This window comes from Telluria sp. AZSoR62 (genome assembly GCF_058111565.1).
In genome coordinates, this window is record NZ_JBYTST010000006.1 from 226,924 (window position 1) to 281,236 (window position 54,313).

The 54,313-nt window shown below is 64.3% G+C and carries 61 protein-coding genes (2 of these 61 running past the window's edge); 11 read left to right on the top strand and 50 right to left on the bottom strand.

What is annotated here, in order from left to right:
• The 3 genes in view from mutM to mutY are tightly spaced (at most 23 nt apart) and all read left to right on the top strand, a layout consistent with a single transcriptional unit that may run on beyond the window.
• On the top strand, positions 1-228 hold the end of the coding sequence (gene mutM, locus AC3XQU_RS11925; protein ID WP_489874382.1) for a bifunctional DNA-formamidopyrimidine glycosylase/DNA-(apurinic or apyrimidinic site) lyase. It extends 606 nt beyond the left edge of the window; 228 of the gene's 834 nt are visible here — the last part of the coding sequence; its start codon lies off the left edge, out of view; its stop codon occupies positions 226-228.
• Positions 229-251: 23 nt separating this feature from the next.
• Positions 252-2,159, top strand: coding sequence for a dynamin family protein (locus AC3XQU_RS11930; protein ID WP_489874383.1), 1,908 nt, complete (start codon positions 252-254; stop codon positions 2,157-2,159).
• Positions 2,156-3,259, top strand: a complete 1,104-nt coding sequence (gene mutY / locus AC3XQU_RS11935) for an A/G-specific adenine glycosylase (RefSeq protein ID WP_489874384.1) — start codon at positions 2,156-2,158, stop codon at positions 3,257-3,259. The genes AC3XQU_RS11930 and mutY overlap by 4 nt, the downstream gene beginning before the upstream one ends.
• Positions 3,260-3,405: 146 nt before the next feature.
• On the opposite strand, the gene AC3XQU_RS11940 is transcribed toward mutY, so the two are convergent.
• From AC3XQU_RS11940 to AC3XQU_RS11975, 8 genes are all read right to left on the bottom strand, one after another.
• Positions 3,406-4,539 (bottom strand): deoxyguanosinetriphosphate triphosphohydrolase, encoded by a 1,134-nt coding sequence (locus AC3XQU_RS11940; protein ID WP_489874385.1) that lies wholly within the window; start codon positions 4,537-4,539, stop codon positions 3,406-3,408.
• A 5-nt stretch (positions 4,540-4,544) separates the two neighbouring features.
• Positions 4,545-6,158, bottom strand: a complete 1,614-nt coding sequence (aroKB, locus tag AC3XQU_RS11945; RefSeq protein WP_489874438.1) for a bifunctional shikimate kinase/3-dehydroquinate synthase AroKB — start codon at positions 6,156-6,158, stop codon at positions 4,545-4,547.
• A gap of 125 nt (positions 6,159-6,283) precedes the next feature.
• On the bottom strand, positions 6,284-8,248 hold the full coding sequence (locus tag AC3XQU_RS11950; RefSeq protein WP_489874386.1) for an Ig-like domain-containing protein: 1,965 nt from the start codon (positions 8,246-8,248) through the stop codon (positions 6,284-6,286).
• A 41-nt stretch (positions 8,249-8,289) separates the two neighbouring features.
• The gene (locus tag AC3XQU_RS11955; RefSeq protein WP_489874387.1) at positions 8,290-10,464 is read right to left on the bottom strand and encodes a type IV pilus secretin PilQ; all 2,175 of its coding nucleotides are present in this window, start codon (positions 10,462-10,464) and stop codon (positions 8,290-8,292) included.
• The gene (locus tag AC3XQU_RS11960) at positions 10,461-11,003 is read right to left on the bottom strand and encodes a pilus assembly protein PilP (RefSeq protein ID WP_489874388.1); all 543 of its coding nucleotides are present in this window, start codon (positions 11,001-11,003) and stop codon (positions 10,461-10,463) included. The genes AC3XQU_RS11955 and AC3XQU_RS11960 overlap by 4 nt, the downstream gene beginning before the upstream one ends.
• A complete protein-coding gene (locus AC3XQU_RS11965) occupies positions 11,000-11,713 on the bottom strand; it encodes a type IV pilus inner membrane component PilO (RefSeq protein ID WP_489874389.1) in 714 nt (237 codons plus the stop codon). The genes AC3XQU_RS11960 and AC3XQU_RS11965 overlap by 4 nt, the downstream gene beginning before the upstream one ends.
• The gene (locus tag AC3XQU_RS11970) at positions 11,710-12,360 is read right to left on the bottom strand and encodes a PilN domain-containing protein (RefSeq protein ID WP_489874390.1); all 651 of its coding nucleotides are present in this window, start codon (positions 12,358-12,360) and stop codon (positions 11,710-11,712) included. The genes AC3XQU_RS11965 and AC3XQU_RS11970 overlap by 4 nt, the downstream gene beginning before the upstream one ends.
• Positions 12,360-13,424: a pilus assembly protein PilM gene (locus AC3XQU_RS11975; protein WP_489874391.1), complete on the bottom strand. Its 1,065-nt coding sequence runs from the start codon at positions 13,422-13,424 to the stop codon at positions 12,360-12,362. Before AC3XQU_RS11975 ends, AC3XQU_RS11970 begins: the two co-directional genes overlap by 1 nt.
• A gap of 356 nt (positions 13,425-13,780) precedes the next feature.
• On the opposite strand from AC3XQU_RS11975, the gene AC3XQU_RS11980 reads away from it, so the two are divergent.
• A complete protein-coding gene (locus AC3XQU_RS11980) occupies positions 13,781-16,114 on the top strand; it encodes a penicillin-binding protein 1A (RefSeq protein WP_489874392.1) in 2,334 nt (777 codons plus the stop codon).
• A gap of 132 nt (positions 16,115-16,246) precedes the next feature.
• Here AC3XQU_RS11980 and cyaY read toward each other — a convergent pair whose 3' ends face one another.
• Complete coding sequence (gene cyaY / locus AC3XQU_RS11985) at positions 16,247-16,576, bottom strand: iron donor protein CyaY (protein ID WP_489874393.1); 330 nt, start codon at positions 16,574-16,576, stop codon at positions 16,247-16,249.
• A 41-nt stretch (positions 16,577-16,617) separates the two neighbouring features.
• Here cyaY and lptM point away from each other — a divergent pair, with 41 nt between their 5' ends.
• A complete protein-coding gene (gene lptM / locus AC3XQU_RS11990) occupies positions 16,618-16,800 on the top strand; it encodes an LPS translocon maturation chaperone LptM (RefSeq protein ID WP_489874394.1) in 183 nt (60 codons plus the stop codon).
• Between the two features lie 8 nt (positions 16,801-16,808).
• Complete coding sequence (gene lysA, locus AC3XQU_RS11995; protein ID WP_489874395.1) at positions 16,809-18,086, top strand: diaminopimelate decarboxylase; 1,278 nt, start codon at positions 16,809-16,811, stop codon at positions 18,084-18,086.
• Between the two features lie 42 nt (positions 18,087-18,128).
• On the opposite strand, the gene msrQ is transcribed toward lysA, so the two are convergent.
• From msrQ to AC3XQU_RS12015, 4 genes are all read right to left on the bottom strand, one after another.
• Complete coding sequence (gene msrQ / locus AC3XQU_RS12000) at positions 18,129-18,752, bottom strand: protein-methionine-sulfoxide reductase heme-binding subunit MsrQ (protein WP_489874396.1); 624 nt, start codon at positions 18,750-18,752, stop codon at positions 18,129-18,131.
• Positions 18,753-18,755: 3 nt separating this feature from the next.
• Positions 18,756-19,727 (bottom strand): protein-methionine-sulfoxide reductase catalytic subunit MsrP, encoded by a 972-nt coding sequence (gene msrP / locus AC3XQU_RS12005; RefSeq protein ID WP_489874397.1) that lies wholly within the window; start codon positions 19,725-19,727, stop codon positions 18,756-18,758.
• A gap of 128 nt (positions 19,728-19,855) precedes the next feature.
• Positions 19,856-21,226: a heavy metal sensor histidine kinase gene (locus AC3XQU_RS12010; RefSeq protein ID WP_489874398.1), complete on the bottom strand. Its 1,371-nt coding sequence runs from the start codon at positions 21,224-21,226 to the stop codon at positions 19,856-19,858.
• Positions 21,223-21,909, bottom strand: coding sequence for a heavy metal response regulator transcription factor (locus AC3XQU_RS12015; RefSeq protein WP_489874399.1), 687 nt, complete (start codon positions 21,907-21,909; stop codon positions 21,223-21,225). Before AC3XQU_RS12015 ends, AC3XQU_RS12010 begins: the two co-directional genes overlap by 4 nt.
• Positions 21,910-22,053: 144 nt before the next feature.
• Between AC3XQU_RS12015 and AC3XQU_RS12020 the strand changes: the two genes are divergently transcribed.
• Together AC3XQU_RS12020 and uraH are read left to right on the top strand one after the other, a co-directional pair.
• Entirely contained in the window at positions 22,054-22,551 is a 498-nt protein-coding gene (locus tag AC3XQU_RS12020; RefSeq protein ID WP_489874400.1) for a GlcG/HbpS family heme-binding protein, read from the top strand.
• Positions 22,552-22,577: 26 nt separating this feature from the next.
• The gene (gene uraH / locus AC3XQU_RS12025) at positions 22,578-22,988 is read left to right on the top strand and encodes a hydroxyisourate hydrolase (RefSeq protein ID WP_489874401.1); all 411 of its coding nucleotides are present in this window, start codon (positions 22,578-22,580) and stop codon (positions 22,986-22,988) included.
• On the opposite strand, the gene ccsB is transcribed toward uraH, so the two are convergent.
• The 3 genes from ccsB to AC3XQU_RS12040 form a co-directional block, all read right to left on the bottom strand.
• Positions 22,989-24,155, bottom strand: a complete 1,167-nt coding sequence (ccsB, locus tag AC3XQU_RS12030; RefSeq protein WP_489874402.1) for a c-type cytochrome biogenesis protein CcsB — start codon at positions 24,153-24,155, stop codon at positions 22,989-22,991. It lies immediately after the preceding gene.
• Positions 24,156-24,179: 24 nt separating this feature from the next.
• On the bottom strand, positions 24,180-26,270 hold the full coding sequence (locus AC3XQU_RS12035) for a cytochrome c biogenesis protein ResB (RefSeq protein ID WP_489874403.1): 2,091 nt from the start codon (positions 26,268-26,270) through the stop codon (positions 24,180-24,182).
• Positions 26,271-26,450: 180 nt separating this feature from the next.
• Positions 26,451-27,113, bottom strand: a complete 663-nt coding sequence (locus AC3XQU_RS12040; RefSeq protein WP_489874404.1) for a c-type cytochrome — start codon at positions 27,111-27,113, stop codon at positions 26,451-26,453.
• Between the two features lie 170 nt (positions 27,114-27,283).
• Here AC3XQU_RS12040 and yihA point away from each other — a divergent pair, with 170 nt between their 5' ends.
• Both yihA and hemB read left to right on the top strand, forming a co-directional pair.
• The gene (yihA, locus tag AC3XQU_RS12045) at positions 27,284-28,042 is read left to right on the top strand and encodes a ribosome biogenesis GTP-binding protein YihA/YsxC (RefSeq protein WP_489874405.1); all 759 of its coding nucleotides are present in this window, start codon (positions 27,284-27,286) and stop codon (positions 28,040-28,042) included.
• Positions 28,043-28,059: 17 nt separating this feature from the next.
• On the top strand, positions 28,060-29,073 hold the full coding sequence (gene hemB, locus AC3XQU_RS12050) for a porphobilinogen synthase (protein ID WP_489874406.1): 1,014 nt from the start codon (positions 28,060-28,062) through the stop codon (positions 29,071-29,073).
• Between the two features lie 48 nt (positions 29,074-29,121).
• Here hemB and AC3XQU_RS12055 read toward each other — a convergent pair whose 3' ends face one another.
• The 6 genes from AC3XQU_RS12055 to AC3XQU_RS12080 form a co-directional block, all read right to left on the bottom strand.
• A complete protein-coding gene (locus AC3XQU_RS12055) occupies positions 29,122-30,063 on the bottom strand; it encodes a hypothetical protein (RefSeq protein WP_489874407.1) in 942 nt (313 codons plus the stop codon).
• A 171-nt stretch (positions 30,064-30,234) separates the two neighbouring features.
• The gene (locus AC3XQU_RS12060) at positions 30,235-31,140 is read right to left on the bottom strand and encodes a hypothetical protein (RefSeq protein WP_489874408.1); all 906 of its coding nucleotides are present in this window, start codon (positions 31,138-31,140) and stop codon (positions 30,235-30,237) included.
• A 215-nt stretch (positions 31,141-31,355) separates the two neighbouring features.
• Positions 31,356-34,496: an efflux RND transporter permease subunit gene (locus tag AC3XQU_RS12065; RefSeq protein ID WP_489874409.1), complete on the bottom strand. Its 3,141-nt coding sequence runs from the start codon at positions 34,494-34,496 to the stop codon at positions 31,356-31,358.
• Complete coding sequence (locus AC3XQU_RS12070) at positions 34,493-35,695, bottom strand: efflux RND transporter periplasmic adaptor subunit (protein WP_489874410.1); 1,203 nt, start codon at positions 35,693-35,695, stop codon at positions 34,493-34,495. The genes AC3XQU_RS12065 and AC3XQU_RS12070 overlap by 4 nt, the downstream gene beginning before the upstream one ends.
• Before the next feature lie 181 nt (positions 35,696-35,876).
• Positions 35,877-37,238, bottom strand: a complete 1,362-nt coding sequence (locus AC3XQU_RS12075; RefSeq protein ID WP_489874411.1) for an ATP-binding protein — start codon at positions 37,236-37,238, stop codon at positions 35,877-35,879.
• Positions 37,235-37,963 carry a response regulator gene (locus AC3XQU_RS12080; RefSeq protein ID WP_489874412.1) on the bottom strand — a complete coding sequence of 243 codons (729 nt, stop codon included), beginning with the start codon at positions 37,961-37,963 and terminating at the stop codon, positions 37,235-37,237. Before AC3XQU_RS12080 ends, AC3XQU_RS12075 begins: the two co-directional genes overlap by 4 nt.
• 203 nt (positions 37,964-38,166) lie before the next feature.
• On the opposite strand from AC3XQU_RS12080, the gene AC3XQU_RS12085 reads away from it, so the two are divergent.
• Positions 38,167-38,727, top strand: coding sequence for a Spy/CpxP family protein refolding chaperone (locus AC3XQU_RS12085; RefSeq protein ID WP_489874413.1), 561 nt, complete (start codon positions 38,167-38,169; stop codon positions 38,725-38,727).
• A gap of 62 nt (positions 38,728-38,789) precedes the next feature.
• Here AC3XQU_RS12085 and dsbD read toward each other — a convergent pair whose 3' ends face one another.
• The 28 genes from dsbD to rplD form a co-directional block, all read right to left on the bottom strand.
• Positions 38,790-40,643 carry a protein-disulfide reductase DsbD gene (gene dsbD / locus AC3XQU_RS12090; protein ID WP_489874414.1) on the bottom strand — a complete coding sequence of 618 codons (1,854 nt, stop codon included), beginning with the start codon at positions 40,641-40,643 and terminating at the stop codon, positions 38,790-38,792.
• Positions 40,644-40,776: 133 nt separating this feature from the next.
• Positions 40,777-41,172 carry a 50S ribosomal protein L17 gene (gene rplQ / locus AC3XQU_RS12095; protein ID WP_489874415.1) on the bottom strand — a complete coding sequence of 132 codons (396 nt, stop codon included), beginning with the start codon at positions 41,170-41,172 and terminating at the stop codon, positions 40,777-40,779.
• A 216-nt stretch (positions 41,173-41,388) separates the two neighbouring features.
• Entirely contained in the window at positions 41,389-42,366 is a 978-nt protein-coding gene (locus AC3XQU_RS12100; RefSeq protein ID WP_171085163.1) for a DNA-directed RNA polymerase subunit alpha, read from the bottom strand.
• A 292-nt stretch (positions 42,367-42,658) separates the two neighbouring features.
• A complete protein-coding gene (rpsD, locus tag AC3XQU_RS12105; RefSeq protein WP_259210994.1) occupies positions 42,659-43,282 on the bottom strand; it encodes a 30S ribosomal protein S4 in 624 nt (207 codons plus the stop codon).
• A 261-nt stretch (positions 43,283-43,543) separates the two neighbouring features.
• Positions 43,544-43,948 (bottom strand): 30S ribosomal protein S11, encoded by a 405-nt coding sequence (gene rpsK / locus AC3XQU_RS12110; protein ID WP_005663404.1) that lies wholly within the window; start codon positions 43,946-43,948, stop codon positions 43,544-43,546.
• Positions 43,949-43,962: 14 nt separating this feature from the next.
• Complete coding sequence (gene rpsM / locus AC3XQU_RS12115) at positions 43,963-44,328, bottom strand: 30S ribosomal protein S13 (protein ID WP_056337616.1); 366 nt, start codon at positions 44,326-44,328, stop codon at positions 43,963-43,965.
• 12 nt (positions 44,329-44,340) lie between these two features.
• Positions 44,341-44,454 carry a 50S ribosomal protein L36 gene (rpmJ, locus tag AC3XQU_RS12120; RefSeq protein WP_005663407.1) on the bottom strand — a complete coding sequence of 38 codons (114 nt, stop codon included), beginning with the start codon at positions 44,452-44,454 and terminating at the stop codon, positions 44,341-44,343.
• 36 nt (positions 44,455-44,490) lie between these two features.
• The gene (gene infA / locus AC3XQU_RS12125) at positions 44,491-44,709 is read right to left on the bottom strand and encodes a translation initiation factor IF-1 (protein WP_005663428.1); all 219 of its coding nucleotides are present in this window, start codon (positions 44,707-44,709) and stop codon (positions 44,491-44,493) included.
• A 19-nt stretch (positions 44,710-44,728) separates the two neighbouring features.
• Positions 44,729-46,063 carry a preprotein translocase subunit SecY gene (secY, locus tag AC3XQU_RS12130; protein ID WP_489874416.1) on the bottom strand — a complete coding sequence of 445 codons (1,335 nt, stop codon included), beginning with the start codon at positions 46,061-46,063 and terminating at the stop codon, positions 44,729-44,731.
• A gap of 28 nt (positions 46,064-46,091) precedes the next feature.
• Positions 46,092-46,523 (bottom strand): 50S ribosomal protein L15, encoded by a 432-nt coding sequence (rplO, locus tag AC3XQU_RS12135; protein WP_171085167.1) that lies wholly within the window; start codon positions 46,521-46,523, stop codon positions 46,092-46,094.
• A gap of 28 nt (positions 46,524-46,551) precedes the next feature.
• The gene (rpmD, locus tag AC3XQU_RS12140; RefSeq protein ID WP_020655693.1) at positions 46,552-46,731 is read right to left on the bottom strand and encodes a 50S ribosomal protein L30; all 180 of its coding nucleotides are present in this window, start codon (positions 46,729-46,731) and stop codon (positions 46,552-46,554) included.
• 10 nt (positions 46,732-46,741) lie between these two features.
• Positions 46,742-47,260 carry a 30S ribosomal protein S5 gene (gene rpsE, locus AC3XQU_RS12145; RefSeq protein WP_036208946.1) on the bottom strand — a complete coding sequence of 173 codons (519 nt, stop codon included), beginning with the start codon at positions 47,258-47,260 and terminating at the stop codon, positions 46,742-46,744.
• 12 nt (positions 47,261-47,272) lie between these two features.
• Entirely contained in the window at positions 47,273-47,635 is a 363-nt protein-coding gene (gene rplR / locus AC3XQU_RS12150; protein WP_489874417.1) for a 50S ribosomal protein L18, read from the bottom strand.
• A gap of 11 nt (positions 47,636-47,646) precedes the next feature.
• Entirely contained in the window at positions 47,647-48,180 is a 534-nt protein-coding gene (gene rplF / locus AC3XQU_RS12155) for a 50S ribosomal protein L6 (protein ID WP_489874418.1), read from the bottom strand.
• 9 nt (positions 48,181-48,189) lie between these two features.
• Positions 48,190-48,585, bottom strand: coding sequence for a 30S ribosomal protein S8 (gene rpsH / locus AC3XQU_RS12160; RefSeq protein ID WP_171085175.1), 396 nt, complete (start codon positions 48,583-48,585; stop codon positions 48,190-48,192).
• 14 nt (positions 48,586-48,599) lie between these two features.
• The gene (gene rpsN / locus AC3XQU_RS12165; protein WP_091877215.1) at positions 48,600-48,905 is read right to left on the bottom strand and encodes a 30S ribosomal protein S14; all 306 of its coding nucleotides are present in this window, start codon (positions 48,903-48,905) and stop codon (positions 48,600-48,602) included.
• A 4-nt stretch (positions 48,906-48,909) separates the two neighbouring features.
• Complete coding sequence (gene rplE, locus AC3XQU_RS12170; RefSeq protein WP_489874419.1) at positions 48,910-49,449, bottom strand: 50S ribosomal protein L5; 540 nt, start codon at positions 49,447-49,449, stop codon at positions 48,910-48,912.
• A gap of 6 nt (positions 49,450-49,455) precedes the next feature.
• Positions 49,456-49,770: a 50S ribosomal protein L24 gene (gene rplX, locus AC3XQU_RS12175; RefSeq protein WP_091877211.1), complete on the bottom strand. Its 315-nt coding sequence runs from the start codon at positions 49,768-49,770 to the stop codon at positions 49,456-49,458.
• A gap of 9 nt (positions 49,771-49,779) precedes the next feature.
• On the bottom strand, positions 49,780-50,148 hold the full coding sequence (gene rplN, locus AC3XQU_RS12180; protein ID WP_155436388.1) for a 50S ribosomal protein L14: 369 nt from the start codon (positions 50,146-50,148) through the stop codon (positions 49,780-49,782).
• A gap of 235 nt (positions 50,149-50,383) precedes the next feature.
• Positions 50,384-50,656 (bottom strand): 30S ribosomal protein S17, encoded by a 273-nt coding sequence (gene rpsQ, locus AC3XQU_RS12185; RefSeq protein ID WP_258826434.1) that lies wholly within the window; start codon positions 50,654-50,656, stop codon positions 50,384-50,386.
• Positions 50,653-50,844: a 50S ribosomal protein L29 gene (gene rpmC, locus AC3XQU_RS12190; protein ID WP_091877207.1), complete on the bottom strand. Its 192-nt coding sequence runs from the start codon at positions 50,842-50,844 to the stop codon at positions 50,653-50,655. The genes rpsQ and rpmC overlap by 4 nt, the downstream gene beginning before the upstream one ends.
• 12 nt (positions 50,845-50,856) lie before the next feature.
• Positions 50,857-51,276 (bottom strand): 50S ribosomal protein L16, encoded by a 420-nt coding sequence (rplP, locus tag AC3XQU_RS12195; protein ID WP_005663456.1) that lies wholly within the window; start codon positions 51,274-51,276, stop codon positions 50,857-50,859.
• 2 nt (positions 51,277-51,278) lie between these two features.
• Entirely contained in the window at positions 51,279-52,109 is an 831-nt protein-coding gene (rpsC, locus tag AC3XQU_RS12200) for a 30S ribosomal protein S3 (RefSeq protein WP_489874420.1), read from the bottom strand.
• Positions 52,110-52,120: 11 nt separating this feature from the next.
• Positions 52,121-52,453 (bottom strand): 50S ribosomal protein L22, encoded by a 333-nt coding sequence (gene rplV / locus AC3XQU_RS12205; RefSeq protein WP_171085678.1) that lies wholly within the window; start codon positions 52,451-52,453, stop codon positions 52,121-52,123.
• The gene (gene rpsS / locus AC3XQU_RS12210) at positions 52,450-52,725 is read right to left on the bottom strand and encodes a 30S ribosomal protein S19 (RefSeq protein ID WP_056337578.1); all 276 of its coding nucleotides are present in this window, start codon (positions 52,723-52,725) and stop codon (positions 52,450-52,452) included. The genes rplV and rpsS overlap by 4 nt, the downstream gene beginning before the upstream one ends.
• A gap of 10 nt (positions 52,726-52,735) precedes the next feature.
• Positions 52,736-53,566: a 50S ribosomal protein L2 gene (rplB, locus tag AC3XQU_RS12215; protein WP_489874421.1), complete on the bottom strand. Its 831-nt coding sequence runs from the start codon at positions 53,564-53,566 to the stop codon at positions 52,736-52,738.
• On the bottom strand, positions 53,566-53,883 hold the full coding sequence (gene rplW, locus AC3XQU_RS12220; protein ID WP_171085187.1) for a 50S ribosomal protein L23: 318 nt from the start codon (positions 53,881-53,883) through the stop codon (positions 53,566-53,568). The genes rplB and rplW overlap by 1 nt, the downstream gene beginning before the upstream one ends.
• On the bottom strand, positions 53,880-54,313 hold the 3' portion of the coding sequence (rplD, locus tag AC3XQU_RS12225) for a 50S ribosomal protein L4 (RefSeq protein WP_489874422.1). 187 nt of this gene lie beyond the right edge of the window; 434 of the gene's 621 nt are visible here — the last part of the coding sequence; its start codon lies beyond the right edge, outside the window; it ends in the stop codon at positions 53,880-53,882. The genes rplW and rplD overlap by 4 nt, the downstream gene beginning before the upstream one ends.

The following is a 54,313-nucleotide window of genomic DNA, read 5'->3' on the forward strand; positions in this document are numbered from 1 at the left end:
TATGACCGGCTGGCGCTGGCCATCAAGGAGATCCTGGCCGCCGCCATCGTGCAGGGCGGCAGTACCCTGAAGGACTTTATTGCTGTAAACGGACAATCCGGATATTTCCAGCAGACATATTTCGTCTATGATCGTGCAGGAGTGCCCTGCCGCAACTGTGGGACGCCGGTCCGCCAGATCAAGCAGGGCCAGCGCTCGACCTTCTATTGCGTGCAGTGCCAGCGCTAGGTCCACGATCACGGGTACACAACATGCAGGATTTCCAACAGTACGGCGCCTGGCGCGCCGCCGTCACCACCGCCCTGGCATCCTATGGCGCGGCGCTGCGCGATGCCGCCCTGATCGACGACGGCGGCGAGCAGCAACTGGCGCGCGCCCTCGCACGTTTGCGCGACGACCGCCTGTCGGTGGCCTTCGTGGCCGAGTTCTCGCGCGGTAAAACCGAGCTGATCAACGCGCTCTTCTTCGCCGACTACGGCCAGCGCATCCTGCCCTCGAGCGCCGGCCGCACCACGATGTGCCCGACCGAGCTGCTCTACGACGCGGCGCTGCCGCCCTGCATCCGCCTGCTGCCGATCGAGACCCGCGCCGAGCATTTGTCCACCAGCGACTTCCGCGAGGACCCGGACGCCTGGACTACCCTGCCGCTCGACCTGGCCGCGCCCGCCAACATGCTCGAAGCCTTCAGTCAGGTGAGCCTGACGCGGCGCGTGCCGGCGCCGGAGGCGCAGCGCTACGGGCTGTGGGACCCGGCCGACCCGGATACCGCCACCAGCCTGGGGGCGGACGGCATGGTCGAGATCCCGCGGTGGCGCCACGCCATCATCAACCTGCCCCACCCGCTGCTCAAGCAGGGGCTGGTGATCCTCGACACGCCGGGCCTGAACGCGATCGGCACCGAGCCGGAACTGACCCTGAACCTGATCCCGAACGCGCACGCGGTGCTGTTCATCCTGGCCGCCGAAACCGGCGTGACCAAGAGCGACATCGACGTCTGGCGCACCCATATCGGGGCCGGGCCGGGCCGGCTGGCGGTGCTCAACAAGATCGACGCCATGTGGGACGAGCTGCGCACGCCGGAGCAGAACGACGCCGAGATCGCGCGCCAGCAACTGGGCGTGGCGCGCGACCTGGGGCTCGATAGCGCGCGCGTGTATCCGGTGTCGGCGCAAAAGGCCCTGGTCGGGAAGATCAACGGCGACATGGCCCTGTTCGAGAAGAGCCGCCTGGGCGCACTGGAAGCGGCCCTGTTCCACGACCTGATCCCGGCGCGCAGGGAAATCGTCCAGCGCCAGCTGCGCCTGGACCTCGACGCCCTTGCCGCCGGCCAGGCGGCGCTGGCGGGGGCGCGCATGCGCGACCTGGTCGACCAGCTGCAGGAGCTCAAGAGCCTGCGCGGCAAGAACCAGAACGTGATCGCCCACATGATGCGCCGGGTGGAAGCCGAGAAAAAGGAATTCGACGCCAGCCTGTTCAAGCTGCAGGGCACGCGCGCGGTGTTCGCGCGCCTGTCGACCGAGCTGTATTCGACCCTGGGCATGGACACCCTGCAGGAGCAGACCGACGCCGTGCGCGCCGAGATGCAGGCGGTGCGCTTCGCGACCGGCATGCGCCAGCCGGTGCGCGCTTTTTTCGAGGCCGCGCGCGCCAACCTGGACGCGTCCAGCGCGAAAGTGGACGAGATCGCCGCCATGCTCGACACCATGGTGCGCAAGTTCTCGGCCGAGCATGGGCTGGCGCTGGCCAGCCCGATGACGCTGTCGTTTGCGCGCTACCGCCAGGAGCTCGACGAGGTCGAGGCGCTGTTCCTGAAGCAGTTCGGCACCGCTACCTTGCTCATGACCAGCCGCGCCACCCTGCTGGAACGCTTCTTCGATTCGATCGCCTCGCGCGTGCGGCGCAGTTTCCGCTCCGCGAACCTGGACGCCGAAGCCTGGCTCAAGGTGATCATGGCGCCGCTGGAGGGCGCGATCCGCCAGCACCGCGAGCAGCTGCGCGCTCGCCAGGCCTCGATCGGCCGCATCTTCGAGGCCACCGACAGCCTGGAACAGAAAATTGCCGCCTTCGAGGGCAGCCGCCAGGCCCTCGACAGCACGCGCATGCGCCTGGCGGAATTGTCCGCGCAGGTCGCCGCCACACTGGAAGCGCCACCTGCATGAAACGCCTGACCGAATTCGACCAGCTGGCCGACCCGACTTTTTCGCAAGCCGTGATCGACTGGCAGCGCACCCACGGCCGCCACACGCTGCCGTGGCAGAACACGCTAGATGCCTACCGCATCTGGCTGTCCGAGATCATGCTGCAGCAGACCCAGGTCGCCGCGGTGCTCGGCTATTACGCGCGCTTCCTGGAACGCTTCCCGACCGTGCAGGCGCTGGCCGAGGCGCCGCTTGACGATGTCATGGCGCACTGGAGCGGCCTGGGTTACTACACCCGGGCGCGCAACCTGCATGCCTGCGCCAGGCGCGTGGTCGACGAATACGGCGGGGTGTTCCCGGGCGACCCGGCGCTGCTGGCCGGGCTGCCGGGCATAGGCCGCTCGACCGCCGCGGCGATCGCCGCCTTCTCCGTCGGTGCGCGCGCCGCGATCATGGACGGCAACGTCAAGCGCGTGTTCGCGCGCGTGTTCGGCATCGAGCAGTATCCGGGCGAGAAGCGGGTGGAAGAAGCCCTGTGGCGCCGCGCCGAGGCGCTGCTGCCGGAAACGGGCATCGAATCGTACACGCAGGGCCTGATGGACCTGGGCGCCACCCTGTGCACCCGCAGCCGACCGGATTGCCCGCGCTGCCCCCTGCAAGAGCGCTGCGTGGCCTACGCCACGGGACGGACGGCGGAACTCCCGGTGCGCAAACCGAAGAAGACGTCGCCCGAGAAGCGCGCGGCGCTGCTGGTCGTCATCGACCGCGGCCAGGTGCTGCTCGAGCAGCGGCCCGGCGCCGGCATCTGGGGCGGGCTGCTGTCGCTGCCGGAGGTCGATGGGCACCTGGCGGTCGAGGTGGATGCGATGGCCCTGGCCGAGGTAGCAAGCGCGGCAACGCAGTTCGGCGCCGTCGAAGAAGTCCAGGCGCTGCGCCCGCTCGTGCACGTGTTCACGCACTACAAGCTGCATATCGCGCCCTGGCTGGTGGCGCTGTCGGCGCGCGGGGGCGCAACCGGGCGGCATGTGTGGTGGGACCTGGACCGGATCGACGCGGCGCCGCTGCCGGCGCCGGTGAAGAAGCTGTTGCTGGAGTTGGGCAGGCCGGGCTTGTTCAGTTAAATACCAGGCACCCGTAGGGTGGGCGGGTCTCCCGCCCACGCGGTGATAGTCAGCCGATCGAACAGCCGTACGGGCAGCAGCACCGTGCTTTGAACGCGTGGGCAGGTAAAACAGTCCAGTGGACTGTTTTACGCCCACCCTACGGTCTAGAAGTGATCCAGCGAGAAAATCCTGCGATGCTCCCGGATCGCATACCGGTCCGTCATCCCCGCAATGTAATCCGCGATCTTCCTGGCCTGCCCCATCGGGTCGCCCTCGACCTGGTAATCGTTCGGCAGCAGCACCGGGTCCTGCATGAAGCCGTCGAACAGCTCGCGCACGATGCGGCTGGCTTTTACCCGCATGCGGTTGACCTGGAAGTGGCGGTACAGGTTCGCGTACAGGAAGCGCTTGAGCGCCGTGGTCTCCGCGCGCATCTGGCTCGAGAAACGAATCAGGGGCGGCAAGCCGCGCACGTCGTCGATGCTCAGGGGGCCGGCGTCCAGGATCAGGGCTTGCGAGGTGTCGACCAGGTCCGCCGTCATCTGCGTGATCATCAAACGGATCGTCTCGTACAGCGCGCGCCTGCCCGGCAAGCCCGGATACTGGGCCTCCACCGCATGCCGGTGGCGCGCGAACAGCTCCACCTCGTTCATCTGCTCCATGGTCAGCAGGCCGGAACGCAGGCCGTCGTCGATGTCATGGTTGTTGTACGCGATCTCGTCGGCCAGGTTGGTCAGCTGGGCTTCCAGGCTGGGCTGGCTGCGGTCGATGAAGCGCTGGCCCAGGTCGCCCAATTCGCGCGCATTGGTCAGCGAGCAGTGCTTGAGGATGCCCTCGCGCGTCTCGAAGGTCAGGTTCAGGCCGTCGAAGGCGCCGTAGTGTTCTTCGAGCTGGTCGACCACGCGCAGGCTTTGCAGGTTGTGCTCGAAGCCGCCGTAGTCCTTCATGCATTCGTTGAGCACGTCCTGGCCGACGTGGCCGAAGGGCGTGTGCCCGAGGTCGTGCGCCAGCGCGGTGGCTTCGACCAGGTCTTCGTTCAGTTGCAGGCTGCGCGCCAGCGTGCGGCCGATCTGGGCCACCTCGATGCTGTGCGTGAGCCGGGTGCGGAACAGGTCTCCCTCGTGGTTCAGGAAGACCTGGGTCTTGTATTCCAGCCGGCGGAAGGCGGTCGAGTGGATGATGCGGTCGCGGTCGCGCTGGAACTCGCTGCGCGAGCCGGCCGGCGGCTCCGGGTGCCGGCGGCCGCGCGACTTCGACGAGTGGGCTGCATAGGGTGCGAGGCGTGCGTCGAAGTCCATGCCGGTCACTCCACGCAGGCGGCCAGCGTGGCGCGCAACACTTCCGGCGGCACCGTCGTGATCGACGGCGCGCCCAGGGGCTTGAGCAGGATGAACTTGATCGCCCCGCCCTCGTTCTTCTTGTCCACTGCCATCAGCTCGATCCAGCGTTCCTGGCCGAGGTCCGGCGCCTTCGCCGGCAGGCCGGCCGCCAGCACCAGCGCGCGCACGCGCTCGACGGTGGCCGCATCGACCAGGCCCATGCGCGCCGACAGGTCAGCCGCCATCACCATGCCGCAGCCGACCGCTTCGCCGTGCAGCCAGTTGCCGTAGCCCAGGCCCGATTCGATCGCATGCCCGAAGGTGTGGCCGAAATTGAGCACGGCGCGCAGGCCGCCCTCGCGTTCGTCCTTGCGTACCACTTCGGCCTTGATCTCGCAGGAACGCGCGATCGCAAGGGCCATCGCCGCCGGTTCGCGCGCCACGAGCCTGGCGATGTTCTGCTCGATCCACTCGAAATAGGCGGCGTCCAGGATGGCGCCATGCTTGATCACTTCGGCCAGGCCCGCCGACAGTTCGCGCGCCGGCAGCGTGTCGAGGGTGGCGGTGTCGGCGATCACGGCGCGCGGCTGGTAGAAGGCGCCGATCATGTTCTTGCCCAGCGGGTGGTTGATGCCGGTCTTGCCGCCCACCGAGGAATCGACCTGCGACAGCAGCGTGGTCGGCACCTGCACGAAGGGCACGCCGCGCATGTAGCTGGATGCGGCAAAGCCGGTCAGGTCGCCGATCACGCCGCCGCCCAGCGCCACCAGGGTGGTCTTGCGGTCGCAGCGCTTGGCCAGCAGCGCGTCGTACACCAGGTTGAGCGACTGCCAGGTCTTGTGCTCTTCGCCGTCGGGCAGCACGATCTCGACCACGTCGCGGCCCGCGGCGCGCAGGGCGCCGGCGACTTTCGCCAGGTAGAGCGGCGCGACGACGGTATTGGTGACGATGGCAACCTTGCCGCTGTCGATATGACGGGTGAGCAGCGCAGCGTCGCCGAGCAGGTCGCGGCCGATGGCGATCGGGTAGCTGCGCTCGCCCAGCTCGACATTGAGGGTGGTGGTGGTTGCCTGTTGGCTCATCGGATTGCTTGCCAGCGCCTGCGCGCGTCCGGTGTCGAGCGCGGCCAGCTGGTCCAGTATGGTTTGTACCATCGATTGTACGTTAGGTCGGCCGGTGTCGATGACGAGGTCCGCGATCTCGCGGTAGAGCGGGTCGCGGATGGCCAGCAGTTCTTCCAGCTTGGCGCGCGGGTCGGCGGTCTGCAGCAGCGGGCGGTTCTTGTCGTGCGAGGTGCGCTGCAGGATGCTGCCGATCGCGGCGCGCAGGTAGATCACGGTGCCGCGCTCGGCCAGCAGCGCGCGGCTGGCCGGGTCGAGCACGGCGCCGCCGCCGGTGGCCAGCACCAGGTTGTCCTGCTTGGTCAGGTCGCGGATCATGTCCGCTTCGCGCCGGCGAAAGCTCGGCTCGCCCTCGATCTCGAAGATCCACGGCACCGAGGCGCCGGTGCGCGCTTCGATTTCGTGGTCCGAATCGATGAAGCGCTTGCCGAGCTTGCGCGCGAGCTGGCGCCCGATGGTGGTCTTGCCCGCCCCCATCAGGCCAACGAGGAAGATATTGTTGTTCTTGGGATGAGGCACTGCCGGGTCCGCAGAAATAAAAAAAGACGGCCAGTATAGACTGGCCGCCTCTCTTTGCGTCAATCCTTCGATGGCTCAGGCCATCATGGGCAGCTGAAGGTCACCCGGAACGGATACGAGCTGACGCTGCCGCGCGGGCTGGTAACCGTGACGTCGAAGGTCGCCACGCTGCCGGCCGTGCAGGGCTTGGCGCCGACGCTGGTGATCGTGAAGCGGTGGGTCGATCCCTGGTTGCCGCTGACCGTGTTGCCGGTCGGGTCGTCGGCGCCGCCCGGCCCATTGTGCGGGAAGATGTTCGGCACGACCGCCGGCACCACGCCCACCACGGTGCCGTTGGCGATGCCGGTCACGGCCACGGTCGAGCCGGCCGGAAGCGGGTTCAGGTTCAGGTCGTTGATCTGCAGCGTGAACACCAGCGGCTCGTCGGCCGGCACCGGGCCGATGGCGTAGGGAACGGCGCTGTCTTTCACCAGCTTGGTCACGCCGTTGAAGAAGACGTTGTCGGCAAAGCCGCCGCTGAAGAACACCGACGCCTTGGCAAACTGCGTGACCGCGCCGTCGGTCGTGCTGGCGCAGATCGTGGCCAGGCCCGCGCGGGTAGCGTCGGGCGTCGAACCCGGGCCGGTATTGCAGGGGGTGGCCGGGATGTTCGGCAGCGGGTTGCGCGGGTTCTGGGTGCGGAAGTCGACCGAGCAGCCGCCGTTGAGCGTATTGCAGCCGCCCTTGTTCGACGAGCCGATCGCGCCCATGTTGGTCTGGAACACCACCGGCGTGCCGTCGGCGACCGGATTGCCGAACTGGTCGGCCAGCAGGATGTTGAACATCGCCGCCGGCGTCACCGGGCCGCTGTCGAAGCTCCAGCCTTCCAGGTTAGCCTGGGTCACGCTCAGCGAAACCGAACGCTGCACCGGCAGGCCGGTGGTCACGACGATCGAGTCCGAAGTGGTCGAGATGTTCGGGCGGTTCGCGGTGGCGGTTTGCGGCAGGGTCGCCTGGACGCGGAAGGTGGTCGGGATGCTGCGCGAGTTGACCGTGGTGATGACTTCGCCGTTCTGGTCGGTGGTGTCGGTGGCCTTGTTCAGGGTCACGGCGTCGGCCGGAGACACGCTGAAGTCGACGCGCTGGCCCACCAGCGGACGGTCGAAGATGTCGAACACGCGGAAGCGCAGGGTCGCGGTCTCGGTGCGGTTGATGCCGCCCTGGCCCTGGATCACGATCGATTTATCGTTCGGCAGCGCCGAGACGAACTGCACCGACGCCGCGGCCGGCGGGGCGATCTGCAGGGTCGCCGACGCCGGCGTGGCCACGCCGGTGGCCGAGGCCGTGATCACGTCGTTGTTGCCGCAACCCTGGTCGCGGTAGACGACTTTCGCGGTGCCGTTGTTGGTGGCGGCGGTATCGGCCAGCGTGGCCTTGCCGGCCGTGGCGCAGGCCGAGCTGAATTTCACCGGCACCTGCCCCGTGTAGAGCGCGCCGTTGGCCAGCACGTCGAGCGAGATCTCGGTCGAGCCATAGGCCGCGATGCTCGCCGGCGCCAGGCGCAGGGCGCTAAAGGTCAGCGCGGTGGCGCCGACCGAATAATTGGCTTCGCCGGTGACGGTGGCGCCGCTGATCGAGGTCGTCGCCGTCACCTTGCCTGCGCCGCCCGCGGCCAGGCTGGCCGCGCGCATCGTCACGACAGCGACGCCGCTGGCGTCGCTCAGGCTGGTGCCGGCGGTCGGCGAGAACACCGCCAGCGCCGGGTCGGTGGCAAACGACACCAGCACGTTCGGCAGCGGCTGGCCGGCCGGGTTGCGCACCAGGGCGCGCACCGTCAGCGGCGCGGCGCCGGTCAGGGTATTGCTGGCCTGGCCGCTGCCGTTGACGAAGCTCAGGCTCATCGTCGGCGCCGCCGGGGTGACGGTGCCGCCGGTGCCGCCGGTGCCGGTGCCGGTGCCGCCGCCGGTGGTGGCGCCGGGATTGCCGCCGCCGCCGCCGCAGGCAGCCAGCACCGCGGCCAGCATCAGTGCGGCGCTGCCCTTGAGGTAGTTCGATCGCAGGATTGTCATGTCGGTTCTTGTTGTTCGTTGTTCGGTTCGGGAATGCCGGCTCAGCGCGCGGCGGCGGCGTCGGTCACGATCTTCGGCGTGATGAACACCAGCAGTTCGGTCTTGGCGCTTTCGCGGCCCTTGGTCTTGAACAGGTAGCCGAGCACCGGGACGTCGCCCAGCAGCGGCACCTTGGTTTCGTTATTGCGTTCGGTCTGCTGGTAGATGCCGCCCAGGACCACCGTGCCGCCGTTCTCGACCATGACCTTGGTCTTGACGTGCTGGGTGTTGATCGCGAAGCCGGCGCGGGTTTCCTCGCCCTTCGAGTCCTTGTTGACGTCCACTTCAAGCACGACGTTGCCGTCCGGGGTGATCTGCGGGGTCACTTCCAGGCGCAGGTTGGCCTTCTTGAAGGTGATCGAGGTCGCGCCGCTGCTGGTGGCCACCTGGTAAGGCAGTTCGATACCCTGCTCGATCACGGCCAGTTGCTTGTCTTCGGTGACCACGCGCGGGCTGGAGATGATCTTGCCCTTGCCGTCGGCTTCCAGCGCCGACAGTTCCAGGTTCAGGAAGCGGTTGGCGGCCGAGGAGAACAGGCTGAAGGCCAGCGAGGACGGCGCGATGCCGCCGATCGCCGCGGCCGGCAGGTTCACCAGGCTCATGTTGTTGAAGCTGTCTGCGCTGTTGGCGACCTGGCCGGTGGCCTGGCCGACGCCCGTCAGGTTGCCGGCGATGGCGAGGCGCTCGTTGCCGCCAACCGACCAGCCGGCGTCGCCGCCGCGGATGCCGCGCATGTCCGAGAAGCCCAGCTTGGCGCCGAGGTTGCGCGAGAAGCCGTCGTTGGCTTCCACCAGGCGCGCTTCGATCAGCACCTGCTTGGAAGCGACGTCGGTCTTCTGGATGAGCTTGCGGATGTCCTCGATCTTGGACGCCACGTCGGTGACGAACAGCTGGTTGGTGCGCGGATCGATGACGGCGCTGCCGCGCTTGGACAGCACGCGGTTCTTGCTGTCGGCCGATGCGCCGCCGGCCGCATCCAGGCCGAACACGGTGCGGAAGGCGTCGACCTTCTGGTAGTTCAGCTGGAAGATCTCGGAGCGCAGCGGCTCGAGGTCGGCGATCTGGGCGCGCTGCTCGAGCTCGAGCTTTTCCTTGGTCAGCAGTTCTTCGCGCGGCGCGATCCACAGCACGTTGCCGTTCTTGCGCATGTCCAGGCCCTTGGCCTGCAGGACCACGTCCAGCGCCTGGTCCCAGGGCACGTTATTCAATTGCAGGGTCAGGTTGCCGGTCACGGAATCGCTGGCGATGATGTTCAGGCCCGAGATGTCGGCGATCGCCTGCAGCGCGGCGCGTACTTCCACGTTCGCGAACTTGAACGAGATCTTCTCGCCGCGGTAGCCGGTGCTGCCCTGGGCCAGCTTGTTCGGGTCTTCCTTGATCGGACGCACGTCCACCACCAGCTGGGTGTCGCTCTGGTAGACCGACTGTTCCCACACGCCTTGGGCGTCGATGGTCATGCGGACATTCTGGCCCTGCACGGCGGTCGTGATGCGCGACACCGGGGTGCCGAAATCGCTCACGTCCAGGCGGCGGCGCAGGGTTTCCGGCAGGCCGGTCTTGGCGAAGTCGACCAGGATCTGGTTGCCGACCTGGCGCACGTCGACGCCGACCTGGCCATGCGGCAGGTCGACCACGACCCGGCCTTCGCCGTTGGCGCCGCGGCGGAAGTCGAGGTCGCGCAGCAGCTGTTTGCCGCTTGGGGCGGCAGGCGCGGGCGCCGCGACCGGCAGGCCGGAAGCGTTCACGGCCTGGGCCACGCCGCCCGAGCCTTCGACGGTGACGATCACCGACTTGCCGTCGATGGCGGTGGCGTAGTTCAGCGGACGCGCCAGGTTCAGCACCATGCGGGTGCGCTCGCCGGCCTGCACCAGGTTCAGGCCGCGCACGTCGCCGAGGTTGATGTCCTGCGAAGCCTTGCCGGTGGCGTTGGCGGTGGCGCCGAAATCGAGGGCGATGCGGGCCGGGTTGGTGATCGAGAAGCCGATCGGCGCCTTGCTTGGCGCCTCGCGCATGGCGATGTTCAGGACCACGTTGGCGCCCTGCTGGTTGGCTGTGATCGATTCGATCGCATTGCCCTGCGCGGCGGCGGCGCTGGCGCCGAGCGCCAGCAGCATGGCGGCGCTACAGCGCGCCAGCCAGAGCGGGACGGTAATGCGAATGGTGGTGTTTGGGCTCATTTCCCGGTCTCCTTGCTTTCCGCTAACTCGATCGTCGCCTTGCGTTCGATCCAGTCGCCGGTGGCGTCCTGCACAACTTCCCTGATGTCGATCGCGCTGTCGGAAACGCGCGTGACCAACCCGTGATTCTGGCCGATGCGCTGGCCGGCCCTGACCTGGTAAATCTGGGCGTCGATCTGTACCAGCGCAAAGTTCGCGCCGCCTTTTTGCAGCGTGCCCACCATCCGTATCGTGTCGAGCGGGTAGTTCTCGAGCGGCTCGCGCGGACGGTTCGGGTTCGGCTGCATCGGACTGCCGGAGGCCTGGGCCACGCGCGCCATCTCGCCGAGCAGCTTGTCCTGGTTGAAGGGCTCGACCGCGGCGCCGGGATTGTAGGCGTAAGGGACGAACTGCTTCGGTTCCGGCAGGGGTTTGACGGCCGGCACGGTCTCGCGCTCGACCTTCTTCATCCAGTCGCGCACTTCCTTGACGTCGCCGTCGCCGCAACCGGCCAGCACTGCCGCGGCGCACAGGGCGCCGGCTAATCGCAGGCGCATCATTTCTTGCCTCCTTTGGCTGGCTTGGCCTTGTCCTTGCCCTTGCCTTTACCCTTGCCTTTGCCTTTGCCCTTCTTGTCGTCGCGCGCCTTGTTCTGCGCCTCGATTTCTTCCGGATCCAGGTAGCGGAAGGTCTTGGCCACGGCCTCCAGCTGCAGCGCGCCGTCCTTGGACGTGAGCGCCATGTTGTTGAGCGTGACGATGCGCGGCAGGTTGGCCATGTCGGCGGCAAACGCGCCGACGTCGTTGTACTTGCCGCTCACCTTGATGTTGATCGGCAGCTCGGCATAGTAGTCGCGCACCACTTCCTGGCCCGGCTTGAACAGCTCGAACTGCAGGCCGCGGCCGACGCCGGCCTGGTTGATGTCGGACAGCAGGTCCGCCATCTCCGACTTGTTCGGCAGCTGCTTCTCGAGGCGCTCGACGTACTGGTCGACCTGCACCTTCTGCGCCTGCAGCGCCGCCAGGTTGATGGCCTGGGCCATCTTGGTCTTGTATTCGGCGCGCAGCTTGGTTTCTTCCTTGGCGCCCTTCTTCTGCTTCTCGAACTGGCCATCCCAGTAGAAGAAATAGCCAAGGCCGACGACAGCGGCCATCACGCCGGTTGCGCACAGCAGGCGCGGGGCCAGCGGCCACTGGCCGGGCGGGCGCCCCTGCAGGTCCTGGAACTGCGCCGCGAGGCGGGCGCCGAGGTCTTTCAGATCGATATTCATGGTGTGTCCGTTCCGGCCGCCGCGACCTTGCCGGCGGCCTTGGCGCCGGGCTTGACGCCGGGCTTGGCGCCTTCGTCCTCTACCTGCTCGCGCGGACGCTTGATCGCCACGTCCATGCTGAACTCGACGACCTTGCGGCCGGTCTTGCTTTGCGCCAGCGCAGCGACCTTCACCTCGGTCAGGTTGGGCCGCTCGAGCCAGGGCGAGGGGCCGGAGACGTTGCGCAGCAGTTCGGCGACCCGTTCCTGCGACTGGGCGTAACCGGTCAGCGAGACTTTCTGGCCTTCCTGCTTGAACGATTTCAGGTAGACGCCTTCCGGGGTCTGGCGCACCAGTTCGTCCAGCAGGTAGACCGGCTGGTTGCGGTCGCCCTGCAGGTCCTCGACCGCCTGCTGGCGCGCCTTGAGGGCCTCGATCTCTTCCTTGAGGGTGTTGATCTCGCCGATCTTCTTGTCCAGTTCCGCGCTGGCGGTCTTGAGCACCAGGTTGCGCTGGTTCTGGGTGGCGATGCGGCTGGCGTTATAGCCGCCCACCAGCAGCACCACGACGGCGCCGGCGATGCCGCCCAGGGCCAGCAGCGCCACGAAGGCGTTCTGCTTTTGCTTGCGCTTGGCTTCGCGGTGGGGTAACAGGTTAATCCGGATCATCAGCCAAACCTCCGCATGGCAAGGCCGCAAGCGACCAGGTAGGCCGCGCCTTCCTGGCGCAGCTGCTGTTCGCGCACTTGCGGGCCGTGCGACATGCCCTCGAACGGCGCCACGATGCTGCTCGGGATGCGGGTGCGGTTGCCGATCAGGTCGAGCAGTCCCGGCAGCGCGGCGCAGCCGCCGGCCAGGTAGAGCGCATCGATCCGGGTGTAGGGGGTCGAGGTGAAGAAGAACTGGATCGCGCGGGTGATTTCCAGCGCGGCGCTTTCCATGAAGGGGGCCAGCAGCTCGGCGCGGTAGTTCTCGGGCAGGTCGCCGGCGACCTTGCGGTTTTCCGCTTCCTCGAAGGCCATGCCATAGGCGCGCACGATGTCCTGGGTCAGCTGGTTGCCGCCGAAAGGCTGCTCGCGCTCGTAGATGGTCTCGCCGTTCTGCAGCACCGACACGTGGGTGGAGACGGCGCCGATCTGGAACAGCGCGATGATCTGGTCGGGCGCGGCGCCGGCGACCCGCGCCAGCGCGGCGCGCGCCGCATACGATTCGATGTCCATCACGGTGGCGGTAAGGCCCGCTGCTTCGGCGATCGCCACGCGGTCCTCGACCTTCTCGCGGCGCGCGGCGGCCAGCATGACCTCCATGTCTTCGACCGAGGCCGGGGCCTGGCCGATCACGTCGAAATCGAGGCTGACTTCGTCCAGCGCGAAGGGAATGTACTGGCTGGCTTCGGATTCGACCTGTACTTCGAGCTGGTCTTCCGACATGCCGGCCGGCAAGATGATTTTCTTGGTGATGACCGAGGCAGGCGGCATGCCGAGGGCGACATGCTTGGCGCGGGTGCCGCTACGGGTCCAGACGCGGCGCACGGCGTCGGCCACCTGTTCGATGTTTTCGATATTGCCGTCGACGACCGCGCCACGCGGCAGCGGCTCGGCGGCAAAGCGCTCCAGGCGCAGCAGGCCCTTGCCGGCGTCGGCCAGCTCCACCAGGCGGACGCTCGATGTGCTGATGTCGAGCCCGGCCAACGGGGGGCTGGACTTTCCAAACAAGGAAGCGAGATTGATCACGAGCGGAACTCCCTGGTGCCCTTCCCGCTCGACGCGGGATTTGATGTTGAACGCCCGCACGCGGGATTTTATTTCGGTAAACCTGCACCAAATCACATACTTGATGCACATATATGAGGCAGTGCCTGAGATCGTAGCAACAAGGATGCCCTCCGACAAGATATTTCTATGCAGGAACATGCCATTCCGGGGCGCGCGCGCCACACTATGGCGAAGGGTGTTATCACCGCTGCCACGACCGTTTCCTGCTTGATATTGTTAAGGCCGTTCTGTTGAGCTCAATTCCTTGGGCAGGTGAAATGGCTGCCTTATAATGAGGCGCTTAATGAAGCGAAACTAATCAAGCGAAAGCCAGCATGAAAGAGAAACAAGCGTCACCTTCTTCGCCCTCGAAATACAGCCCCAAGCGCCTGGTGCTGATGGCGCTGGCTGCCTTGAGCGGCCTGGCCGTCATCGGCGTGCTGGTGCTGGTATTCGCGCTCGCGATGGCCTACCCGAACCTGCCGGCGCTGGACACCATCACCGACTACCGCCCCAAGATGCCACTGCGCATTTTTACCGCGGATAACGTCCTGATCGGCGAGTTCGGCGAAGAGCGCCGCACGCTGGTGCGTTTCAAGGACATCCCGGACGTCATGAAGAAAGCGGTGCTGTCGATCGAGGACGACCGCTTCTACGAGCACAGCGGCGTGGATTACCTGGGCATCCTGCGCGCGGTGTTCAAGAACGCGACCGGCGGCGCGCGCCAGGGCGCTTCGACCATCACCCAGCAGGTGGCGCGCAACTTCTTCCTGTCCTCCGAACAAACCTTCAAGCGCAAGGCCTACGAGGCGATGCTGGCCTGGAAGATCGAGAAGAACCTCTCCAAGGACCAGATCCTCGAGCTCTACATGAACCAGATCTACCTGGGCCAGCGCGCCTTCGGCTTCCAGTCGGCGGCCCAGATCTATTTCGGCAAGGACCTGCGCGACATCAGCGTGGCCGAAGCCGCGATGCTGGCCGGCCTGCCCAAGGCCCCGTCGGCCTACAACCCGGTGGTCAACCCGACCCGCGCCAAGACCCGCCAGCAGTACATCCTGCAGCGCATGCATTCGCTGGGCTACATCACCGACGCCCAGTTCAACCAGGCCAAGGCCGAGCCGCTCAAGATCAAGTCGGACAGCACGGCCTTCGGCGTGCATGCCGAGTACGTGGCCGAGATGGCGCGCCAGCTGGTGTACGAGCAGTTCAAGGAAGACACCTATACCCGCGGCCTGAACGTGTTCACCACCATCACCAAGGCCGACCAGGACGCGGCCTACCTGGCGGTGCGCCGCGGCGTGATGGAATACGAGCGCCGCCACCCCTACCGCGGTCCCGAGTCGTACATCGAGATCCCGGGAGCAAAGGGCGAAGCCGACGAAGCCATCGAGGCCGAGCTGGCCGAGCACCCGGACAGCGACAACATCGTGGCCGCCATCGTGCTGGCCGCCTCTCCCACCCAGGTGACCGCCACCATCGCCTCGGGCGAGACCATCAAGATGAACGGCGCCGGCCTGTCCTTCGCCAAGTCCTGGCTGTCGGAAAAGGCCGCGCCGAACCGCCGCCTGCGCCGCGGCGCCGTGATCCGCGTGATGCAGGACGACGAGTCGAACTGGATCATCACCCAGATGCCGGAAGTCGAATCGGCGTTTGTCGCGGCCAACACCGACGACGGCGCGATCCGCGCGCTGGTGGGCGGCTTCGACTTCAACCGCAACAAGTTCAACCACGTGACGCAAGCCTGGCGCCAGCCGGGTTCCTCGTTCAAGCCCTTCATCTATTCGGCTTCGCTCGAGCGCGGGCTGTCGCCGGCCACGGTGGTCAACGACGCGCCGATCTCGTTCGATGCCGGCCAGACCGGCGGCCAGGCCTGGGAGCCGAAGAATTACGACAACAAGTACGAAGGCCCGATGACGATGCGGCGCGGCCTGACCCAGTCCAAGAACATGGTCTCGATCCGCATCCTGAACAAGATCGGCGCGCGCTACGGCCAGGAATTCGCGACCCGCTTCGGCTTCGACCCGGACCGCAACCCGGCCTACCTGACCCTGGCGCTGGGCGCGGGCTCGACCACGCCGCTGCAGATGGCCGGCGCCTATGCGGTGTTCGCCAACGGCGGCTACCGCGTCAGCCCCTACATCATCTCGAAGGTAACCGACAGCGCCGGCAAGGTGCTGTCCGAAGCGCGTCCGGAACGCGCCGGCATGGAAGCGAACCGCGTGATCGATGCGCGCAACGCCTTCCTGGTCGACAGCATGCTGCGCGACGTGGTCCGCTACGGCACCGCCACCAAGGCGCTCTCGCTCAAGCGCACCGACCTGGCCGGCAAGACCGGCACCACCAACGATTCGATCGACGCCTGGTTCGCCGGCTACAACCCGAAACTGGTGGGCATCGCCTGGATCGGCTACGACCAGCCGAAGAACCTGGGCAACCGCGAAACCGGCGGCGGCCTGGCCCTGCCGATCTGGATCGGCTACATGGGCAAGGCGCTCAAGGGCGAAGAGAATGTCGAGCGCGAGCTGCCGCCCGGCTTGATCCAGGCGAACGGCGAGTACTACTACGCCGAGAACCCGCCGGGCACCGGGGTGCAGTCGCTCGATGTTGGCGCCCCGCCGGCGCCGGCCGAGCAGAAGGCGCGCGACGCGGTGCGGAACGAGCTGTTCTGATTTTTTGACAGTTGTAAAAAAAATGGCGGCCCCAAAGGCCGCCATTTTTGTTTGAGCTCGCTGCTAGTTGTCGATCCGTCGAGCACCGTAGGGTGGGCAGGTTTCCTGCCCACCCTACAAGCCAACGACGATTCAACCTAATGCCACGGGCGCCCCGCCCTGCTCGGTCACGCATTGCGACAGCGAGGCAAACAACTCGGTGTCGTCGCGCGTGTTGCGCCATTCCTCGCCCACGCGCTTATAGTGGTAGCCGCCCGAGCGCGCCGCCAGCCACATTTCCTGCAGCGGGGCCTGGCTGTTGATGATGATCTTCGAGCCGTTGCGCAGGAATTCGAGTTCGAGCACGTTGCCGCTGCGCTTGCACTCGACGTCCACCACGTCCTCGTCGTTCAGGCGGTCGAGGCATTCCTCGATGTGGTCCAGGGTGCTTTTGGCCAGCGCCAAAAATTCGGATTCGGTCATGCTACACTCCAAAGTCTGCTAATCAAACCTCCATTCTAATCGTGAAGTCCTCGATCGCACTGCTTTGCGGCGCAGCCATGCTGGCCGCCCTCGCCGGCTGTGGCCAGACCGGCCCGCTCTACCTGCCGAACCCGCCCGCCAAGCCTGTCCCCGCCGCTCCTGTCGAGCAGCCGGCCCAACCCGTCTCATCCAACAACGCCTCCGTCCCGGCCCCGACCAAGTAAAGCCACCGATGTCGCATTTCTCGTACCAGAACGGCGTGCTGCACGCCGACGGCGCCGCCTTGAGCGCCATCGCCGACCAATTCGGCACCCCGACCTATGTCTACTCGAAATCCGCGCTGCTGGAGAACTTCGGCGCCTATTTCGACGCTTGCACGGGCCGCGATGCGCTGGTGTGCTATGCGATGAAGGCCAACTCGAACCTGGCCATCCTCGACCTGCTGGCGCGCGAAGGCGCGGGTTTCGACATCGTCTCGGGCGGCGAGCTGCTGCGCGTGATCGCGGCCGGCGGCGACCCCGGCAAGACCATCTTCTCGGGCATCGGCAAGACCGTCGACGAGATGAAGCTGGCGCTGGAACACAACATCCTGTGCTTCAACGTCGAGTCGATCCCCGAGCTGCACCGACTGAACGAAGTCGCCGCAGGCATGGGCAAGCGCGCACCGGTTTCGCTGCGCGTGAACCCGAACGTCGACGCCAAGACCCACCCCTATATCGCCACCGGCCTGAAGGCCAACAAGTTCGGCGTGGCCTTCGACGATGCGCTGGCCACCTACCGGGCGGCAGCCGCGCTGCCGAACCTGGACGTGGTCGGCATCGACTGCCATATCGGTTCGCAGCTGCTGGACGACGCGCCGCTGCTCGAAGCGCTCGACAAGCTGATCGAACTGATCGACCAGCTGGGCAGCGAAGGCATCCACCTGCACCACCTGGACATCGGCGGCGGCCTCGGTGTCGACTACGGCGCGGAGGGCGACAAGCCGCCGGTGCCGGTCGGCCAGTACCTGGCCCGCCTGTTCGCCCGCATCGACGCCTGGCGCGCCGGCCAGCATGGCGGCCGGCCGATCAAGGTGATCTTCGAGCCGGGCCGCTCGATCGTGGCCAATACCGGCGTGCTGCTGACCCGGATCGAATTCCTCAAGCCTGGCGTGGAGAAGAATTTCGCGATTGTCGACGCGGCCATGAACGACCTGATGCGCCCGACGCTGTACCAGGCCTGGATGGGCGTGCAGCCGGTGGCCCCGCGCGAAGGCGACAAGCTGACCTACGACGTGGTGGGTCCGATCTGCGAATCGGGCGACTGGCTGGCGCGCGAGCGCGACCTCGCCGTCGAGCCGGGCGACCTGCTGGCGATCATGACGGCCGGCGCCTACGGCATGACCATGGCCTCGAACTACAACACGCGCGGCCGCGCGGCCGAAGTCATCGTCGATGGCGAGCAGGTCCACCTGATCCGCCAGCGCGAGAATCCGCTCGATTTGTTTGCGCTGGAATCGATGCTCAAGTAAGCCCGGTTCGCCCAAGAAAAAACCCGCCGCCGGCGGGTTTTTTCATGCGCGCGCGGCCTGCGGTTTCTTCGCGTAGGCCCAGTACACCCGCAAGCCCAGCAGCACCGCCACGATCGCACCAAAAATAATCGGCTCCTGGAAGTCGTTCTTGCCCGCCTTCATCCACCAGAAATGCAGGATGGAGAGCGCGCCGATCACATAGATCAGCCGGTGCAGCCATTGCCAGCGCTTGCCCCCCAGGCGCTTGATCATGCCGTTGGTGCTGGTCGCCGCCAGCGGGATCAGGAGCACGAAGGCGATGAAGCCGACCGTGATGAAGGGCCGCTTGAGCACGTCGCCCAGCATCGCGCCCACATCGAAGAAATGGTCGAACCAGAAGAAGCAGGTGAAGTGCGCCAGCGCGTAGAAGAACATGAACAGGCCCAGCATGCGGCGCAGCTTCACCAGCCAGTTCCAGCCGGTGAGGCGGCGCAGCGGCGTCACCGCCAGCACGATGCACAGGAAGTACAGGGCCCAGTCGCCGGTGCCGCGGGTGAGGTATTCGAGCGGCTCGACCGGCACGCCCTGCGCCACCAGATAGGCCATGCGCAGGAAAGGCAGCAGCGCCAGCACGAACACGGCCGCCTTGATGCCCTTGATCTGGGTGGTGGACGGATTGAACGCCATCGGTCAGAAGAATTTTTTCAGGTTCATGTTGGTGTACATCGACGCAACCTGGTCGTAGCCGTTGAACATCAGCGTCTTGCGCTTCTTCTGGAAGAAGCCGTCCTCGCCGATGCGCCGCTCGCTCGCCTGCGACCAGCGCGGGTGGTCCACGGTCGGGTTCACGTTGGAATAAAAACCGTATTCGTTCGGCGCCGAATCGTTCCAGGCGGTGCGCGGCTGGCGGCTCGTCAGGCGGATCTTGACGATCGACTTGGCCGACTTGAAGCCGTACTTCCAGGGCACCACCAGGCGCACCGGCGCGCCGTTCTGGTTCGGCAGCACCTGGCCGTACATGCCCACCGCCAGCAGCGCAAGCGGGTGCATGGCCTCGTCCATGCGCAGGCCCTCGACATACGGCCAGTTCAGCACCGGGCTGCGCAGCCCCGGCATCTGGCGCGGGTCGGCCAGGGTGGTGAATTCCACGTACTTGGCGTTGCCCGTCGGTTCGACCTGCTTGAGCAGGGTGGAGAGCGAATAGCCGACCCAGGGAATCACCATCGACCAGCCTTCGACGCAGCGCAGGCGGTAGACGCGCTCTTCCAGCGGCGCGAGTTTCAGGATGCGGTCGATGTCGAGCGTGATGGGCTTTTTCACCTCGCCCTCGATCGTCACCGTCCAGGGCCGGGTTTTCAGCGTGCCTGCATTTTCGGCCGGGTCGCTCTTGTCGAGACCGAACTCGTAGAAGTTGTTGTAGGTGCTGGCGTCCTTGAACGGGGTCTGCTTTTCCTGCGTGGACAGGGCGGCGTTGGCGGTGGCCGCCAGGCGCTGGCCGGCCGCCTGCGCAAAGGCCTCGCGGTTGGCCATTTCCCAGACCGCGCTGCCGACGGCGGCGGTGGCCGCCATGCGCGCAATGAAGCGGCGGCGGTCTTCGTAGACCTCGCGCGGCGTGATCTCCGATGGGAGGACGAGCTTGTCCTGGCTGGGTTTGATGATCATGCTTGACTCCGGAATCGAGAGAACTTCAGGTTACACCAAACGGCTTAAGTGCACGTTAGCACCCGGCCGCCCGGGACAGGGCCGCGCCCCGGACGCAGGACAAACCCGCGACAGGGCGGCGGCCGCATTCATGTGGCCGGAAAGGCCAGGGTAAAGCGCACTTCGGGGCCTTCGGCCTGCACCCGCGCCGCGCCGCCGTGCAGGCCCATGATGGCGCTGACGATCGACAGTCCCAGCCCGGTCGAGCCCTCGGCGTCGCTGCGCGAAGCGTCGGCGCGGTAGAAGCGCTCGAACAGGCGCGCCAGGTGGGCCGGGGCGATCGGGGCGCCCTGGTTGGTCACGCTCAGCTCCACCGTGTCGCCCTGGCGGCCGGCGGCGAGCGTCACGGCGCTGCCGGCGTCGGCGTGGCGCAGCGCATTCGAGACCAGGTTTGCCAGCGCCTGGCGCAGCAGCGCCGGGTCGGTCGGAAACACCGCGTCCCCGGTGCAGGCCAGGCGCAGGCCGCGCTCCTCGGCCATGCCCTCGAAGAAGCCCGCCACCCGCTCCAGCTCTTCGCGCGCCGCGACGGAACGGCGCGCCAGGATGACTTCTTCCTGGTGGGCGCGCGCCAGGAACAGCATCGAGTCGATCATGCGCGCCAGGCGCTCCAGCTCCTCGATATTGGACACGAGCAGGCTTTCGTACTCGGCCGCGGTGCGCGGGTGGGCCAGCATGACCTGGCTCTGGCCGATCATGTTGGCCACCGGGGTGCGGAATTCGTGGGCCAGGTCGGCGGAGAAGCCCGACAGGCGCGCATAGCCTTCCTCGAGCCGCACGAGCATGGCATTGAAGGCGGCGATGAGTGGCCACAGCTCGGACGGCGCCATCTCGACGCCCAGCCGCTGGGCCAGGGTTCCGGGCCGCACCAGCGCGGCGTGGTCGGCGACCTGGCGCAAGGGACGCAGGCCACGGTGCAGCAGCAGCGCCGCCAATGCCGCCGCGCCCAATGCGCTTACCAAGGACGCAATGACGATGCGCTCGCGGTAGCGCGCGAACATGGCGCTGCGCTCGCCGTAGGCGCGCGCCACCACCACGGTCACCGGCATGGTGCCCAGACGCGCGCTGCCGGCCACCACCCGGCCCGGCGCGCCGCTGCGCGCCGTCCAGGCGACGACGCCGGCGCCCGCGGGCGGGACCGGGTAGCGCTCGGCGCCGGCGTTGATATCGGCCAGCACCCTGCCGCCGGCGCCCACGATGCGCACCAGCGAATTCTCCTGGCCGCTCATGGTGTCGCGAAAAAAATCCGGCTGGGCGCGCACCAGTTCTTCCGCGCCGGGACGGCCGAGCACCACCTGCACCTGGCGCAGCTTGCCCAGCAGCTGGATGTCGTCGCGCCGCTCGATCTCGGCCACGAAGGCGCGGTACAGGTAGGTGCCCAGGCCGGCCGCCGCCAGCGCCACCACCAGCACCAGCACCGTGGCCACGCGCAAGGCCAGCGAATGGCGCAGCGCAGACCTCATGCCGCTTCCCCGGCGTCGCAGACATAGCCCATGCCGCGCCGCGTGTGGATCAGCTTGTGCCGGAAGGGGTCGTCCACCTTGCGCCGCAGGCGCCGCACCGCGGCGTCGATCACGTTGGTGTCGCTGTCGAAGTTCATGTCCCACACTTGCGAAGCGATCAGCGCGCGCGACAGCACCTGTCCCTGGCGCCGCGCCAGCAGGTGCAGCAGCGCGAATTCCTGGGCAGTCAGGGCGATCGTGACCGCCCCTCGGCGCACACGGCGCCGCAGGACGTCGATCTCCAGGTCGGCGATGCGGATCAGCTCATCCTCGCGCACGGGCCCGCGCCGCAGCAGGGTGCGGATGCGCGCCACCAGCTCGACGAAAGCGAAGGGCTTGACCAGGTAGTCGTCGGCGCCGAGCTCCAGGCCGCGCACCCGGTCCTGCACCTCGTCGCGCGCCGTCAGGAACAGCACCGGCAGGCCTTCGGTGGCGGGATCGGCGCGCAGGGCGGCAAGCACCTGCCAGCCGTCCATGCGCGGCAGCATGACGTCGAGCACCACCAGCTCGAGCTCTTGCTCGCGTGCGATCGCCAGCCCATCGCGGCCATTGCGCGCGAGCCGCACGGTGAAGCCCGACTCGGTCAGGCCGCGCTCGAGGTAGTCGCCGGTCTTCGGCTCGTCTTCGATCACCAGGATGGTCATGGCGGGAGGGATAGCAAAGGGAAAAGCCCATTGTATGCCGCCGGGCACGCCGCGAAGATGACGAAACTGTCATCTGGCGGTCATGCGCCTGCAGGGGACCGGATGGGAAGATGGCTGTCATTCCAACACGACAGGCAGGATGCCATGTTCAAGCAAGTCCCTCTTCTTCTCATGCTGGCCGTGCTCGGCGCGCATCCGGCGGCGGCGCAGACGCCGCCCGTGGCCGACCTGACCCTGGCCAGCGCCCAGCGCCTGGCCGGCGCCGCGTTCGAGGCCTGCCGCCAGGACGGCCGCACGGTGTCGGTGGCCGTGGTCGACTGCGGCGGCGCCCTGCTGGTCCTGCTGCGCGACCCGGCGGTCGGCCCGCACAACGGCGAAGCCAGCTGGCGCAAGGCCTATACCGCGCTGTCCACCCGCAAGGCGACCCTGGCGCTGGCGCGCGATGCGCGCGCCGATCCGGACACCGCCAACCTGGCCAACCTGCCCGAATTGCTGCTGCTGGGCGGCGGCGTGCCGCTGCTGGCCAAGGGCGTGCCGGTGGGCGCCGTCGGCGTGGCCGGCGGCGGCGGGCCAACCAAGGACCATGCCTGCGCAGCGGCCGCCATCGCAGCCGTGCCGGGTCTGGACCCGGCCATGCCATGAATGTTATTCACCAAAGGAGTCACACCATGAAGACCATCGCAGCACTTGCCTTGACCGCCCTGCTGGGCGCCTCCACTTTTGCCGGCGCCGCGGACAAGAACCCGTTGAGCGTGCACGTCCTGGATTTGCAGAGCGGCCAGCCGACCGCCGGCATCGGGGTGACGCTGGAGCAGCGCCAGGGCGCCCAATGGCGCGAACTGGCCGCCGGGGTCACCGATGCCCAGGGCCGCATCGCCGCGCTCTACCCGGAAGGCAAGCCGATGCCGGCTGCCGAATACCGGATCGTGTTCAAGACCGGCGAGCACTATGCCAAACTGGGCCAGGCCACCTTCTTCCCGCGCATCCCGGTGGAATTCACGGTCGACGCCAAGGCCCGGCACACCCACATTCCGCTGCTGCTCAGTCCCTTCGGCTACTCCAGCTACCGCGGCAACTGATCAGAGTTCGCCGTAGGAGTGCAGGCCCGACAGGAACATGTTCACGCCCAGGAAGGCGAAGGTGGTCACGAGCAGGCCGACCACCGACCACCAGGCTGCCACGCGGCCGCGCAGGCCGCTCATCAGGCGCATGTGCAGCCAGGCCGCGTAGTTGAGCCAGACGATCAGGGCCCAGGTTTCCTTCGGATCCCACGACCAGTAGCCGCCCCAGGCTTCGGCCGCCCACAGCGCGCCCAGGATGGTGGCGACGGTGAAGAAGGCGAAGCCGACCGAGATCGACTTGTACATCACGTCGTCCAGCACCTCGAGTGCGGGCAGGCGGTCGGCCAGGATGCCGTGGGATTTCAACAGGTAGGCGGTGCCGACCATGGCGGCCAGCGCGAAGGTGCCGTAGCCGATGAAATTGGCCGGCACGTGGATCTTCATCCACCAGCTTTGCAGCGCCGGCACCAGCGGCTGGATCTGCGCGGCGTCGCGCGACACGGTGTACCACAGCAAGAAGCCTACGGCCGCAGCGATGATCAGCAGCACGAAGGCGCCCAGCTGGCGGGTGGCGTAGCGCTGTTCGTAGTACAGGTAGAACAGCGCGGTGATGATCGAGAACAGGATGAACACTTCGTACAGGTTCGAGACCGGGATGTGGCCGACGTCGGCGCCCATCAGGTAGGACTCGTACCAGCGCACCATCATGCCGACGGAGCCCAGCACCACGGCGGCCCAGCACAGCTTGCTGCCGATGGCGCCGCCGAACTCCGAGCGGCCGATCAGGCCTATCCAGTAGAACACGGTCGAGAACACGAACAGCGCGCTCATCCACAGGATCGCGGATTGGCTCGACAGCATGTATTTCAGGAAGAACTTGGTGTTGGCCGCGTCGATCGACCCGCCATACATCGAGATCGACCACAGCGACAGCAGCGCCACCAGCGGCATCAACCAGCGCATCGGCTTCCAGTGCCAGCCCAGCAGCGCGAAGGTCGGTGCGGTGAGCAGCAGGATGGCCTGCTCGTAGCCGTCCATGAAGTGGCCGTAGCGGTTCAGCGCGAACAGCGCAGCAGCCATCAGGCCGGCGCCGTACAGCCAGTCGATGGCGTTCAGGCGCCGGAAGAAACCGGCTTCCCGGACATAGGTCTTCGGCTGGCTCGCCTGCGTTTGGGACAATTCCATCGTTCTCTCCAGATGCCGCGGGCCTTAGGCCGTTTGCGGCAGTTTTTCTTTCAGGTCAACAAATTCTTGCTCGAAATCGAGCGTCTTGCGCTGGGTGCTCATGGCCATCAGCGCGTGCGCGCCTTCTGCGCTGTCGCGCACCCATACCCACAGGCGCCGCTCACGAATATAGAACATTGCGAACACGCCCGCTACCAGCAAGATGCAACCAAAATACACGATCGGCTTGCCCGGCGAGCGGGTCAGCTGCAGCACCGAAGCCTTGACCTCGACGAATTCGTCCAGCTGCAGGTAGACCGGCGCCCCGTAGAACACGCTGTCGGACAGTGCGTTGATGGCCAGTTGCAGGTAGCGGCCATGCGCCTCGGTCGGTTCGACCGGCGGCTGGCCGGCGCGCTCCTGGGCCACCTGCCACAGCTCCCACAGGGTGCCGTTGAGCATCTTCATGAAGATATTGGCGGCATTCTCCTGCTCGGCAGCCGGGATTTTTTCCAGGAACTGCGACACGCCGGCAAAACCGCCGCGGCCATCGGCGCCGGAGAAGATCGCCAGCGTGCGGGCGGCGGATTCTTCCAGCTGCTGGCCCAGGCCCTGGCCGCGCTGCTCCGGCGGCAGCGCGCGTTCGGCATAGCGCTTGGCGGCGGCGGCGCGCAGGCTGGGGTCGGCCAGCGCCGCGCGCAGCCGCATCCAGGTGCGCACGCTGTACTGGTCGTCCGCCGGGATGCGCAGGTAGCTGAAAGGCTCGGACGGGCTGGCGCGCACGCCGGCCAGGTAGACCTGGGCCCCGTCGATCGTCAGCGGCTGCATGTAGTTCATGAATTCGCGCGCCTGGCCGGTCTTGTCGCGCAGCTTGTATTGCACGCTCGGGCCGACGTTCTTCAAATCCTTGTTGTCCGCGTTCTTCGCGGCCGAGCCGGAAGCCTTGCCCAGCGTGGCCGTCAGCTGCTCGTTGAACGTGGTGTTCTTCGCCACCGCGCGCGCATCCTGGCCGGCGGCGATGTTCTCGACGTTGAAGGGGCGGAAGCCCGACCATTCCACCGAATAGGTCTCGCCGTTTTGCTTGAGCTCGGTGCTTGACCCCACCGCGCCGGCGATCTGGAAGGCATCCGATGTCGTGCCCGTCATCGGGAAACCGGTCAGGGTGAGCTTGCTGCCGCCATCGTCGAAGCTCGACTGGTAGACGGCGATGCCCTTGTAGATCAGCGGGTGGTTGACCTTGATCGTGGCCGGGAAGGTCTTGCCGGTTTCGTGGTCGTGCACCACGACTTCGCTGGCGAACAGCTTGGGCATGCCGGTCGAGTAGAAATCGACGACGAATTTCTTCAACTGGATGGTGAAGGGCAGCTCCTGCACCAGCACGCCGGAAGCCTGGGGCAGCAGCGCGCTGTTGCTGGCCTGCCCTTCGGCGATCAGGGTATTGCCGCGGAAGGTGGGATTGGCTGTGCTCAGGCGGTGCTGAGCAGGAATGTCGGCGATCACACCGGTGCCGCTGAAGGGTGTCTTGCCGAAAAACCATTGCTGGAACTTGACCGGCAATTCCGAGTCCAGCATGCCGCCCAGCAGGATCACGATGATCGCCGAGTGCGCGAAGATGTAGCCGAACTTGTTGCCGGCGCCCTTTTTCGCCGCCACCAGGATGCCGCCCTCTTTCGGCACCAGCTTGACGGCGTAGCCTGCGTGGCGCAGGCGTTCGGCGCTCTGGGCGGCCAGCGCGGCGCTGGCCAGGGGCGCGGTCCATTCCATCTTGTGGTGGAAATTGCGCAGCGATTCTTCGCGCACGTTCTCGCGCCAGCTGCGCATGTCGCGCATCATCTTGGGGCCGTTGCGCACCACGCACAGGCCGGTCGAGAGGATCAGGGTGACCAGGATCAGCAGGAACCACCAGCTCGAATACACGCTGTACAGGCCAAGCTTGTCGAAGACCTCGAACCAGAAAGGGCCGAGCTGGTTGACGTAGTTCGGCATCGGCTCGTTCTGCTTGAGCACGGTGCCGATGATGGAGGCGATCGAGACGATCGTGAGCAGGCTGATGGCGAAGCGCATCGACGACACCAGCTCGACCGCTTCGGCCAGCCAGCGGCGGCGGGTGTTCAGTTCAATTCCGGTGGTACTCATGATTTGCTTCTTCTACAGCGCTCGTAACCACCAGAGCATACACGTAGGGTGGGCAGGGTGATAGAGGCCAGTGGCCTGTATCACGCCCACGCGGTGATAGTTACATGGAGATACTTCGCGACAATGCTGGCGGGAGTTGAACACGTGGGCAAGGAACTTGCCCACCCTACGGTATCAAGTTTACTTCAGGCCGGCGATATAGTCCGATACCGCCTTCATCTCTTCCGGCGACATGCGCTGTGCCAGCGTGGTCATCTGCACGCTGTTCTTGCGCGTACCGGTCTTGAAGGCTTCGAGCTGCCCGTAGGTGTAGTCCTGGTGCTGGCCCGACAGGCGCGGGTACTGGGCCGGGATGCCGCCCGCGTTGGCGCCGTGGCAGCTGGCGCAGGCGGCGACGCCCTTCTCCGCAATGCCGCCGCGGTAGATCTTGCGACCCAGTTCCACGGTGTCCTTGTTTTTGGCGGCGCCCGGCTTGGCCTTCTGCACGGCGAGGTAGGCGGCGATGTGGCGCTTTTCTTCGTCGGTCAGCATCTTGGCATAGGTCGTCATGACCGGCTGCTGGCGCTGCGGCGTGGTGAAGTCCACCAGCTGCTTGTAGGTATAGGCTTCGATCTGGTTCGACAGCTTCGGGTTGGCGACGATCGTCGAGTTGCCGGCGGCGCCGTGGCAAGACATGCAGGCCGGCAGGCCGCGCGCGGCATCGCCCGAATCATAGAGGGTACCGCCCTTGGCCGGATCGGCCTTGTTGGCGACGCGGGGCACATCGGCCGCGGAAGCGCTGCCGCACACGGCCAGGGATGCAACCAACAAGGACTTCACAAGCGAAAACGTCAAACGATTCATTCAAGCACCCTGAAAAAGTCAAAAGCAGATTTTGGAATTTACAGTCAAACAGTGCAGCAGTCTTGCCGATACCCCCCGGCGGAGCAGGGATTAACCCCTTATTGTACAATAGCTTTGTTTCCTCATCGCCATTCAGTTGTCACTTAAACCTTTCCCCACGCTTAATTCGCATGTCCAAACTATGGCAAGCCCGGTTCTTCACGACCGTTAATCAGCTGCGCGATCTGCCCGACACCCAGGTGCCGGAGATTGCCTTCGCCGGGCGCTCGAATGCGGGCAAATCCACGGCGATCAATATTCTCACCAATCAAAAGGGCCTGGCCTTTGCGTCCAAGACGCCGGGCCGCACCCAGCACATCAATTATTTCTCGATCGGCGGCGCCCACGTGGGCCAGCACCGCAAGGACCCGACCATCGTCGACGAGATCCGCGCCCTGCTGGTCGACCTGCCCGGCTATGGCTATGCGGAAGTATCCGGCACGGCCAAGCTGCACTGGCAGAAGCTGCTGGGCGACTACGTCCAACGCCGCGAGCAATTGGCCGCGCTGGTGCTGATCATGGACTCGCGCCGTCCGTTCACCGATCTCGACACGCAAATGCTCGAATGGTTCGCCCCGACCGGCAAGCCGATCCACTGCATCCTGACCAAGGCCGACAAGCTCAACCAGAACGAAAAAGCGAACATCCTGCGCCAGTCGCGCCAGATCCTCGAGAGCTATGTCGATGAAGAAGGCCAGGGCTTCCCGTTCACGGTGCAGCTGTTCTCGGCCCTCAAGCGCATCGGCATCGAAGAAGCCGACGCCAAGATCCAGGAACTGATCGGGCTCGACCGCGAGGAGGAATTCGCCGAGGATGGCGAAGGCGAGGAACAAGCCCAGGACGACGGCGCCCCACGCACGGACGACGATTCGGATTCGGAACAAGTTTAGCCACCACGAACACGACCATGACCATCATCACCCCCGCCACCTACCCTGCAGCCCGCATGCGCCGCATGCGCCGCGACCCGTTCTCGCGCGCCCTGATGCGCGAAAACGTCGTGACCGCCTCGGACCTGATCTATCCGGTCTTCATCCTCGAAGGCGCGAACCAGCGCCAGCAGGTGGCGTCGATGCCGGGCGTGGAGCGGGTCTCGGTCGACCTGCTGCTGAAGATGGCCGAGGAATGCGTGGCGCTGGGCATCCCGGTGATGGCCCTGTTCCCGGTGGTGGATGCGTCGCTCAAGACCTATGACGGCATCGAGGCGACCAACCCGGACGGCCTGGTGCCGCGCGCGGTGCGCGAACTCAAGCGCCGCTTCCCGGAACTGGGCCTGATGACCGACGTGGCGCTGGACCCGTACACGACCCACGGCCAGGACGGCCTGCCGGACGAAAACGGCTATATCGTCAACGAGAAGACGATCGAGATGCTGATCAAGCAGTCGCTGGCCCAGGCCGAAGCCGGTGTGGACATGGTGGCGCCCTCGGACATGATGGACGGCCGCATCGGCGCCATCCGCGGCGCGCTGGAAGCGAATGGCCACATCCACACCCGCATCATGGCCTATTCGGCCAAGTATGCCTCGAGCTTCTACGGCCCCTTCCGCGATGCCGTCGGTTCGGCCGCCAACCTGGGCAAGGCCGACAAGAACACCTACCAGATGGACCCGGCCAACAGCGACGAAGCCCTGCGCGAAGTAGCGCTGGACATCGCCGAGGGCGCCGACATGGTGATGGTCAAACCCGGCATGCCCTACCTGGACGTGGTGCGCCGCGTGAAGGACGAGTTCAAGGTGCCGACCTTTGCCTACCAGGTCAGCGGCGAGTACGCGATGATCAAGGCGGCGGCGCAAAACGGCTGGCTCGACCACGACAAGGTCATGATGGAAGCCATGATGGCCTTCAAGCGCGCGGGAGCCGATGGGGTGCTGACCTATTTCGCGCTGGAGATCGCGCGGCTACTGAAGGCGCGCGCCTGATACCTCGCGCCGGCGCATTCCCGCGCCGGCCAGATTTCAAACCTCCTCTTAGCGGGAGGCAGCTTCTCCTTCCGCGACTGCCGGCGTCGGCCCCCAGTTACGATAGGCGTCCTTGAAGTGCTGCGGGGTCAGCTGGATGAGCTGCAGCAGCGACAGCACCGCAATGATCAGGCCATATCGGGTCACGCGCTGCGACAGCCGGTGCTGCTGTTGCTGCTGGCGCGCTTCCATTTTTTGTTCTTCCGCCAGACGTTCTTTATCGCGCTCGGCCTGATCCTTATCCATCTGGTTGCGCAGCAATACGGCGACCTGGGACAGCTGCTCAGTCAGTTCCCGGTTGAGATGGTCGAGACGGAAATGCCCGGAAATGCGCTCCCATGCGGCGGACAGTTCATGCCGACTCAGCTGCACAGGCAAGGAAAAATAATCGCCCGCGTTGAATTTCAGGATACGTTCGTACAAAGCCAGCGTACGCTCGTTGTCGCTCGCACGCAGGTGCTCGGTCAGCTCCCTGATACACTTGCTCATGACCTGTGAATAGGCATTGGCAAGCGCGAGGCAGATGACGATGCGCAGAAACTGATCGTGGTCGTTCGAAAAATAGGCACAGGCGTCCCGGTCCATCAACAAGGAACGATTGCTTGTCAACGGCATCAGCTGGGCGGGCGACAAGGTGTTCGAATTGCGGATGAACTGCGACGCAGCAGGCACCATGGCAGCATCATTTCCCGAATTGCCCTTGTTGTCGAACCAGGCTGCCCGGCTCGAGCAAAACGATGGCGGTGCCTGCGCCGTGCGAAGCGATACCCCCATCGATACCGGAAACCCGGAGTCCTTGAAAAACTCGAGCGACCATTCGTCGCCAGCCGCATTGGTCCGGAAGTCGGCGAAATTCCTGATCGAGCTGATAAAAAAACTGATGTCCTGTCCGTTGATCAGCAGCTTGCGATCGACGCTGGGACTGGGTGAGTGATGAAGATAGACAAACATGGGATATCCAGAACGTTATAGGCCAGCGCTCGGTCCGACGGCCAGGAACAGCCGCTGGCAGAGGATCTTCGCTGGTGCTTCAGCCAATCAAACGGGCGGAAGCAGTATATCGACTGGATTTGCCAAAAAACTTTCAGATAATCACACCGGGATACGCCACCAGGCGGGATGCTAGCGCCACTGCTGCGGCGGCTTATATTCCGGGAACATTTCCTTGAACAGGAAGGTCATCAGCTGGTCCGTATCCTGCGGCCGTGCGCTGAGCTTGACGATGCGTCCCAGCCGGTGCGAATCCCATTCGAAGTCGCCGGTCTTTTCCTTGCGGATCAGTTCGATCATCTTCTTGACCACGGCCACCTCGATGTCCGGCTCGCTGCCCTGCTCCACCGTCACTTGCGTCAGCCAGCGCCGCTTGAAATTGGGGTTCCAGCCGCGGAACTTCAGGTCCATGCTGTGGAAGGTCTTGTTCGTGACCGAGAACACGCCGCCGCTCTCATTGCGGTCTTCGCGGCCGCGGCCGTTGATGGCGGCGATATTGGCCAGCGCGTTGCGGGTGCCGCGTGCGGCTTCGCTTTCCTCGGCCGGCTGGTCGCTGCCGGTCGGAGCGCCGCGCTGGCGGCGGCGCGCTTCCATGAAGGCCTGCATGTCCACCGGCTGCTCGGCGTCGAACTTCGGTTGCGGCTTGGGCTGCTCGACGGGTTCCTCGGGCGGGGTGGTGATGGTGTCGGGCAGGCGGGCGATCTCGATGCGCTCCTGGCGCGGCTTGGGGGCCGGCTTGAGCTTCGGCACGATCTTCGGCGCCTGCTCGCGCGGCGCCGGCTTGGCCGGCTGCTTCAAGGGAGCGACATAGACGACCTCGCCCTCGTTGCCGGACGCCGGCTTGGCCTGCTTCTCGTCCTGTTCGGGCTGGAACAGCCACACCGCCACCAGCAGCAGGTGCAGCAGGATCGCCGCCGCCAGCGCCGGACGGTTCGGACCCTGGCGGCCGTACGTGAGCACGGTGCGCCCGGGCAGCGTCTGGCCGCAGTGGGCGCACACGTCGCTGTGCTCGTCGTAGATGTGGGAATGGTCACGCAAGGTCGAACGGTTTCCTGGGACGGCGTCTGTTTCGAGACAAAATGAGGGCAACACAAGAGCCGCAGTCTAACCGTTTTGCGGCAGTGGCGCATCTGTTGCACCCTCGGCGCCTGTACAGCTTACCCGGCGCAGGGATGGACGGATGTTACAAGATGTTTCAATAAGGCCCGAACCGGCAGGGGAAACCGCCCTGCCGGTCGTGTTTAAGTTTCGCCTCAGTGTGCCGGCTTGTGCGCAGGGCCGTGGGCCGGGTCCGGCACCGCGTCGTGCGCCGCTTCCAGCTTGGTCAGTTGCTTGTCCGTCATCGGGCCGGTACCGCTGTACTTGTCGAGGTACAAGTAGATCACCGGAGTGATGTACAGGGTGATGACCTGCGAGAAGATCAGGCCACCCACCACCGCCAGGCCGAGCGGCTGGCGCAGCTCGGCGCCGGCGCCGATGCCCAGCGCAATCGGCAGCGCGCCCATCATGGCCGCGAGCGTGGTCATCAGGATCGGGCGGAAGCGCAGGATGCAGGCCTCGCGGATCGCATCCTGCGGGCTCATGCCCCCGTTGCGCTGGGCGTCGAGGGCGAAGTCGATCATCATGATCGCGTTCTTCTTCACGATACCGATCAGCATCAGGATGCCGATCATGGCGATCAGGGTCAGGTCCATGTCGAAGATCCACAGCGTCAGCAGCGCGCCCACCGCCGCAGACGGCAGGCCGGCCAGGATGGTCAGCGGGTGGATGTAGCTCTCGTAGAGCACGCCCAGCAGCACGTAGATCACGCCGATGGCGGCGATGATCAGGATCAGCTGGCTCGACTGGGTGTCCTTGAACACCGCGGCGTCGCCGCCGTAGTTGGTGATGACTGAGGCCGGCAGCTTCATGTCGCGCCCCATCTGCTCGATGGCGGCGGTGGCGTCGCCCAGCGGCACGTCCGGAGCGAGGTTGAACGAGAGCGTGATCGCCTGCAGCTGGCCCTGGTGGTTCACTGCCAGCGGGCCGACCGTGCGCTTGACGGTGGCAAAGCTCGACAGCTTGACCAGCTCGCCGGTCTTGCTGCGCACCGAGACCCGCGACAGCGCTTCGTCGTAGTAGCGGTCGACCTCGGCCGCTTCCAGGATCACGTAGTAGCTGGCCGCGGTCGAGTAGATGGTCGAGACCTGGCGCTCGCCGAACAAGGCGTACAGCACCGTGCGGATATCGGCCATTTCCACGCCCAGCAGCGCGGCCTTGTCGCGGTCGATGTCGATGGTGGCCTGCAGCGCCTTGTTCTGCGAGTCGCTGGTGACGTCGCGGAAACGCTGGTCGGCGCGCATGCGCTCGAGGAACTGCTCGGACCAGCCGCCGATCTCGCCGCCCGACACGCTCTGCAGCGTGTACTGGTAGCGGCTCTTGGACTGGCGCCCGCCCAGCTGCAGGTTCTGCACCGGCGACAGGAAGACCTGCGCGCCGGCGACCTGGCGCGTGGCCTTGCGCATCGCATCGACCACTTCCGGCATCGGCGGACGCTCGCTGCGCGGTTTCAGCACCAGGAACATGCGGCCGTTGTTGCCGCCGCCCGTGAACGAGGTCACGTCCTTGACGTGCGGGTTGGCGCGCACGATGTCCACCACCTGCGCCTGGATCTTCTGCAGCGCCAGCGAAGAGGTGTCTTCCGAGGCTTCGACGGTCACGCGGATCTGACCGATGTCTTCTTCAGGGAAGAAGCCTTTCGGCATGGTGACGTAGAGCACGGCGGTCAGCACGAAGGTGCCCAGCGCCAGCATCAGCACCAGGAAACGGTGGCGCAGCGCCATGTCGAGGGTGCGGCCGTAGCCGTCGCGGACATTGGTGAACATGGCCTCGAAGCGGCGGCCGACCCAGGACATGTCCTTCGGGTCGACATGGCCGCCGTGCTTGATCAGGCGCGAGCACAGCATCGGCACCAGGGTCAGCGAGACCACGGCCGAGACCAGCACGGCCAGGCCGACGATCACCGCGAATTCGCGGAACAGCAGGCCGATCACGCCCGGCATGAAGAAGATCGGGATGAACACGGCCACCAGCGAGATCGAGATCGAAATGATGGTAAAGCCCATCTCGCGCGAGCCGACCAGCGCCGCCTGCATCGGCTTCTTGCCCATTTCCATGTGGCGCACGATGTTTTCCAGCACCACGATGGCGTCGTCCACCACCAGGCCCACGGCCAGCGTGATGCCGAGCAGCGAGATGTTATCCAAACTGTAGCCCAGGGCGTACAGCAGCGAGAGCGCACCCAGCAGCGAAATCGGCACGGTGACGGCCGGGATGAAGGTGGCGGTCAGGCGGTGCAGGAACAGGAAGATCACCAGGATCACCAGCACCACGGTGCCGGCCAGCGTGAGATTGACGTCGTGGATCGCTTCGCGGATCGAATCGGAACGGTCGTTGACCAGATGGATCTTGATCGACTGCGGCAGCTGCTCTTCGAAACGCGGCATCAGCGCGCGCACCGAGTCGACCACCTGCACGGTATTGGCATTGGGCTGGCGCTGGACCATCAGCACGATCGAGCGCTCGCCATTCAGGCTGCCCATGGCCTTGACCGACTGGTAGCTGTCCTCGACCTGGGCGATGTCGCGCAGGCGCACCGGCAGGCCGTCGCGGGTGGCGACGATCAGGCCGGCGAAGTCGGCGGCGCGCATCAGCTGGCCGCCGCCCTGGATGGTCAGGCTCTGGCTGGGTCCGTCCAGGATGCCCAGCGGGGTGATCGAATTGGCCGAGCGCAGCGCGGTGGCCAGTTCGGACATCGAGATGTCGCGCGCGCTCATCAGGTCGTGCCGGGCGCGCACCCGCACCGCGAAGCGCTTGCCGCCGTTGACCGTCACCTGGGCGATGCCCGGCAAGGTCGAGATCGCTGGCGAGACCAGGTTTTCCGCGTAGTCGTTCAGCTCGGACAGGTCCATCGACGGCGAGGTCATGTGCATGAACAGCACCGGCGCGTCGGCCGGGTTGATCTTGCGGTAGGACGGCAGGTCGGTCATCTCCTGCGGCAGCTGGCGCTGGGCCTGCAGCAGTGCGGCCTGGACGTCGACGGCGGCCTGGTTGACGTCGATCGATTCGTCGAACTCGAGCGTCAGCGAGGTATTGCCCTGGGTGCTCGTCGAGCTGATCAGCTTGATGCCGGCGATCGTCGCGAACTGCTTTTCCAGCGGCAGCGCGACCGACGAGGCCATGTTCTCGGGGCTGGCGCCGGCGAGGTTGGCGTTGACGTTGATGACCGGCGTGTTATAGCTCGGCAGCGCGGCGACCGGGATGTGCATGTAGGCCAGCACGCCGACCAGGATCATGGCCAGCGACATCAGCACCACCATCACCGGACGGCGGATACACAGTTCGGACAGGTTCATGCCTTGTCACCCTTCGTTGTGGCGGCGGTGGCCGGTGCGCCGGCGGCCGGACCAGCGCCGGGCCTGGCGCCGGCGGGCGCGCCGGCCTGGCGGACCTTGCCGCCCGGACGCAGGTTCTGCTTGCCTTCCGTGATGACCTTCTCGGTGCCGGCCAGGCCGGTCACGGCAGCATACTCGCCAAAACCGTGCAGGCGCGCCACCTTGACCTGGCGCGCTTCGTTGCCCTCGCCCACCACGTAGACGAAGGTGCCGGAGGTGCCCGTGATGATGGCGTTCTGCGGGATCACCACGGCGTCGCGGATGGTCTGGACGGTGACGCGGGTGGTGACGTACTGGCCCGGCCACAGGTTCTGCTGGGCGTTCGGGAACTGGGCCTTGACGCGGATGGTGCCGGCAGCCGGATCCACCGCGTTGTCCACGAACCTGAGCTCGCCGATGACGGGCCTGGCGTCGCCCCCGGTGCTGGCCTGCACGTCGACCTTGCCGGCGCGCTGCGCGGCCAGCACCGAACCGAGCGCCGATTCCGGCAGGTTGAACGAGACGTCGATCGGGTCGAGCTGGGTGACGGTAGTGAGCGAGGTGGTCGGCTGCACCAGCGCGCCCGGATGGACGTCGATCGCGCCGACCCGGCCCGACATCGGCGCGCGGATGGTGGTGTAGCTGGCGCTGACCTGGCTGGCGCGCACGGCTGCGGCATTGCTCTGCATGGCGGCACGTGCGGACTCGACCTGGCTCTTGAGCGTATCGACGGCGCTCTTGGCGATGAAGTTCTGGGCGGCCAGGTCCTGGCTGCGCTTGTACTGGCGCTCGAGGTCGGCCAGGGTCGCGCGGTTCTGCGCCACCTGCGCCTCGGCGCGCGCCACGTTGGCGCGGTCGGCGCGGTCGTCCAGCGAGAACATCACCTGCCCTTCCTTGACGAACTGGCCTTCGCGGATATGCACCTGGCGGATGGTGGCGGTGGTCTGCGGATGCAGGTCGACCGTGCGCACCGGCGTGACGGTGCCGTTGGCGGAAAGCTCGACGCCGACGTCCTGGCGCTGCGGCGCCACCACGTTGACGGTGGTCGGCGGCTGGCCGCCCTTGCCGCCCGGTCCCTTGCCGCCTTCGGCCTGGGCGCCGTCGTCCTTGTTCATGATCCAGGCGCCGGCAACAGCCAGGGCCACGACGGTCGCGGTGATGCCGATATTTTTCTTGTTCATGTTCGTCCCTTGCCGCCAGTGCCTGCGGCTTCTTTGATGTGTGGTCCGGTGCGCGGATGCAGCGCGCTTGCAAGGCGGCGCTGCATTCTCGCATACCCATATGTCAGGCTTGTTTAAGCGCCATGGCTTTGCAAGTCTTTACAACCAGCTTTCCCCTGCAAAGCCGGTTCATGCTGCTTCGCTACTTGTTGGGGTAGTACTCGGGCAGCACCAGCGTGACTTCCAGCCCGCCTTCCGGGTGGTTGGCCAGCGCGATGCTGCCGCCATGCTGCTCGGCGATGTTGCGCGCGATCGTCAGGCCCAGGCCGGTGCCGCCCGACTCGCGCGAACGCGAGGTCTCGACGCGGTAGAACGGATCGAACACGCGGCCCATCTCGGCGGCCGGGATGCCCGGGCCGCTGTCGCGGATGCGCACGCGCGCCGCGCCGTTCATGCGCTCGACGCAGACGCGCGCGTTGCGGCCGTACTTCACGGCGTTGTCGATCAGGTTGCCCAGGCAGCGGCGCAGGTCCATCGGCCGGCCCAGCATGGCGATCCCGGCCTGGCCCTTCAGCTCGACCTGCTGGCCGGCGTCGACCGCGTCGGCGCACACGGCTTCCAGCAGCGAGTCCAGGTCGAGCATGTGCATGTTCTCGGTGGTGTCCATGCTGCGCGCCAGCACCAGGCCTTCGCGCACCATTTCCTGCATCGCCGACAGGTCGCCGACCAGGCGCTGCTGCAGTTCCACGTCCGGCACCTTTTCCAGGCGCAGGCGCATGCGGGTCAGCGGCGTCTGCAGGTCGTGCGTGATTGCCGCCAGCATCTGGGTGCGCTGGAAGATGTACTGGCGGATGCGCGCCTGCATCGCATTGAAGGCGGCGCTGGCCTGGCGGATTTCGCTGGCGCCGGTGAGCGCGAGCGGGGCGCGGTTAATGTCCTGCCCCAGGTCTTGCGCGGCGCGCGCCAGCACCTTGAGCGGACGCGTGGTCATGCGCGCGACCAGATAGGCCAGCGCGCCGATGCTGACCAAAAACAGGCTGATGACGGTGCGGTAATCGGTTTCCGGGCCCGTGAAGGCCGAGCGTGGCGGCAGCACCGACAGGCGCAGCTCTTCGCCGTCGCGCAGGCGCACGTTCAGGGCTTCGCAGGCGCCCTTCCACTGGGTGCGGATCAGGCCGTACAGCACGGTTTGCTGGTGCGGCATGTCGCACGAAGCCGGACGCAGGCCGGTCGAGGTGATGCGGTAGCCCTCGCCCAGGCGCGCCGCCAGCGAGCGCGCGAACCAGCTCGGCGGCTCGGTCTTCGGCTGGGGCTCGGCCACTTCCAGGCGCAGGCCGGGACGGTTGGCCACCGACAGGTAGACCGAGCGCGCCGACGTCGGCACGATCTCGGTCGCCATCACCAGCTGTTCGGCGCGCTCCAGCAGGTGCTGGTCGCGTTGCTGCTCGATGACGCGCTGGCGCTCGAGGTCGGCCACCAGCTGGGTCAGCGTGGCCGACATCAGGATGCCGAGCAGCAGCGTGACGAATACGCGGCCGGTCATCGAACCGAAGAAGGCTTTCACGCCGGCGGCTCCACCGTGACCTGGCCGGCCAGCACATAGCCGCCGTTGCGCACGGTCTTGATAATCTGCGGCATGCGCGCGTCCTCGCCCAGCTTCTGGCGCAGGCGGCTGATCTGGATGTCGATCGAGCGGTCGAACGGGTCGGCGTCGCGGCCCTGGGTGAGGTTGAGCAGCTGGTCGCGGTTGAGCACGCGGTTCGGGTGTTCCAGGAACACGCGCAGCAAACGGAACTCGGCGCCCGAGAGCATGATCACCATGCCCTGCGGGTTGAGCAGGTGGCGCGCGGTCAGGTCCAGGGTCCAGCCCGAGAAGCGCATCTGCTGCACGTTCTCGGACGGGGCGTTCGAGGGCATCGCATGCGAGCGGCGCAGCACGCTGCGGATGCGCGCCAGCAGTTCGCGCGGCTCGAAAGGCTTGGGCAGGTAGTCGTCGGCGCCCATCTCCAGGCCCAGGATGCGGTCCAGCGGCTCGTTGCGGGCGGTGAGCATGATCACGGGCAGGCTGGAGGTGGCGCGCAGCTTGCGGCACAGGGTCAGCCCGTCGTCGCCCGGCATGTTCAGGTCGAGCACGATCAGGTCGGGGCGCGCCTCGTCGAGCGACTTCCACATGCCGGTGCCGTCGGCGGCAGCCAGGGTGCGATAGCCGTTCGACTCGAGGTAGTCGGCCAGCAGGGTGCGGATGTCGCGGTCGTCGTCGACGATCAAGATCGTTGAAGGATTATCCATAACCGCAATTATCCCGATTCAAGGCAAGGATGGACAGCCGTTTTGTATCGGCTTGTATATGCCGATAGCGCCGAAACATATTGATACAAAGAACCGGACAGGGGAAATCCCACGGTTACACATGCCGTCCATCATGGGAACCGTGCAGCGAGCAGTCCGGATGCCGGATGCACACCTGACAGACTCTCACACAAGGAAACAACATGAAGACCATCGGCAAGAACATCGTGATCGTGCTGGCAGCACTCGGTATCGCCGGCGCCTCGATCGGCGTGCAGGCCCAGACCCAGGCGCCGCAGGACGGCCGCCACGGCCACGCTATGACCAAGGAAGAACGCCAGGCCCAGCGCGCCGAGTTCCGCAACCTGACGCCGGAACAGCGCCAGGCGAAAATGGCCGAGTTCAAGGCCAAGCGTCTCGAGCAGCGCGCGGCCCGCCAGGCCAGGCTGCAGGAAGCCCTGAAGCTGAGCCCGGCCCAGCAGCCGGTGTGGCAGGCCTTTGTGGCCAGCATGACGCCGCCGCAAGGCGAGCGTGCGCAGCAGCGCTTGACCCGCGAGCAGCGCGCCGCCCTCACCGCGCCGCAGCGCATGGAACGCCGCATCGCCATGCAGAAGCAGCGCATCGCCCGCATGGAAGCGCGCCTGTCGGCCCTGAACAGCCTGTATGCAGCGCTCACGCCGGAACAGCGCAAGGTGTTCGACGAGCAGAAGCAGGGTCGCCGCGGTGGGCGCCATCATGGCGGCCACGGCATGATGCGCGGCTGAGCCGATCCATCGATGTAAAAAAAGACGCCCTCGGGCGTCTTTTTCTTTGGCAGCTCGTCAGCTCACGGCAGCTTGGCCAGGGACGCGAGGAACTTCTTCGCATCCTGGTAACCGATGACCCGGCTATCCGGAATCTCCTTGCCCGAGCCGTCGAACAGGATGATGCCGGGCGGCCCGAACAGGCCGAAGCGCTTGAGCATCGCCTTGTCGTCCGCATCGTTGGCCGTCACGTCCACCTGCAGCAGCACCGTATTGGCCAGCCTGGCCTGCACCGCCGGATCGACAAAGGTCAGCTTTTCCATCTCCTTGCAGGACACGCACCAGTCGGCATAGAAATCGAGCATGGCGGTCTTGCCGCCGGTGGCGGCCAAGGCTGCTTCCAGTTGCGCCACGGTCTTGACGCGCTTGAACACCAGTTCCTGGTGCGCGCCGCCATTCAGGTGCGCCAAGGGGGCCAGTGCGTCGCGCCCGCCGCTGGCTACGCCCACCACCTGCATCGCCCCCAATAGCGCGAACACGGCGCCGGCCGCCATCGAGACCCAATAACGGTGTTTGCGCAGCAGGTAGAAGCCATAACCGAGCAGCAGCGCGGCCCAGCCCAGCATTTGCACCACGGGCGGCAGTACCGGCGAAACCAGCCACAAGGCCATGGCCAGCATCAGCACGCCGAACAGGCGCTTGACCGATTCCATCCAGGCGCCGGCGCGCGGCAGCAGCGACCCGGCCGAGACGCCCACCAGCAGCAGCGGGATGCTCATCCCGACCGCCATCGCGAACAGGGCCGCGCCGCCGATGAACACGTCGCGCGTCTGGCTGATGTACACCAGGGCGCCGGCCAACGGGGCCGCCACGCACGGGCCGACGATCAGCGCCGAGATCGCGCCCATGGCGAACACGCCAGCCAGCTTGCCGCCGGACTGGCGGCCGGAGGCCGAGGCCAGGCGGCTTTGCAGCGCGGTCGGCAGCTGCAGCTCGTAGAAACCGAACATCGACAGCGACATCGCCACGATGAGCAAGGCAAACGCGCCCAGCACCCACGGGTTCTGCAACGCCGCAGCCAGGCCCTCGCCGGCCAGCCCGGCCGCCACGCCCAGCGCCGTGTAGACGATGGCCATGCCCAGCGAATAGGTCGCCGACAGGATGAAGCCGCGCGAGCGGGGCACGTCCTTGCCCTCCCCCACGATGATCGAGGACAGGATCGGCACCATCGGCAGCACGCAGGGCGTGAAGGCCAGGCCCAGGCCGAGCAGGATGAAGGCCGGGACGATAGCCAGCAGGCTGCCGCCGCCGAGCACCGCGGCGATGCTGGACAGCTCCGATGGGGATTGCGCGGCGGCCGGCGTCGCTGCCGGCGCGGCAACAGGCGCCGCGGGCGCGGCGTCCATGGCAGGCTGGGACGACAAGGGCGAGCCGGTAGCCGGTGGCGCATTCGCGCCGATCGGCAGTGAAGGTTGGGCAGGCGCGCCGCCGGCGGCGGCCAGTTGGGCCGCATGCTCCTGCGGCGGATAGCACAGGCCGGCATCGGCACAGCCCTGGCTGGTCGCCGTCAAGGTGAAGGGGCCGCTGCCCTCGACCGGGATGCGGATGACCAGCGTGTTCTTGTAGGTTTCGACGTCTTTCTGGAAGGTCTCGTCGTACTTCACCTTCCCCGGCGGGATCTCGGGCGTGCCCAGCGTCGCGCCAATCGCGCGGAAGGCGAAGCGCTCGCGGTACATGTAATAGCCCTCGGCGATCTGGTAGCGCACCTCGACCGTCTTCGCGTCTGCCATGCGCGCGTCGAAACGGAAGGCGATGGCGGGGTCGAGGAAATCGTCGGCGGCGCGCACGCCGCTGGAGCCGAGCATGAACAGTGCGGCGAACAGCAGCAGGCAGGCGTGCAGCAGGCTGCGGGGGGAGAAACGAGGCGATTCAGGCATGGTGTCGGATGAGTTGTTACAGCGCACCGGCATGGTACACCGGGCTGGCCTTGCGTGTATGACGGGGCCAAAAGCGAAGGACGAAAAAAAACCAGGCGCGAGGCCTGGTTCTTCTAGTCGTCGCACAAAGCGATTACTCGGCGGTTGGTGCGTCTTCAGCCGAGGTGACTTCTGGACGGTCCAGCAGTTCGACATACGCCATTGGCGCGTTGTCGCCCACGCGGAAACCCATCTTCAGGATGCGCAGGTAGCCGCCGTTACGGTTGGCGTAACGTGGGCCCAGTTCAGCGAACAGCTTCAGGACCATTTCGCGGTCGCGCAGGCGAGCGAAGGCCAGGCGCTTGTTTGCCAGGGTGTCGGTCTTGCCCAGGGTCAGGATCGGCTCGATGACGCGGCGCAGTTCCTTAGCTTTTGGCACGGTGGTCTTGATGGCTTCATGACGCAGCAGGGAGACGGTCATGTTGCGCAGCATTGCCAGGCGGTGGGACGAAGTACGGTTCAGCTTGCGAAGGCCGTGACGGTGACGCATGGTAGTTCCTTTCGAGTGTTTATATTCCAGTTCTTCGATCGTTCATGCTTGCGCATGACCGCGGACCGGTTCATAAGGGTTTAAAACTGCCCGGACAGACATTGTCCGGGCAGGTACTGCAATTACTTCTGTTTTTTCATCCAAGAAGGATCTGGCTTCGCCAGTCCTTTTTGGCCGATTCCACCCGAAAGTAGGTGTGTACTTTCGGGTGAAGTCTTATTTTTCCAAACCAGCTGGTGGCCAGTTCTCGAGTTTCATACCCAGGGTCAGGCCGCGGGAAGCCAGGACTTCCTTGATTTCGTTGAGCGACTTGCGACCCAGGTTCGGCGTCTTGAGCAGTTCGTTTTCCGAACGCTGGATCAGGTCGCCGATGTAGTAGATGTTTTCTGCTTTCAGGCAGTTTGCCGAACGCACGGTCAGCTCGAGGTCGTCGACTGGACGCAGCAGGATCGGATCGACCAGCGGAGCGCGCGATGGCGCTTCGGCGGCGGCTTCGGTGCCTTCCAGGGCGGCGAACACGTTCAGCTGGTCCACCAGGACGCGTGCCGACTGGCGGATCGCTTCTTCCGGGGTGATGACGCCGTTGGTCTCGATGTTGATGATCAGCTTGTCCAGGTCGGTACGCTGTTCGACACGTGCCGATTCCACTGCGTACGACACGCGGCGCACTGGCGAGAACGATGCGTCCAGGATGATGCGGCCGATGGTCTTGTTGGTGTCTTCCGACAGGCGACGCACGTTACCAGGAACGTAGCCACGGCCCTTCTCGACCTTGATCTGCATGTCCAGCTTGCCACCGGCGGTCAGGTGAGCGATCACGTGATCCGGGTTGATCAGTTCCACGTCATGCGGCAGGTCGATGTCCGAAGCCAGGACGGCGCCTTCGCCTTCCTTCTTCAGGGTCAGCGTCACGGAGTCACGGTTGTGGACCTTGAAGACGACACCCTTCAGGTTCAGCAGCAGGTCGACGACGTCTTCCTGCACGCCGTCCAGCGACGAGTACTCGTGCACGACGCCGGCGATGGTGACTTCGGTCGGTGCATAGCCGGTCATCGACGACAGCAGGACGCGGCGCAGCGCGTTACCCAGGGTGTGGCCATAGCCACGCTCGAACGGCTCCATCACGACTTTAGCGTGGCCGGCGCCGAGTGCTTCGACGTCGATGATACGTGGCTTCAACAGACTGTTTTGCATGAAATGTCCTTTTCAATACCCTCGGTTCGTTACACCGATAAGGCTGATGGCATTAATAAATAAAGCGCCTGCTCGACGAGCAGGCGGTGAGGCGAATGTGGTGAACGACGGGGAGCGGTGAGAATCCGATCCTGATGCGGCGCCGACCTTGAGGTCGCTGCAGCCGCACACCGCCACGTCGTTCCGGCGCAGGCCGGAACCCAAGTTGGTAGCGATGCCACCAGACTTGGGCCCCGGCCTGCGCCGGGATGACTGCCACGGAGCCGGCTAACGCCGTCTCTGTCGCAGTCAATTAACGCGAGTAAAGTTCGACGATCAGCGCTTCGTTGACGTCGGCAGCGATTTCGTTGCGTTCTGGGAACGAACGGAAGGTGCCTTCCATCTTCTTGCTGTCGACCGAGACCCAGCTCGGCATGCCGACCTGCTCTGCCAGCGACAGGGCTTCAGCGATACGAACCTGCTTCTTGGCCTTTTCGCGCACAGCGATCACGTCGCCGGTCTTGACCTGGTACGAAGCGATGTTCACGACGTTGCCGTTGACGGTGAACGCCTTGTGGCTCACCAGCTGGCGTGCTTCGGCGCGGGTCGAGCCGAAGCCCATGCGGTAAGCGACGTTGTCGAGACGCGCTTCCAGCAGCTTCAGCAGGGTTTCGCCGGTGTTGCCTTTTTTACGCGATGCGTCGGCGAAGTAGCGGCGGAACTGGCGTTCCAGGATGCCGTACATGCGCTTGACCTTCTGCTTTTCACGCAGCTGGTTGCCGTAGTCCGAGGTGCGGGCACCCGACTTGACGCCGTGCTGGCCTGGCTTGATGTCCAGTTTGCACTTCGAGTCGAGCGAGCGGCGTGCGCTCTTGAGGAACAGGTCAGTGCCTTCACGGCGCGACAGTTTTGCTTTTGGTCCGATATAACGTGCCACGTTAGTTACCTTTTAAATTTAATCACGCCCCAGCGATGCTGTCGCATCCAGGCGCTAGTCCGACCCAATGTTGAGCGGACGTGGCTTACAAACACCTGCCAGCAGAATGCGGCAGGCGACAAGAGCCGGGCAGTATAACCCATTTCTGGGCTCTGCACCGGCTAATCTCGTAATACACAACGGGGCGCAAGGCCCCGTTGTAGGCTTTTCGCCACGACCGGCAGTCCGAAGACCGCCGGACGCGCGCGTTATCGCATCTGATTAGATACGACGACGCTTTGGAGGACGGCAGCCGTTGTGTGGAACTGGAGTGACGTCCTGGATCTCGGTGATCTTGATGCCCAGGTTGTTCAGTGCACGCACAGCCGATTCACGGCCTGGGCCTGGGCCCTTGATGCGCACTTCCAGGTTCTTCACGCCCGATTCCTGAGCGACCTTGCCAGCAGCTTCGGCAGCAACCTGAGCTGCGAACGGGGTCGACTTGCGCGAACCCTTGAAGCCGGCGCCGCCGGAGGTTGCCCACGACAGGGCATTGCCCTGGCGATCGGTGATGGTGATGATGGTGTTGTTGAACGAAGCGTGCACGTGGGCGATGCCCTCGGCGACGTTCTTCTTGACTTTCTTGCGCACGCGGGCTGCTGCTGCGCTGCTCTGTTGCTTGGCCATGGTCGGTTCCTAGATTATTTCTTGAGCGATTGAGCGGCCTTGCGCGGGCCCTTGCGGGTACGAGCATTGGTGCGGGTACGCTGACCGCGCACTGGCAGACCCTTACGGTGACGCATGCCGCGGTAGCAGCCCAGATCCATCAGACGCTTGATGTTCATGGACAGTTCGCGGCGCAGATCGCCTTCCACGACAAACTTCGCGACTTCGTCACGCAGCTTCTCGAGTTCGTTATCGTCGAGGTCCTTGACCTTCTTGTTGGTCGCGATACCGGTCGCGTCGCAGATCTTCTGCGAGCGTGGACGGCCAACACCGTAGATCGCCGTCAGGCCGATAACAGTGTGCTGATGATTTGGGATGTTAACCCCTGCAATACGTGCCATTCGTTATTCCTCTTAACCTTGACGCTGCTTGTGACGCGGCTCGACGCAGATCACACGGACCACGCCCTTGCGCTTGATGATCTTGCAGTTGCGGCAGATCCGCTTGACTGAAGCGTTAACTTTCATTTTGCACTCTCTTCGGTTCGTTTTACTTAATGATTTTTACTTGGTGCGGAACACAATGCGGGCCCGGGACAGGTCGTACGGGGTCAACTCCACCGTCACCTTGTCGCCCGGGAGAATACGGATGTAATTCATCCGCATTTTACCCGAGATATGCCCCAAAACCACGTGCCCATTTTCCAGCTTCACGCGAAATGTTGCGTTCGGGAGATTCTCGAGAATCTCCCCTTGCATTTGGATGACGTCGTCTTTTGCCATTCGCTCTATGCCTTCCCGCTTAACGCGACGGAATACCGCCCTTGAAGTTCGCCTTCCGCAACAATGATTCGTACTGTTGCGACATAACGTAATTCTGTACTTGTGCCATGAAGTCCATCGTCACCACCACCACAATCAGGAGGGACGTGCCACCGAAGTAGAAAGGAACTTTCCACTGCGAGGTCATGAATTCCGGCACCAAACACACCAGGGTGATGTAAACCGCACCGGCCAGGGTCAGGCGCATCAGGATCTTGTCGATGTAGCGTGCGGTCTGGTCGCCAGGACGAATGCCTGGGACAAACGCGCCGCTCTTCTTCAAGTTGTCCGCCGTTTCCTTGCTGTTAAATACCAGCGCCGTATAGAAGAAGCAGAAAAACACAATCGCCACCGCATACAGCAACGCGTGGATCGGCTCGCCTGGACCCATCGACGCAGCGAGGTCTTTCAGGAACCCGATGAACGGGCTCGTGGAATCCTTGCCACGCGTGAACCAGTCGACGATCGTCGCCGGGAACAGGATGATCGAGGAAGCGAAGATCGGTGGGATCACGCCGGCCATGTTCAGCTTCAGGGGCAGGTGGCTGGTTTGGCCACCGTACACCTTGTTGCCGACTTGGCGTTTTGCGTAATTCACCAGGATCTTGCGCTGCCCGCGTTCCACGAACACGACGGCATACGTTACCGCTGCTACCAGGACCACGATAATGATCGCGGAGAAGCTGCTGATCGAACCGTTCGAGACCAGGGTGAACAAGCCACCGAGGGCCGACGGCAGACCTGCTGCGATACCGGCAAAAATGATGATCGAAATACCGTTGCCAAGACCACGCTCGGTGATCTGCTCGCCCAGCCACATAAGGAACATGGTGCCGGTCAGCAGAGTCGTCACCGTGACGAAGCGGAAGCCCATGCCCGGATCGAGCACAAGACCAGGCTGCGACTCGAGCGCGACCGCGATACCGAACGCCTGGAACAGAGCCAGCGCCACCGTGAAGTAACGGGTGTACTGGGTGATCTTGCGGCGGCCGGCTTCGCCCTCTTTCTTCAGCGCCTCGAGTTGCGGCGAAACGATCGATGCGAGCTGCATGATGATCGAAGCCGAAATGTAAGGCATGATGCCGAGGGCGAACACGGTAAAGCGGGACAAGGCGCCGCCCGAGAACATGTTGAACATGCCCAGGATGCCGCCTTCATTCTGCTTGAACAGTGCCGCCAGCTGCACCGGGTCAATCCCGGGGACCGGGATGTGAGCACCGATGCGGTACACGACCAACGCGCCAAGCAAAAACCACAGCCGGCCCCAGGGGAATCCGGACGCAGCGCTTTTACCAAGTTGTGAATTAGTCGCCAATTTTTGCTCCGATCAGGCAGGGCCGCAATTAAGCGACCGAACCGCCAGCTGCTTCGATCGCCGCTTTCGCGCCGGCCGAGACCTTCAGGCCCTTGAGGTTCACCGCCTTGGTGACCTCGCCCGACAGGATGACACGCACGTCGCGCGCCAGCACTGGCAGGATGCCTGCTTGCTTGAGCACCATGATGTCGACATCGCCGACAGCCAGGTTGTTCAGGTCCGACAGGCGAACTTCCGCCTTGAAGGTCGCGTTCAGCGACTTGAAGCCACGCTTCGGCAGACGACGCTGCAGAGGCATCTGACCGCCTTCGAAGCCGACTTTGTGGAAGCCGCCCGAACGCGATTTCTGACCCTTGTGACCACGGCCGGCAGTCTTGCCCAGGCCGGAGCCGATACCGCGACCGACGCGGCGCTTGTAGTGCTTGGCGCCGTCAGCTGGTTGAATGGTATTGAGTTCCATTGATTTCTCCGTACGTAAGCCCGAAGGCTTACGAGACTACTTTAACGAGGTACGCGACTTTGTTGATCATGCCACGCACGGATGGGGTGTCCTGCAGCTCGGAGACCGAGTTGACACGACGCAGACCCAGGCCGCGCACGGTGGCACGGTGATCCTGACGGGTACCGATCAGGCCCTTGACGAGCTGAACTTTGACAGTGTTTGCCATTTTCTTCCCCTTAACCCAGGATGTCTTCAACCGACTTGCCGCGCTTGGCAGCGATGTCGGAAGCAGTGCTCATTTTCGACAGGCCGTCGAGCGTTGCGCGAACCAGGTTGTACGGGTTCGACGAACCGGTCGACTTGGCGACCACGTCGGTCACGCCCATCACCTCGAAGATAGCGCGCATTGCGCCACCAGCGATGACGCCGGTACCAGGCTTGGCTGGCGACATCATGACGCGCGAGGCGCCGTGACGACCGGTGACGGTGTGGTGCAGGGTACCGTTCTTGAGGGGCACCTTGATCAGGTTTCGGCGGGCTTCTTCCATCGCTTTTTGCACGCCGACTGGAACTTCCTTCGACTTGCCTTTGCCCATGCCGATGCGGCCATCGCCGTCACCGACAACGGTCAGCGCTGCAAAACCCATGATACGACCACCCTTGACCACTTTGGTCACGCGGTTGATCGCGATCATTTTCTCGCGCATGCCATCATCCGGCTTGTCGCTTGCCATTTTCGCTTGCATTTTTGCCATGACGATTCTTCCTTAGAACTTCAGACCGGCTTCACGCGCGGCTTCCGCCAGCGCCTTCACACGGCCGTGGTAACGGAAACCCGAGCGGTCGAACGCTACTTCGGTGATTCCTGCTTTCAGTGCTTTTTCAGCGACGCGCTTGCCGACGATGGCAGCTGCGGCAGCGTTGCCGCCGACGCCAGTCTTGCCAGCCAGTTCAGCGCGAACTTCCGCTTCCAGCGTCGAAGCCGACACCAGCACCTTTGCGTCCGGGCTGATCAGGTTCGCATAGATATGCAGGTTGGTGCGGTGAACCGACAAACGGTTCACGCCCAGCTGTGCAATCTTGATGCGGGTTTGACGTCCGCGACGCAGACGCGATTGTTTCTTGTCCATGTCAGCTCCGATTATTTCTTCTTGGTTTCTTTAAGCTTCACCACTTCGTCCGAATAACGGACACCCTTGCCCTTGTAAGGCTCAGGCGAGCGGTAAGCACGCACTTCGGCAGCCACCTGGCCGACCTTTTGACGATCGATACCCTTGATCAGGATCTCGGTCGGGGTCGGGGTGGTTGCAGTGACGCCTTCCGGCATCGCGTGCAGCACCGGGTGCGAGAAGCCCAGGGACAGGTTCAGGGCGTTGCCCTGCACTGCTGCCTTGTAGCCCACGCCCACCAGGTTCAGCTTGCGCTCGAAACCCTTGGTGACGCCGGTAACCATGTTGTTGACCAGGGCGCGCAGGGTACCCGACATGGCGTTCGATTCACGGGAATCGTCCACCACGTCAAAGCTCAGCACGCCGTCTTTGTTTTCTACTTTGACCTGGCCGTTCAGGGCCTGGGTCAGGGTGCCCAGCGGGCCCTTGACGGTGATCGACGACGCGTTGATCGCGACATCGGTACCGGCCGGGACGGCGATTGGCATCTTAGCTACTCGAGACATGTCTACTCCTTAAGCCACGTAGCACAGCACTTCGCCACCGACGCCGGTAGCACGTGCCTTGCGGTCGGTCATGACGCCTTGCGGGGTCGAAACGATAGCGACGCCCAGGCCGTTCATGACGGTCGGGATCTCGTTCTTGCCCTTGTAGACGCGCAGGCCAGGACGCGAGACGCGCTCGATGCGCTCGATGACCGGACGGCCGGTGTAATACTTCAAACCGATTTTCAGTTCCGACTTGCCACCTTCGGTGGACACGGCGAAATCTTCAATGTAACCCTCGTCCTTCAGGACGTTGGCAATGGCAACCTTGACTTTGGACGACGGCATTGCGACCGTGGTTTTCTGGACAACTTGTGCGTTGCGAATGCGGGTCAGCATATCGGCGATAGGATCGCTCATACTCATTGCATATTCTCCTATTACCAGCTGGCTTTGGTCATACCCGGGATTTCGCCTTTCATGGCGAACTCACGGACTTTGGTGCGGGCAAGACCGAATTTACGGAAAGTGCCACGTGGACGACCGGTGATGGCGCAGCGGTTACGCTGGCGGGTCGGCGCCGAGTTACGTGGCAGTGCCTGCAGTTTCAGGCGTGCTTCGTATTGCTCTTCTTCCGACTTCGACTGGTCGTTGATGATCGCTTTCAGAGCTGCACGCTTTGCGGCGAATTTCTCCACCAGGTCTGCACGCTTCTGTTCGCGGTTAATCAGTGCAAGTTTTGCCATGCTCTTAGTTCCTGAACGGGAATTTGAAGGCGGCGAGCAGCGCTTTGGCTTCTTCGTCGGTCTTAGCGGTGGTCGTGATCGAGATGTTCATGCCACGCAGCGCGTCGATCTTGTCGTAATCGATTTCCGGGAAGATGATCTGCTCTTTGACGCCGATGTTGTAATTGCCACGGCCGTCAAACGACTTGCCGTTCACGCCACGGAAGTCACGCACGCGCGGCAGGGCCACGGTGATGAAGCGATCCAGGAATTCGTACATGCGGGCGCCGCGCAGGGTCACCATGGTACCGATCGGATAGCCTTCGCGGATCTTGAAACCTGCGATTGCCTTACGGGCCTTGGTCACGACTGGCTTCTGGCCGGCGATCTTGGTCAGGTCGCCGGTCGCGTGCTCGATGATCTTCTTGTCAGCGACTGCTTCCGACAGACCCATGTTCAGGGTGATCTTGGTCAGGCGCGGCACTTCCATCACCGACTTGTAACCGAATTTCTCGGTCAGCTCGGCAACGATTTTTTCTTTGTAAATATCTTGGAGACGGGCCATTTATTCTTACCCCTTCACTACTTCGCCGCTCGACTTGAAGACGCGGACTTTTTTGCCGTCCTGGTCTTTGAAGCCAACGCGATCTGCCTTGCCGGTCGCAGCATTGAACAGCGCGACGTTCGACACGTGAATCGGCATAGTCTTGTCGACGATACCACCAGTAACACCGGTCATCGGGTTCGGCTTGGTCGCTTTCTTAGCGACGTTGACGCCCTCGACGATGACGTGTTCAGCGTCTACACGCTTCTGAACGACACCGCGCTTGCCCTTGTCTTTACCGGCCAGAACGATGACTTCGTCGTTTTTACGAATCTTATCCATGTCGTATCCTTACAGAACTTCAGGTGCCAGGGACACGATCTTCATGAACTTCTCAGTGCGCAGTTCGCGGGTCACTGGTCCGAAGATACGGGTACCGATCGGCTCCAGCTTGGCGTTCAGCAGGACGGCGGCGTTGCCATCGAACTTGACCAGGGAACCATCCTGGCGGCGCACACCTTTGGCGGTACGCACAACCACGGCGTTGTAAATTTCACCTTTTTTGACACGACCACGTGGCGCAGCAACCTTGACGGTTACCTTGATCACGTCGCCAATGCTCGCATAACGGCGCTTGGAACCGCCCAACACCTTGATGCACAAAACTTCTTTTGCACCGGTGTTGTCGGCCACTTCGAGCCGGCTTTCGGTTTGAATCATAGTATTTTCTTTCCCAACTTAAGCCGAAGAAACCCCACGGCGAACCGTAGGCCTGCGGTCAGTCTTGGTCCCGCCATGACGCCCCTGCTGGAGCCCCATGTTTGGGTGATGGACTTTCCAAATAACTCTCGTTACACAGGCCGCTTTACCGAGGGGGGACAAACTGCGGCAACACATGAACGAAGCCCGCTAGTATCCCAGATACCAGCGGGCCACGCAAGACAAATTTCAGTGCTTAGATGACTTGTGCTTCTTGCACAACGCGCGTCACCGTCCACGCTTTCGTCTTCGAGATCGGGCGACCTTCCGTGATCTCGACCGTGTCGCCGGTCTTGACCTGGTTGGTTTCGTCGTGCGCGTGATACTTGTTCGAGCGCACGATGATTTTGCCGTACAGCGGGTGCTTCACGTGACGCTCGATCAGTACGGTCACCGTCTTGTCCATTTTGTCGGACACGACTTTGCCGACCAGCGTACGCTTCAGCGCCGTTTTAGTGGTGTCGTTCATTTGGCTTCCTTCTGGTTCATCACGGTCTTCACACGTGCGATGTCGCGACGTACTTTCTTGAGCTGCGAAGTGTTACCCAGCTGCTGGGTAGCGATTTGCATGCGCAGGCCGAACTGGGCCTTGAGCAGCTCATTCAGCTCCTTTTGCAGGGCTTCCTGGTCCTTGCCGAGGAGTTCCGATGCTTTCATATTCAACTCCTTTTATTGGCCGACCTGGCGAACCACGAACGTGGTAGCCAGTGGCAGTTTGGCAGCGGCCAGGCGGAACGCTTCGCGTGCCAGTTCTTCTGCGACGCCGTCCATCTCGTACAGGACTTTGCCTGGCTGGATTTCAGCGACGTAGTACTCTGGGTTACCCTTACCGTTACCCATACGGACTTCGGCCGGCTTGTTCGAAATCGGCTTGTCCGGGAAGATACGGATCCAGATACGGCCGCCACGCTTGATGTGACGGGTCATGGCGCGACGTGCCGCTTCGATCTGGCGTGCAGTGATACGGCCGCGGGCAACTGCCTTCAGACCGAATTCACCGAACGAGACCGCGGTGCCGCGGGTGTGCGAAATGCCGGTGTTACGGCCTTTCTGCTCTTTACGATACTTCCTGCGCGATGGTTGCAGCATGCTTATTCTCCTGCTTTCTCAGCTGGCGCAGCGGCGGCTGGGGTCGCCAGCTTGACGGCTGGACGAGCACGCACGGTTGGCGCTGCAGTGGCTGGACGGGCGCCGCCGGCTGGACGTGGGCCGCGCGATGGCTTGCCATCGTCACGACGTGGACCGCGTGGCTTCTTCTCGTCCGGCGGGGTGTCGATGACTGGGGCTTCGCCGGTGACCGAACGGTCGCCCTTGTAGACCCAGACCTTGACGCCGATGATGCCGTAGGTGGTCGATGCTTCGCTGGTGCCGTAGTCGATATCGGCGCGCAGGGTGTGCAGAGGCACACGGCCTTCGCGGTACCATTCGGTACGTGCGATTTCGATGCCGTTCAGGCGGCCCGACGACATGATCTTGATGCCGACGGCACCCAGACGCATGGCGTTTTGCATCGCACGCTTCATCGCGCGGCGGAACATGATGCGCTTTTCCAGCTGCTGCGAAATCGAGTCGGCGATCAGCTGCGAATCGATCTCAGGCTTGCGGATCTCTTCGATGTTGACGTGCACGGGCACGCCCATGATCTTCGCCAGCGAGGTCTTCAGCACTTCGATGTCTTCGCCTTTTTTACCGATCACGACACCAGGACGCGACGAGTAGATGGTGAAGCGTGCGTTCTTGGCAGGACGCTCGATGACAATGCGGCCGACCGAAGCGTTCTTCAGCTTCTTCTTCAGGAAAGCGCGAGCTTCCAGGTCTTCCTTCAGCATGTCGGCGAAGTTGCCGTTGCCAGCATACCAACGCGATGCCCAGTTACGGGTGACCGCCAGGCGGAAGCCGGTTGGGTGGATTTTCTGACCCATCGTATGACCCCTTAGTTACCGACAGTCACGTAAATGTGACAGGATTGTTTCGAAATGCGATCGCCGCGGCCTTTGGCGCGAGCCGTAAAGCGCTTGAGGATCGGGCCCTTTTCAACATAGATCTGCACGACTTTCAGCTCGTCGATGTCGGCGCCATCGTTGTGTTCCGCGTTGGCGATCGCCGACTCGAGAACCTTCTTGATGATGGTCGCGCCCTTCTTCGGGCTGAACTGCAGAATGTTGAGTGCTGCGTCAACTTTCTTGCCGCGGATCAGGTCAGCAACGAGGCGACCCTTTTGTTCCGACAGGCGCACGCCTTTGAGGATTGCTTTAGTTTCCATTATTTTTTCGCCTTCTTGTCAGCGGCGTGGCCCTTGAACGTACGGGTCAGCGCGAATTCGCCGAGCTTGTGGCCGACCATGTTCTCCGACACGTACACAGGCACGTGCAGCTTGCCGTTGTGCACAGCGATCGTCAGACCGATGAAGTCAGGCGTGATCGTCGAGCGGCGCGACCAGGTTTTTACCGGCTTTTTGTCTTTGTTCGCTTGCGCGGCTTCGACTTTTTTCACCAGGTGGGCGTCAACGAACGGCCCTTTTTTCAATGAACGAGTCATGTGTTATCCCTTATTTCTTGCCGCGGCGCGAAACGATCATCGACGAAGTACGCTTGTTCGAACGCGTCTTCTTGCCCTTCGTCTGTTGGCCCCAAGGCGACACTGGATGACGACCAGCTGCGGTTTTACCTTCACCACCACCGTGCGGGTGATCGACCGGGTTCATGACCACACCGCGAACGGTAGGACGAACACCGCGCCAGCGCATCGCACCAGCCTTACCGATCTTGCGCAGGCTGTGCTCGGCATTGCCGACTTCGCCAACGGTAGCGCGGCACTCGATGTGCACGCGACGAACTTCACCCGAGCGCAGGCGGACCTGGGCGTAGGTGCCTTCGCGGGCCATCAGCACGACGCCGGCGCCGGCGGTACGGGCCATCTGGGCACCCTTACCTGGCAGCATTTCGACGCAATGCATCACGGTACCGACCGGGATGTTACGGATTGGCAGGCAGTTGCCCGACTTGATCGGCGCTTCCGAGCCGTTCATGACGCTGTCGCCGACAGCCATGCCTTTGGTGGCGATGATGTACGCACGATGACCATCCGCGTAGCACAGCAGAGCGATGTGCGCGGTACGGTTCGGGTCGTATTCAATGCGCTCGACCTTGGCCGGGATACCGTCCTTGTCGTTGCGCTTGAAGTCCACCATACGGTAGTGTTGCTTGTGACCACCACCGATGTGACGGGTGGTGATGTGGCCGTTGTTGTTACGGCCGGCAGTTTTCGATTTCTTTTCAACCAGTGCTGCGAACGGACGGCCCTTGTACAGGCCTTCGGTCACAACTTTCACCATGCCGCGACGGCCTGGGGAGGTTGGCTTCATCTTAACGAGTGCCATTATTTAGCCTCCTCGACAAAATTGATTTCCTGACCCGGCTTCAGGGCCACGAAAGCGCGCTTGGTGTGGTTGCGACGACCGGTGAAACGGCCCGAACGCTTCTGCTTGCCTTCGCGGTTTGCGGTTTGCACCGATTCCACTTCGACTTTGAACAGCAGCTCGACGGCAGCCTTGATTTCTGGCTTGGTCGCATCCGGCAGAACCTTGAACACGATCTGTTCGTTCTTTTCAGCGACGAAAGTCGCCTTTTCGGAAATGACCGGAGCCAGCAGCACCTTCATCAGGCGCTCTTCGCTGAATTTGATTGCGGCGCTCATGCGTACATCTCCTCGATCTTGGCCAGTGCAGCTTTGGTGACCAGGACTTTTTTGTAGAACACCAGCGACATCGGATCGGCAGCTTTCGGCTCGACGACCAGCACGTGTGGCAGGTTGCGCGAGGCGAGCAGCAGGTTTTCTTCGATGGTGTCGGTGATCACCATGACCGATTCCAGGCCCATGCCCTGGAGCTTTTGGCTCAGCAGCTTGGTTTTTGGAGCGTCGATCGACAGGTTTTCGATAACGACCAGACGGCCTTCACGAGCCAGTTGCGAGAAGATCGAGCAGATACCTGCACGGAACATCTTCTTGTTGACCTTGTGGGTGAAGTTCTCGTCAGGCGAGTTCGGGAAGATGCGACCACCGCCGCGCCACAGTGGCGACGACGACATACCAGCACGAGCGCGGCCGGTACCTTTTTGGCGCCATG

Bases quoted from the DNA above. Each gene is read 5' to 3' on its own strand.
- AC3XQU_RS11955 (WP_489874387.1), bottom strand. From the start codon at position 10,464: ATGAGCCCAAACACCACCATTCGCATTACCGTCCCGCTCTGGCTGGCG.
- rplN (WP_155436388.1), bottom strand. From the start codon at position 50,148: ATGATTCAAACCGAAAGCCGGCTCGAAGTGGCCGACAACACCGGTGCA.
- rpmD (WP_020655693.1), bottom strand. From the start codon at position 46,731: ATGGCAAACACTGTCAAAGTTCAGCTCGTCAAGGGCCTGATCGGTACC.
- rplO (WP_171085167.1), bottom strand. From the start codon at position 46,523: ATGGAACTCAATACCATTCAACCAGCTGACGGCGCCAAGCACTACAAG.
- rpmC (WP_091877207.1), bottom strand. From the start codon at position 50,844: ATGAAAGCATCGGAACTCCTCGGCAAGGACCAGGAAGCCCTGCAAAAG.
- msrP (WP_489874397.1), bottom strand. From the start codon at position 19,727: ATGATCATCAAACCCAGCCAGGACAAGCTCGTCCTCCCATCGGAGATC.
- AC3XQU_RS12085 (WP_489874413.1), top strand. From the start codon at position 38,167: ATGAAGACCATCGGCAAGAACATCGTGATCGTGCTGGCAGCACTCGGT.
- rpsN (WP_091877215.1), bottom strand. From the start codon at position 48,905: ATGGCAAAACTTGCACTGATTAACCGCGAACAGAAGCGTGCAGACCTG.
- rplR (WP_489874417.1), bottom strand. From the start codon at position 47,635: ATGGACAAGAAACAATCGCGTCTGCGTCGCGGACGTCAAACCCGCATC.
- rplF (WP_489874418.1), bottom strand. From the start codon at position 48,180: ATGTCTCGAGTAGCTAAGATGCCAATCGCCGTCCCGGCCGGTACCGAT.
- AC3XQU_RS12020 (WP_489874400.1), top strand. From the start codon at position 22,054: ATGTTCAAGCAAGTCCCTCTTCTTCTCATGCTGGCCGTGCTCGGCGCG.
- AC3XQU_RS12070 (WP_489874410.1), bottom strand. From the start codon at position 35,695: ATGAACAAGAAAAATATCGGCATCACCGCGACCGTCGTGGCCCTGGCT.
- AC3XQU_RS11960 (WP_489874388.1), bottom strand. From the start codon at position 11,003: ATGATGCGCCTGCGATTAGCCGGCGCCCTGTGCGCCGCGGCAGTGCTG.
- AC3XQU_RS11965 (WP_489874389.1), bottom strand. From the start codon at position 11,713: ATGAATATCGATCTGAAAGACCTCGGCGCCCGCCTCGCGGCGCAGTTC.
- AC3XQU_RS11950 (WP_489874386.1), bottom strand. From the start codon at position 8,248: ATGACAATCCTGCGATCGAACTACCTCAAGGGCAGCGCCGCACTGATG.
- AC3XQU_RS11980 (WP_489874392.1), top strand. From the start codon at position 13,781: ATGAAAGAGAAACAAGCGTCACCTTCTTCGCCCTCGAAATACAGCCCC.
- uraH (WP_489874401.1), top strand. From the start codon at position 22,578: ATGAAGACCATCGCAGCACTTGCCTTGACCGCCCTGCTGGGCGCCTCC.
- cyaY (WP_489874393.1), bottom strand. From the start codon at position 16,576: ATGACCGAATCCGAATTTTTGGCGCTGGCCAAAAGCACCCTGGACCAC.
- rpsQ (WP_258826434.1), bottom strand. From the start codon at position 50,656: ATGAACGACACCACTAAAACGGCGCTGAAGCGTACGCTGGTCGGCAAA.
- rplQ (WP_489874415.1), bottom strand. From the start codon at position 41,172: ATGCGTCACCGTCACGGCCTTCGCAAGCTGAACCGTACTTCGTCCCAC.
- rpsE (WP_036208946.1), bottom strand. From the start codon at position 47,260: ATGGCAAAAATGCAAGCGAAAATGGCAAGCGACAAGCCGGATGATGGC.
- infA (WP_005663428.1), bottom strand. From the start codon at position 44,709: ATGGCAAAAGACGACGTCATCCAAATGCAAGGGGAGATTCTCGAGAAT.
- rpsH (WP_171085175.1), bottom strand. From the start codon at position 48,585: ATGAGTATGAGCGATCCTATCGCCGATATGCTGACCCGCATTCGCAAC.
- AC3XQU_RS12055 (WP_489874407.1), bottom strand. From the start codon at position 30,063: ATGTTTGTCTATCTTCATCACTCACCCAGTCCCAGCGTCGATCGCAAG.
- AC3XQU_RS12035 (WP_489874403.1), bottom strand. From the start codon at position 26,270: ATGAGTACCACCGGAATTGAACTGAACACCCGCCGCCGCTGGCTGGCC.
- AC3XQU_RS11930 (WP_489874383.1), top strand. From the start codon at position 252: ATGCAGGATTTCCAACAGTACGGCGCCTGGCGCGCCGCCGTCACCACC.
- rplW (WP_171085187.1), bottom strand. From the start codon at position 53,883: ATGAGCGCCGCAATCAAATTCAGCGAAGAGCGCCTGATGAAGGTGCTG.
- rplE (WP_489874419.1), bottom strand. From the start codon at position 49,449: ATGGCCCGTCTCCAAGATATTTACAAAGAAAAAATCGTTGCCGAGCTG.
- hemB (WP_489874406.1), top strand. From the start codon at position 28,060: ATGACCATCATCACCCCCGCCACCTACCCTGCAGCCCGCATGCGCCGC.
- rplB (WP_489874421.1), bottom strand. From the start codon at position 53,566: ATGGCACTCGTTAAGATGAAGCCAACCTCCCCAGGCCGTCGCGGCATG.
- AC3XQU_RS12080 (WP_489874412.1), bottom strand. From the start codon at position 37,963: ATGGATAATCCTTCAACGATCTTGATCGTCGACGACGACCGCGACATC.
- msrQ (WP_489874396.1), bottom strand. From the start codon at position 18,752: ATGGCGTTCAATCCGTCCACCACCCAGATCAAGGGCATCAAGGCGGCC.
- AC3XQU_RS12015 (WP_489874399.1), bottom strand. From the start codon at position 21,909: ATGACCATCCTGGTGATCGAAGACGAGCCGAAGACCGGCGACTACCTC.
- ccsB (WP_489874402.1), bottom strand. From the start codon at position 24,155: ATGGAATTGTCCCAAACGCAGGCGAGCCAGCCGAAGACCTATGTCCGG.
- rpsS (WP_056337578.1), bottom strand. From the start codon at position 52,725: ATGACTCGTTCATTGAAAAAAGGGCCGTTCGTTGACGCCCACCTGGTG.
- lysA (WP_489874395.1), top strand. From the start codon at position 16,809: ATGTCGCATTTCTCGTACCAGAACGGCGTGCTGCACGCCGACGGCGCC.
- AC3XQU_RS12100 (WP_171085163.1), bottom strand. From the start codon at position 42,366: ATGCAAAACAGTCTGTTGAAGCCACGTATCATCGACGTCGAAGCACTC.
- AC3XQU_RS11940 (WP_489874385.1), bottom strand. From the start codon at position 4,539: ATGGACTTCGACGCACGCCTCGCACCCTATGCAGCCCACTCGTCGAAG.
- yihA (WP_489874405.1), top strand. From the start codon at position 27,284: ATGTCCAAACTATGGCAAGCCCGGTTCTTCACGACCGTTAATCAGCTG.
- rpsM (WP_056337616.1), bottom strand. From the start codon at position 44,328: ATGGCACGTATTGCAGGGGTTAACATCCCAAATCATCAGCACACTGTT.
- rpmJ (WP_005663407.1), bottom strand. From the start codon at position 44,454: ATGAAAGTTAACGCTTCAGTCAAGCGGATCTGCCGCAACTGCAAGATC.
- dsbD (WP_489874414.1), bottom strand. From the start codon at position 40,643: ATGCCTGAATCGCCTCGTTTCTCCCCCCGCAGCCTGCTGCACGCCTGC.
- rplX (WP_091877211.1), bottom strand. From the start codon at position 49,770: ATGGATAAGATTCGTAAAAACGACGAAGTCATCGTTCTGGCCGGTAAA.
- aroKB (WP_489874438.1), bottom strand. From the start codon at position 6,158: ATGGGGGCGGGCAAGACCACCATCGGGCGCCAGCTCGCGCGCAAGCTC.
- AC3XQU_RS11970 (WP_489874390.1), bottom strand. From the start codon at position 12,360: ATGATCCGGATTAACCTGTTACCCCACCGCGAAGCCAAGCGCAAGCAA.
- AC3XQU_RS12040 (WP_489874404.1), bottom strand. From the start codon at position 27,113: ATGAATCGTTTGACGTTTTCGCTTGTGAAGTCCTTGTTGGTTGCATCC.
- AC3XQU_RS12010 (WP_489874398.1), bottom strand. From the start codon at position 21,226: ATGAGGTCTGCGCTGCGCCATTCGCTGGCCTTGCGCGTGGCCACGGTG.
- rpsC (WP_489874420.1), bottom strand. From the start codon at position 52,109: ATGGGTCAGAAAATCCACCCAACCGGCTTCCGCCTGGCGGTCACCCGT.
- rpsK (WP_005663404.1), bottom strand. From the start codon at position 43,948: ATGGCCAAGCAACAGAGCAGCGCAGCAGCAGCCCGCGTGCGCAAGAAA.
- mutY (WP_489874384.1), top strand. From the start codon at position 2,156: ATGAAACGCCTGACCGAATTCGACCAGCTGGCCGACCCGACTTTTTCG.
- rplP (WP_005663456.1), bottom strand. From the start codon at position 51,276: ATGCTGCAACCATCGCGCAGGAAGTATCGTAAAGAGCAGAAAGGCCGT.
- AC3XQU_RS12065 (WP_489874409.1), bottom strand. From the start codon at position 34,496: ATGAACCTGTCCGAACTGTGTATCCGCCGTCCGGTGATGGTGGTGCTG.